At 60.1% G+C, this 56583-nt stretch carries 52 protein-coding genes and 1 riboswitch (2 of these 53 only partly in view); of the genes, 35 read left to right on the top strand and 17 right to left on the bottom strand.

The window, feature by feature from the left end; all coding sequences use genetic code 11:
• The 3 genes from ACYZUC_RS11665 to ACYZUC_RS11655 form a co-directional block, all read left to right on the top strand.
• Window positions 1-331: the 3' portion of a C40 family peptidase gene (locus tag ACYZUC_RS11665; RefSeq protein ID WP_008033546.1), read on the top strand. Its footprint begins 296 nt before the window's first position; the window shows 331 of its 627 coding nt (coding positions 297-627); the start codon falls outside the window, past its left edge; the stop codon is at window positions 329-331.
• Window positions 332-551: 220 nt separating this feature from the next.
• Window positions 552-1088 (top strand): C40 family peptidase, encoded by a 537-nt coding sequence (locus tag ACYZUC_RS11660; RefSeq protein WP_008033547.1) that lies wholly within the window; start codon window positions 552-554, stop codon window positions 1086-1088.
• 15 nt (window positions 1089-1103) lie between these two features.
• Complete coding sequence (locus ACYZUC_RS11655) at window positions 1104-1757, top strand: O-methyltransferase (protein ID WP_461995830.1); 654 nt, start codon at window positions 1104-1106, stop codon at window positions 1755-1757.
• Window positions 1758-1883: 126 nt separating this feature from the next.
• Here ACYZUC_RS11655 and ACYZUC_RS11650 read toward each other — a convergent pair whose 3' ends face one another.
• A complete protein-coding gene (locus ACYZUC_RS11650) occupies window positions 1884-3197 on the bottom strand; it encodes a PQQ-dependent sugar dehydrogenase (protein WP_461995828.1) in 1314 nt (437 codons plus the stop codon).
• 68 nt (window positions 3198-3265) lie between these two features.
• Window positions 3266-3850, bottom strand: a complete 585-nt coding sequence (locus ACYZUC_RS11645; protein ID WP_461995826.1) for a hypothetical protein — start codon at window positions 3848-3850, stop codon at window positions 3266-3268.
• A 154-nt stretch (window positions 3851-4004) separates the two neighbouring features.
• Window positions 4005-4239, top strand: a riboswitch (cobalamin riboswitch).
• Window positions 4240-4320: 81 nt separating this feature from the next.
• Between ACYZUC_RS11645 and cobO the strand changes: the two genes are divergently transcribed.
• The 14 genes from cobO to ACYZUC_RS11575 all read left to right on the top strand — a co-directional run bounded on the left by cobO (window position 4321) and on the right by ACYZUC_RS11575 (window position 15885).
• Complete coding sequence (cobO, locus tag ACYZUC_RS11640; RefSeq protein ID WP_008033559.1) at window positions 4321-4932, top strand: cob(I)yrinic acid a,c-diamide adenosyltransferase; 612 nt, start codon at window positions 4321-4323, stop codon at window positions 4930-4932.
• Window positions 4929-6329, top strand: coding sequence for a cobyrinate a,c-diamide synthase (locus ACYZUC_RS11635; RefSeq protein WP_461995824.1), 1401 nt, complete (start codon window positions 4929-4931; stop codon window positions 6327-6329). The genes cobO and ACYZUC_RS11635 overlap by 4 nt, the downstream gene beginning before the upstream one ends.
• Complete coding sequence (bluB, locus tag ACYZUC_RS11630; protein ID WP_461995822.1) at window positions 6326-6976, top strand: 5,6-dimethylbenzimidazole synthase; 651 nt, start codon at window positions 6326-6328, stop codon at window positions 6974-6976. Before ACYZUC_RS11635 ends, bluB begins: the two co-directional genes overlap by 4 nt.
• The gene (gene cbiB / locus ACYZUC_RS11625) at window positions 6973-7881 is read left to right on the top strand and encodes an adenosylcobinamide-phosphate synthase CbiB (protein ID WP_461995820.1); all 909 of its coding nucleotides are present in this window, start codon (window positions 6973-6975) and stop codon (window positions 7879-7881) included. The genes bluB and cbiB overlap by 4 nt, the downstream gene beginning before the upstream one ends.
• Window positions 7874-8866 carry a threonine-phosphate decarboxylase CobD gene (cobD, locus tag ACYZUC_RS11620; RefSeq protein ID WP_461995818.1) on the top strand — a complete coding sequence of 331 codons (993 nt, stop codon included), beginning with the start codon at window positions 7874-7876 and terminating at the stop codon, window positions 8864-8866. Before cbiB ends, cobD begins: the two co-directional genes overlap by 8 nt.
• Complete coding sequence (locus ACYZUC_RS11615) at window positions 8863-10314, top strand: cobyric acid synthase (RefSeq protein WP_461995816.1); 1452 nt, start codon at window positions 8863-8865, stop codon at window positions 10312-10314. The genes cobD and ACYZUC_RS11615 overlap by 4 nt, the downstream gene beginning before the upstream one ends.
• Window positions 10315-10442: 128 nt before the next feature.
• Window positions 10443-10964 (top strand): bifunctional adenosylcobinamide kinase/adenosylcobinamide-phosphate guanylyltransferase, encoded by a 522-nt coding sequence (cobU, locus tag ACYZUC_RS11610; RefSeq protein ID WP_461995814.1) that lies wholly within the window; start codon window positions 10443-10445, stop codon window positions 10962-10964.
• Complete coding sequence (cobT, locus tag ACYZUC_RS11605) at window positions 10961-12016, top strand: nicotinate-nucleotide--dimethylbenzimidazole phosphoribosyltransferase (RefSeq protein ID WP_461995812.1); 1056 nt, start codon at window positions 10961-10963, stop codon at window positions 12014-12016. The genes cobU and cobT overlap by 4 nt, the downstream gene beginning before the upstream one ends.
• A complete protein-coding gene (gene cobC, locus ACYZUC_RS11600; RefSeq protein WP_461995811.1) occupies window positions 12013-12588 on the top strand; it encodes an alpha-ribazole phosphatase family protein in 576 nt (191 codons plus the stop codon). Before cobT ends, cobC begins: the two co-directional genes overlap by 4 nt.
• 2 nt (window positions 12589-12590) lie before the next feature.
• Window positions 12591-13325: an adenosylcobinamide-GDP ribazoletransferase gene (locus tag ACYZUC_RS11595; RefSeq protein WP_461995809.1), complete on the top strand. Its 735-nt coding sequence runs from the start codon at window positions 12591-12593 to the stop codon at window positions 13323-13325.
• A gap of 168 nt (window positions 13326-13493) precedes the next feature.
• Window positions 13494-13898 carry a MarR family winged helix-turn-helix transcriptional regulator gene (locus ACYZUC_RS11590; protein ID WP_461995807.1) on the top strand — a complete coding sequence of 135 codons (405 nt, stop codon included), beginning with the start codon at window positions 13494-13496 and terminating at the stop codon, window positions 13896-13898.
• A 52-nt stretch (window positions 13899-13950) separates the two neighbouring features.
• Entirely contained in the window at window positions 13951-15159 is a 1209-nt protein-coding gene (locus tag ACYZUC_RS11585) for an MFS transporter (protein WP_461995805.1), read from the top strand.
• Window positions 15156-15278 carry a hypothetical protein gene (locus tag ACYZUC_RS11580; protein ID WP_008033574.1) on the top strand — a complete coding sequence of 41 codons (123 nt, stop codon included), beginning with the start codon at window positions 15156-15158 and terminating at the stop codon, window positions 15276-15278. Before ACYZUC_RS11585 ends, ACYZUC_RS11580 begins: the two co-directional genes overlap by 4 nt.
• A gap of 55 nt (window positions 15279-15333) precedes the next feature.
• Window positions 15334-15885, top strand: coding sequence for a glutathione peroxidase (locus tag ACYZUC_RS11575; RefSeq protein WP_461995803.1), 552 nt, complete (start codon window positions 15334-15336; stop codon window positions 15883-15885).
• 90 nt (window positions 15886-15975) lie between these two features.
• Here ACYZUC_RS11575 and ACYZUC_RS11570 read toward each other — a convergent pair whose 3' ends face one another.
• The 3 genes from ACYZUC_RS11570 to ACYZUC_RS11560 all read right to left on the bottom strand — a co-directional run bounded on the left by ACYZUC_RS11570 (window position 15976) and on the right by ACYZUC_RS11560 (window position 19490).
• Entirely contained in the window at window positions 15976-17256 is a 1281-nt protein-coding gene (locus tag ACYZUC_RS11570; RefSeq protein WP_461995801.1) for an OmpP1/FadL family transporter, read from the bottom strand.
• Between the two features lie 146 nt (window positions 17257-17402).
• The gene (locus ACYZUC_RS11565; RefSeq protein ID WP_008033583.1) at window positions 17403-17885 is read right to left on the bottom strand and encodes a hypothetical protein; all 483 of its coding nucleotides are present in this window, start codon (window positions 17883-17885) and stop codon (window positions 17403-17405) included.
• Between the two features lie 1380 nt (window positions 17886-19265).
• Window positions 19266-19490, bottom strand: a complete 225-nt coding sequence (locus ACYZUC_RS11560) for a hypothetical protein (protein WP_008031832.1) — start codon at window positions 19488-19490, stop codon at window positions 19266-19268.
• A 997-nt stretch (window positions 19491-20487) separates the two neighbouring features.
• Here ACYZUC_RS11560 and ACYZUC_RS11555 point away from each other — a divergent pair.
• Both ACYZUC_RS11555 and ACYZUC_RS11550 read left to right on the top strand, forming a co-directional pair.
• The gene (locus ACYZUC_RS11555; RefSeq protein WP_461995799.1) at window positions 20488-20808 is read left to right on the top strand and encodes a sel1 repeat family protein; all 321 of its coding nucleotides are present in this window, start codon (window positions 20488-20490) and stop codon (window positions 20806-20808) included.
• Window positions 20809-20983: 175 nt separating this feature from the next.
• Window positions 20984-22348, top strand: a complete 1365-nt coding sequence (locus ACYZUC_RS11550) for a DNA recombination protein RmuC (protein ID WP_177318191.1) — start codon at window positions 20984-20986, stop codon at window positions 22346-22348.
• Window positions 22349-22463: 115 nt separating this feature from the next.
• Here the strand turns inward: ACYZUC_RS11550 and ACYZUC_RS11545 are convergent, their stop codons facing one another.
• Together ACYZUC_RS11545 and ACYZUC_RS11540 are read right to left on the bottom strand one after the other, a co-directional pair.
• Window positions 22464-25934, bottom strand: coding sequence for a hybrid sensor histidine kinase/response regulator (locus tag ACYZUC_RS11545; RefSeq protein ID WP_461995797.1), 3471 nt, complete (start codon window positions 25932-25934; stop codon window positions 22464-22466).
• Between the two features lie 239 nt (window positions 25935-26173).
• On the bottom strand, window positions 26174-26710 hold the full coding sequence (locus ACYZUC_RS11540) for a TetR/AcrR family transcriptional regulator (RefSeq protein ID WP_461995795.1): 537 nt from the start codon (window positions 26708-26710) through the stop codon (window positions 26174-26176).
• A gap of 357 nt (window positions 26711-27067) precedes the next feature.
• Here ACYZUC_RS11540 and ACYZUC_RS11535 point away from each other — a divergent pair, with 357 nt between their 5' ends.
• Window positions 27068-28264, top strand: coding sequence for an MFS transporter (locus ACYZUC_RS11535; protein ID WP_461995793.1), 1197 nt, complete (start codon window positions 27068-27070; stop codon window positions 28262-28264).
• Window positions 28265-28309: 45 nt separating this feature from the next.
• Here the strand turns inward: ACYZUC_RS11535 and ACYZUC_RS11530 are convergent, their stop codons facing one another.
• Window positions 28310-29059: an SDR family NAD(P)-dependent oxidoreductase gene (locus tag ACYZUC_RS11530; protein WP_223553743.1), complete on the bottom strand. Its 750-nt coding sequence runs from the start codon at window positions 29057-29059 to the stop codon at window positions 28310-28312.
• Between the two features lie 160 nt (window positions 29060-29219).
• Between ACYZUC_RS11530 and ACYZUC_RS11525 the strand changes: the two genes are divergently transcribed.
• The 4 genes from ACYZUC_RS11525 (at window position 29220) to ACYZUC_RS11510 (ending at window position 33680) form a co-directional block, all read left to right on the top strand.
• Window positions 29220-30119, top strand: coding sequence for a LysR family transcriptional regulator (locus ACYZUC_RS11525; RefSeq protein ID WP_008031819.1), 900 nt, complete (start codon window positions 29220-29222; stop codon window positions 30117-30119).
• Between the two features lie 34 nt (window positions 30120-30153).
• Window positions 30154-30465, top strand: a complete 312-nt coding sequence (locus ACYZUC_RS11520) for a cupin domain-containing protein (protein ID WP_253402362.1) — start codon at window positions 30154-30156, stop codon at window positions 30463-30465.
• A gap of 105 nt (window positions 30466-30570) precedes the next feature.
• Complete coding sequence (locus ACYZUC_RS11515; protein WP_461995790.1) at window positions 30571-31719, top strand: TDT family transporter; 1149 nt, start codon at window positions 30571-30573, stop codon at window positions 31717-31719.
• 86 nt (window positions 31720-31805) lie between these two features.
• Window positions 31806-33680 carry an MFS transporter gene (locus tag ACYZUC_RS11510; protein WP_461995788.1) on the top strand — a complete coding sequence of 625 codons (1875 nt, stop codon included), beginning with the start codon at window positions 31806-31808 and terminating at the stop codon, window positions 33678-33680.
• A 49-nt stretch (window positions 33681-33729) separates the two neighbouring features.
• On the opposite strand, the gene ACYZUC_RS11505 is transcribed toward ACYZUC_RS11510, so the two are convergent.
• From ACYZUC_RS11505 to ACYZUC_RS11485, 5 genes are all read right to left on the bottom strand, one after another.
• Window positions 33730-34656: a GGDEF domain-containing protein gene (locus ACYZUC_RS11505; RefSeq protein WP_461995787.1), complete on the bottom strand. Its 927-nt coding sequence runs from the start codon at window positions 34654-34656 to the stop codon at window positions 33730-33732.
• Window positions 34657-35033: 377 nt separating this feature from the next.
• The gene (locus tag ACYZUC_RS11500) at window positions 35034-35774 is read right to left on the bottom strand and encodes a YciK family oxidoreductase (protein WP_008031809.1); all 741 of its coding nucleotides are present in this window, start codon (window positions 35772-35774) and stop codon (window positions 35034-35036) included.
• Between the two features lie 190 nt (window positions 35775-35964).
• Window positions 35965-36636, bottom strand: coding sequence for an N-acetylmuramic acid 6-phosphate phosphatase MupP (mupP, locus tag ACYZUC_RS11495; protein WP_008031808.1), 672 nt, complete (start codon window positions 36634-36636; stop codon window positions 35965-35967).
• 4 nt (window positions 36637-36640) lie between these two features.
• Window positions 36641-37339, bottom strand: a complete 699-nt coding sequence (ubiG, locus tag ACYZUC_RS11490) for a bifunctional 2-polyprenyl-6-hydroxyphenol methylase/3-demethylubiquinol 3-O-methyltransferase UbiG (protein ID WP_008031806.1) — start codon at window positions 37337-37339, stop codon at window positions 36641-36643.
• Between the two features lie 56 nt (window positions 37340-37395).
• Window positions 37396-38730: a TRZ/ATZ family hydrolase gene (locus ACYZUC_RS11485; protein WP_461995784.1), complete on the bottom strand. Its 1335-nt coding sequence runs from the start codon at window positions 38728-38730 to the stop codon at window positions 37396-37398.
• Window positions 38731-38838: 108 nt separating this feature from the next.
• On the opposite strand from ACYZUC_RS11485, the gene mtnA reads away from it, so the two are divergent.
• The 11 genes from mtnA (at window position 38839) to ACYZUC_RS11430 (ending at window position 52477) form a co-directional block, all read left to right on the top strand.
• Window positions 38839-39915 (top strand): S-methyl-5-thioribose-1-phosphate isomerase, encoded by a 1077-nt coding sequence (gene mtnA / locus ACYZUC_RS11480; protein WP_461995782.1) that lies wholly within the window; start codon window positions 38839-38841, stop codon window positions 39913-39915.
• A gap of 423 nt (window positions 39916-40338) precedes the next feature.
• On the top strand, window positions 40339-42993 hold the full coding sequence (gene gyrA / locus ACYZUC_RS11475) for a DNA gyrase subunit A (protein ID WP_461995780.1): 2655 nt from the start codon (window positions 40339-40341) through the stop codon (window positions 42991-42993).
• Window positions 42994-43245: 252 nt separating this feature from the next.
• Window positions 43246-44331, top strand: coding sequence for a 3-phosphoserine/phosphohydroxythreonine transaminase (gene serC / locus ACYZUC_RS11470; protein WP_008042110.1), 1086 nt, complete (start codon window positions 43246-43248; stop codon window positions 44329-44331).
• Window positions 44331-45425, top strand: coding sequence for a prephenate dehydratase (gene pheA, locus ACYZUC_RS11465; protein WP_007899727.1), 1095 nt, complete (start codon window positions 44331-44333; stop codon window positions 45423-45425). Before serC ends, pheA begins: the two co-directional genes overlap by 1 nt.
• Before the next feature lie 10 nt (window positions 45426-45435).
• Window positions 45436-46548, top strand: a complete 1113-nt coding sequence (hisC, locus tag ACYZUC_RS11460; RefSeq protein ID WP_008031795.1) for a histidinol-phosphate transaminase — start codon at window positions 45436-45438, stop codon at window positions 46546-46548.
• A gap of 28 nt (window positions 46549-46576) precedes the next feature.
• Window positions 46577-48784 carry a bifunctional prephenate dehydrogenase/3-phosphoshikimate 1-carboxyvinyltransferase gene (locus ACYZUC_RS11455; protein WP_461996704.1) on the top strand — a complete coding sequence of 736 codons (2208 nt, stop codon included), beginning with the start codon at window positions 46577-46579 and terminating at the stop codon, window positions 48782-48784.
• Entirely contained in the window at window positions 48781-49470 is a 690-nt protein-coding gene (gene cmk, locus ACYZUC_RS11450; protein ID WP_008031791.1) for a (d)CMP kinase, read from the top strand. Before ACYZUC_RS11455 ends, cmk begins: the two co-directional genes overlap by 4 nt.
• A 119-nt stretch (window positions 49471-49589) precedes the next feature.
• Window positions 49590-51278, top strand: coding sequence for a 30S ribosomal protein S1 (gene rpsA, locus ACYZUC_RS11445; protein WP_008031789.1), 1689 nt, complete (start codon window positions 49590-49592; stop codon window positions 51276-51278).
• A gap of 217 nt (window positions 51279-51495) precedes the next feature.
• Window positions 51496-51774 carry a hypothetical protein gene (locus tag ACYZUC_RS11440; RefSeq protein WP_461995778.1) on the top strand — a complete coding sequence of 93 codons (279 nt, stop codon included), beginning with the start codon at window positions 51496-51498 and terminating at the stop codon, window positions 51772-51774.
• Window positions 51775-51922: 148 nt separating this feature from the next.
• Window positions 51923-52216 (top strand): integration host factor subunit beta, encoded by a 294-nt coding sequence (gene ihfB / locus ACYZUC_RS11435; RefSeq protein ID WP_008042113.1) that lies wholly within the window; start codon window positions 51923-51925, stop codon window positions 52214-52216.
• 21 nt (window positions 52217-52237) lie between these two features.
• On the top strand, window positions 52238-52477 hold the full coding sequence (locus tag ACYZUC_RS11430; protein ID WP_461995775.1) for a lipopolysaccharide assembly protein LapA domain-containing protein: 240 nt from the start codon (window positions 52238-52240) through the stop codon (window positions 52475-52477).
• Between the two features lie 100 nt (window positions 52478-52577).
• Here ACYZUC_RS11430 and ACYZUC_RS11425 read toward each other — a convergent pair whose 3' ends face one another.
• The 4 genes in view from ACYZUC_RS11425 to ACYZUC_RS11410 are tightly spaced (at most 7 nt apart) and all read right to left on the bottom strand, a layout consistent with a single transcriptional unit that may run on beyond the window.
• A complete protein-coding gene (locus ACYZUC_RS11425) occupies window positions 52578-53591 on the bottom strand; it encodes an MraY family glycosyltransferase (RefSeq protein WP_008042115.1) in 1014 nt (337 codons plus the stop codon).
• On the bottom strand, window positions 53588-54547 hold the full coding sequence (locus ACYZUC_RS11420; RefSeq protein WP_461995773.1) for a UDP-glucose 4-epimerase family protein: 960 nt from the start codon (window positions 54545-54547) through the stop codon (window positions 53588-53590). The genes ACYZUC_RS11425 and ACYZUC_RS11420 overlap by 4 nt, the downstream gene beginning before the upstream one ends.
• Before the next feature lie 2 nt (window positions 54548-54549).
• Entirely contained in the window at window positions 54550-55728 is a 1179-nt protein-coding gene (locus ACYZUC_RS11415; protein ID WP_461995771.1) for a glycosyltransferase family 4 protein, read from the bottom strand.
• Between the two features lie 7 nt (window positions 55729-55735).
• Window positions 55736-56583 carry the 3' portion of a heparinase II/III family protein gene (locus ACYZUC_RS11410; protein WP_461995770.1) on the bottom strand. Its footprint extends 799 nt past the window's final position, so the window shows 848 of its 1647 coding nt (coding positions 800-1647); the start codon falls outside the window, past its right edge; the stop codon is at window positions 55736-55738.

Here is a 56583-nt window from a genome sequence, read left to right as displayed (position 1 = left end):
TTGCAGCGGCTTCATCGGTTATCTGTTTCGTGAAGAGGCCGGCATGAACCTGCCGCGCTCCACTCGCGAAATGATCAACGTTGACGCGCCACTGGTTTCCCGTAGCGCGCTCAAGCCGGGCGATCTGCTGTTCTTCGCCACCAATGGTCGCCGCGGTCGTGTCAGTCACGCCGGGATCTACCTGGGTGACAACCAGTTCATCCACTCCAGCAGCCGCAAAAGCGGTGGTGTCCGGGTCGATAGTCTGGGCGACAGCTACTGGAGCAAGACCTTCATCGAAGCCAAGCGCGCACTCGCGATGGCCCCGACTGTGGTCACGGCACGCAAGTAATTGTCCAGCCTGTCGCCACATCAGTGGCGGCAACGGCCTCTCTGCAACAGAGTAGGCGGACAGTTTGTAAGGCGAACTTAAAGTCTTACTTGAAGTTTGCCGCGTACCCGCTAGAATCCTGATCTATTATTGATGGCAAACCGCCTGCGTCCTGCGCAGGCGGTTTTCTTTTCTGCCCTTCCGGTGGAAAAAGCCGCAGCCAGATCAGGATGTTCTGCTTATGACGATGTCGGCCCGCCTCGCACTCATGTTCTTCGCAGCGCTGCTTAGTGCTTGCGCCAGCCGCACACCGCCACCTGCGCCGGTGGTTCGCGCACCCATTGTCTTCGGCTCCGCGCAACCCTTTTCGCCTGAGGCGGAAGACGTGTTGTTTCGCGCCTTGGGCCTCGTGGGCACGCCTTATCGTTGGGGCGGCAATACGCCAGATTCCGGGTTCGATTGCAGTGGCCTGATCGGTTATGTCTACCGTGACGTGACGGGCATTTCCCTGCCGCGCACCACGCGCGAGATGATCAGCATGCAGGCAGCCAATGTCGGCAAGGAAGGCTTGCAAACCGGCGACCTGGTTTTCTTCGCCACCAATGGCGGCTCCCAGGTCAGTCATGCCGGGATCTACGTTGGCGAAGGCCGTTTCGTCCATGCGCCAGCCACTGGCGGCACGGTGAAGCTCGACAGCTTGTCCAAGGCGTATTGGCAGAAAGCTTACCTGAGCGCCAAGCGTGTTCTGCAACCCGAGCATTTGGCGCGTAACCCCTAGTTCGCAGAGGTCGTCATGACCGCCCGCACACTCAATCTCGACGATTCCCTGTATCAATACCTGCTCGACGTTTCCCTTAGGGAAACGCCGCCGCTCAAGCGTTTGCGCGATGAAACCCAGGCGCTGCCGATGGCGCGCTGGCAGGTGGCGCCGGAGCAGGGGCAGTTCCTCGCATTGCTGGTAAAACTCACCGGCGCGAGGCGCTTGCTGGAAGTCGGCACCTTCACCGGTTACAGCGCGTTGTGCATGGCGGCGGCATTGCCGGATGACGGTTCGCTGATTTGCTGTGATATCCCCGGCGACTACAACGCCACGGCGCTCCGTTACTGGAAGGACGCGGGCGTTGCCGAACGAATTGACCTGCGCCTGGCGCCCGCGCTGGAAACCCTGGCTGGGCTGGATCAACCCGGGCAATTCGATTTTATTTTCATTGATGCCGACAAGGCCAACTATCCGGCCTACCTGGAGCACGCGTTGCGTCTGCTGCGCGTCGGTGGTCTGGCGGTGTTCGATAACACCCTGTGGAGTGGGCGGGTGCTGGAGCCGAATCCCGAAAGCGCAGACACCCGCGCTATTCAGGCGCTCAATCGCGCCTTGAAGGATGACTCGCGTGTGGATCTGTCGCTGTTGCCGCTGGGCGATGGATTGACCCTCTGCCGCAAGCGATAAACCCTGACACCAATCAACTGTGGGAGCGGGCTTGCTCGCGAAAGCGGTGTGTCAGTCAAATTTAAATCGAATGACACACCGCTTTCGCGAGCAAGCCCGCTCCCACATTGGTTATGTGTATGCCGGTTACTTAACTGCCGACACCCGCCACACCTTATTCCCCACATCATCCGCCACCAGCAAATCCCCCTGCTGATCAATCACCACACCCACCGGCCGGCCCATGGCTTTTTCCTCGTCATTGAGGAAGCCCGTGAGCACGTCAATCGGTTTACCGTTCGGTTTGCCAGCATTGAACGGCACAAAAATCACTTTGTAACCACTGTGCGGCTTGCGGTTCCATGAACCATGCTGGCCAATGAACGCGCCTTCCTTGAATTGCGCTGGCAGTCTGTTGCCTTCAGCGAACGTCAGGCCCAGTGAGGCGGTATGCGGGCCGACCGCGTAGTCCGGAGCAATGGCCTTGGCCACCAGGTCCGGGTTTTGTGGCTCGACGCGAATGTCGATGTGCTGGCCGTAATAGCTGTAAGGCCAGCCGTAGAACCCGCCGTCCTTCACCGAAGTGATGTAGTCCGGCACCAGGTCGCTGCCGATTTCATCCCGCTCGTTGACGGCTGTCCAGAGCGCGCCACTGTGCGGCTCCCAGGCCAAACCATTTGGATTGCGAATCCCCGAGGCGAAAATCCGATGGTTGCCGGTGGCGCGATCCACTTCCCAGATTGCCGCGCGACCTTCTTCCTGATCCATGCCGTTTTCGGCGACGTTGCTATTGGAGCCCACCGTGACGTACAGCTTGCTGCCGTCTTTGCTGGCGATGACGTTTTTCGTCCAGTGGTGATTCAGCGTGCCACCCGGCAGATCAACCACTTTGATCGGCGGCGACTTGATGGCCGTGGCGCCGTCCTCGTAGTGAAATCGCAGCAAGCGGTCCGTGTCGGCGACATACAGGTCATTACCGACCAGCGTCATGCCGAAGGGCGAATTGAGGTTTTCCAGAAACACTGTGCGGGTTTCGGCGATGCCGTCGTGGTCCTTGTCTCGCAGCAACGTGATGCGGTTCGGGCTCGGGACGCCGGCACCAGCGCGCCCCATGACTTTCTTCATGACCCAGCCTCTAACGCCTTTGCCATCATCGGGTTTGGGCGGCGCATTGGTTTCGGCGACGAGCACGTCGCCATTCGGCAGCACGTACAACCAACGCGGGTGATCGAGGTTTTCAGCAAATGCCGCCACTTGCGTTCCCGCTGCCGCTGTGGGTTTTGCGCCGTTCGGCCAGCCGATTGCCGGGGCGATGTTCACTGTCGGGATCAGGGTCTTGTTCGGTTCTGGCAGTCGAGGGGACGGGCCGGTGCCGTCGGAGACTTTCAGGGTGGAGGTCTCGCCGCAGGCGGCGAGCCCTCCTGTGAGGGCGATGACGAGAACGAGCCGGGGCTTGTGCATGCTGATCTTCCCTATAAATGCAGTGACCTGATCAATAGAGAAGTGCAAACCCGCGATGGTTCAACCGGTCAGCCGCTTGCTTCCTTGAACAGTACGGCGATGCCGGGATGATAGTTGCCCGCTTCGTTGCGCAACTTGCGGTAGGCGTAGGGGAAATACCAGGCGACCGCGCAGGTGTGTTCCTTTTGCAGGTCGTCGACCATGTCCTGGAGTTCTTCCGGCGTGGCGCCGTGCTGGGCCTTTTGTGGAGCGACGAACAGGCAGCCGAGTTTGAGGTCGCTGGCGTAGCTGATGCGCTTGGCGTCGCTGGTGATATCGGCCAGGGCCTGGGTCAGGTTCAAGCTGTTGACCCGTGGCCAGCGTTGCGTGGCTTGAAGGTAGGCGCGCTCCTCACTGGAGGCGATGAACAGGTCGGCGCGGGCGTTGCGTTCGCCTTCCTCGTTTTGTTTGCGGGTGGGTGTGTTCTGCAGCGTGACCATTTCCGCCATCCACGCGGCAGCCGAGAGCAAGCCGAGGTTGGCTTTTTCGTCGTACCAGTAAGGCGTGTCGTTATCGCCGCGCACCGCGTTGTAGCGGTCGATACAGTCAAACCAGCGCTCCAGCACCGGGCGCAGGAATTCCAGCTTCGGATTGCTGATGGTCATGCCTTGCATGTGGCTCACCCTTGTTATTGTGTTGTCAGGTTGTGGCGCTTTGATATCACTGCTAGGAGTGTGGCACAAGATTGGCGTCATTTTATTGATCGACGGCAGTTATTCGCCCGACGGTCTCCCGGCTTTAATTGACGCTCCACCCCCAACCCTCTAACCTTCGCGGCTTGTTTCAGGTGCTCTGTGGCGTCGGTCGACAGAGTGAAACAGGGAAGCCGGTGAGTGCGCTCGTTCAACCCATGAACAACCACGATCCCGGCGCTGCCCCCGCAACGGTAAATGAGTGAAGGCTGCGCCTTGAGCCACTGTGTCGAATGTCGATATGGGAAGGCGCGCAGTCAGGCGAAACGCCGCTCATGAGCCCGGAGACCGGCCTGATCCATTCAGCGGCATCACGGTGGGCGATGCCAGGCTTCTTGCCGTCTATTCTTGTGCCTGCCCGCCGTTATCCAGCCTCAACGGAGAGCTCCCCCATGACTGATACTCCCGATCGTGACGAACGCCATCTGGCGCGCATGCTGCGCAAAAAAGCCGTGATCGACGAACGCATCGCCAATTCCCCGAATGAATGCGGCCTGCTGCTGGTGCTGACCGGCAACGGCAAGGGCAAAAGCAGCTCGGCCTTCGGCATGCTCGCCCGCTCGATGGGCCACGGCATGCAGTGCGGCGTGGTGCAGTTCATCAAGGGGCGCAGCAGCACGGGCGAAGAGTTGTTCTTCCGCCGCTTCCCGGAGCAGGTGCGTTTTCATGTGATGGGCGAGGGCTTTACCTGGGAAACCCAGGACCGCCAGCGTGACATCGCCGCCGCCGAAGCCGCGTGGGAAGTGTCCCGCGAACTGTTGCGCGATCCGTCGATCGGCCTGGTGGTGCTCGATGAACTGAACATCGCCCTCAAGCACGGCTACCTCGACCTCGATCAGGTGCTCAGCGACTTGCAGGCGCGTCCGCCGATGCAACACGTGGTCGTCACGGGTCGCGGCGCCAAGCCGGAAATGATCGAACTGGCCGACACCGTCACTGAAATGGGCGTCATCAAGCACGCCTTCCAGGCCGGGATCAAAGCGCAAAAAGGCGTCGAGCTGTGAATCAACCACGTCATTGCCCGGCGGTCTTGATTGCCGCGCCGGCCTCCGGTCAGGGCAAGACCACCGTCACCGCCGCGCTGGCCCGTTTGCATCGCAATCAGGGACGCAAGGTGCGCGTGTTCAAATGCGGCCCGGACTTTCTCGACCCGATGATTCTCGAACGTGCCAGCGGTGCGCCGGTGTATCAACTGGACATGTGGATGGTCGGCGAGGAGGAAAGTCGTCGATTGTTGTGGGAAGCCGCCGGTGAAGCGGATCTGATCCTGATCGAAGGTGTCATGGGCCTGTTCGACGGCACGCCGTCCAGCGCCGATCTGGCGCGGCACTTCGGTGTGCCGGTGCTCGGGGTGATCGACGGCACGGCGATGGCGCAGACCTTTGGTGCGCTGGCGTTGGGGCTGGCGAAGTATCAGCCGGACTTGCCGTTCGCCGGCGTGCTGGCAAACCGCGTGGGCACCTTGCGCCATGCGCAATTGCTTGAAGGCAGCCTCACGGAAGGCTTGCGTTGGTACGGCGCGTTGTCCCGGGAAACCGGGATCGAGCTGCCGAGCCGGCATCTTGGTCTGGTGCAAGCCAGCGAGCTGAACGACCTCGACCTGCGCCTCGATGCTGCGGCCGAATCGCTGGCCAACAGCTGCGACGTTACGCTGCCGCCGCCTGTGGAATTCGCCGCTCCAGAAGTGAATGCCGCCGAGCCGTTGCTGGCCGGTGTCCGAATCGCCGTGGCCCGTGATGAGGCGTTCGCTTTCACCTACGGCGCGAGCCTGGATTTGCTCCGGGCCATGGGCGCCGAATTGTCATTCTTCTCGCCGATCCGCGACACGCAATTGCCGGAGGCTGACAGTCTCTATCTGCCGGGCGGCTACCCGGAATTGCACCATGTGGCGCTGTCTCGGAATACTCAAATGCTCAACGCCATCCGCGCTCATCACGCGGCGGGTAAGCCGTTGCTGGCCGAGTGTGGCGGCATGTTGTATTTGCTCGATTCGTTGACCGATGTCGAAGGCACGCGGGCGGAGCTGGTTGGTTTGCTGACCGGTGATGCAGTGATGCAGAAACGATTGGCGGCGCTGGCGTTGCAGGCGGTTGACTTGCCGGAAGGTTCGCTGCGCGGGCACACCTATCACCATTCGTTGACCAGCACCGAGCTGGAGCCGATTGCTCGCGGCCTGAGCCCGAATGGCGGACGCGGGGCGGAGGCGGTTTATCGTGAGGGGCGGATGACCGCTTCTTACGTGCATTTTTATTTTCCGTCGAATCCGACTGCGATTGCCGCGTTGTTTGCGCCTGACCTTCAGACCGCCTTCGCGAGCAGGCTCACTCCTACAGTTGACCGTGTATTACCTGAAGAAATGCAAATCCCTGTGGGAGCGAGCCTGCTCGCGAAGAGGCCATGACCGACAACGCATTCAGTCAGGCCGAACGGGAAGCGGTTTATCGCGCGATAGCCGAACGCCGCGACATGCGCCACTTCAGCGGCGGCACCGTCGAGCCTGAGTTGCTCCGGCGTCTGCTCGACGCCGCGCACCATGCGCCAAGCGTCGGCTTGATGCAGCCCTGGCGGTTCATCCGCATCAGTGACCGGGCCCTGCGCAGCAAGATTCAGTTGCTGGTGGAAGAGGAACGCATGCGCACCGCCGAAGCCCTCGGCGAGCGCACCGACGAATTCATGAAGCTGAAAGTCGAAGGCATCAACGACTGCGCCGAGGTGCTGGTCGCTGCGCTGATGGACGATCGCGAGCGGCACATCTTTGGCCGTCGCACCTTGCCGGAAATGGACATGGCGTCGTTGTCCTGCGCGATCCAAAACCTGTGGCTGGCGTCCCGTGCCGAAGGACTCGGCATGGGCTGGGTCTCTTTGTTCGAGCCGCAAGCCCTGGCCGACCTGCTGGGCTTGCCCGCCGGGGCCAAGCCTTTGGCTGTTCTTTGCCTGGGCCCGGTCAAGGAATTCTATCCGGCGCCGATGCTGGTACTCGAAGGCTGGGCGCAAGCGCGCCCGCTCAGTGAAATGCTGTACGAAAATTATTGGGGAGTGAGTCAATGAGTGTGGCGTTGTTGAGTGTCGCCGCAGTTGCGCTGGATGCGCTGCTGGGTGAACCCAAACGCTGGCATCCGCTGGTGGCGTTCGGCCGTTTTGCCGACCGCATCGAGCAACGTTTCAATGGTGGCGGGCGCGGCTGGCGCAGCCACGGCGTCACGGCATGGGTGATTGCGGTGTTGCCGCTGACCTTGCTGGCTACGGCGTTTTCCTGGGCGCCTTACGTTGGCTGGGTCGTCGAGATTCTCGCGCTCTATTGCGCCCTTGGCCTGCGCAGTCTCGGTGAACACGTCGAGCCGGTCGCCAAGGCGCTGCGCAGTGATGATCTGGAGGAGGCGCGCACACGCGTCGGCTATCTGGTCAGTCGCCAGACCAGCGAACTGGATCAAACCGAAGTGGCCCGTGCCGCTACCGAATCGGTGTTGGAGAACGGCAGCGACGCGGTGTTTGCCGCGCTGTTCTGGTTTGCCGTGGCCGGTGCGCCCGGCGTGGTGCTCTACCGATTGAGCAATACGCTGGATGCGATGTGGGGCTATCGCAACGAACGCTTCGAACGGTTTGGCTGGGCGGCGGCGAAAATCGACGACGTGCTCAACTACATTCCGGCGCGGCTGGTGGCATTGACCTACGCGCTGCTGGGCAAAACCCGACTTGCACTGAAATGCTGGCGCACCCAGGGCCCGACCTGGGACAGCCCGAACGCCGGGCCGGTGATGGCTGCGGGGGCCGGTGCGCTGGGTGTCGAGTTGGGTGGGGCGGCGATTTATCAAGGTGAATTGCATCAGCGTCCGCAGCTGGGCGAAGGCGTGCCGGCGGACGCCGACTCCATCGACCGTGGCTGGCAATTGGTCCAGCGCGGGGTATGGTTATGGCTGCTGATTCTCTGCGTGGGAGCTGAATTCTATGCTTGAACACGGTGGACGGTTGCGCAAGGCCGCGCTCGAATACGGCATCGCCGAAGCCGATTGGCTTGACCTGTCCAGCGGCCTCGCGCCCTGGCCGTTTCCGGTCCCGGACATTCCGTTGCGCGCCTGGGCGCGGTTACCGGAAACCGATGACGGTCTGGAGCAGGCCGCCTGTGATTATTACGGCGCCGCGCAGGTGCTGCCGGTGGCCGGTTCGCAAATGGCGATCCAGTTGCTGCCGCGTTTGCGGCGGGTCGGCAAGGTTGGCGTGCTGTCGCCGTGTTACGCCGAGCACGCCGAAGCCTGGCGTCGCAACGGTTACATCGTGCGTGAAGTGCTGGAGCAGGAAGTCGACTTCTTCCTCGACAGTCTCGATGTGCTGGTGGTGGTCAACCCGAACAATCCGACGGGCTTGAGCCTGACCCCGAGCCGTCTGCTCGACTGGCATTCCAGACTGGCGCAGCGCGGCGGCTGGCTGGTGGTCGACGAAGCCTTCATGGACAACACGCCGCAGCTGAGTCTGGCGCCATGTGCCCATATGGTGGGCTTGATCGTGCTGCGTTCCTTCGGCAAGTTTTTTGGTCTGGCCGGGGTGCGCTTGGGCTTCGTACTGGCGGAGCGCAAGTTGCTCAAGTTGCTCGCCGAACAAGTCGGACCCTGGGCCGTCAGCGGGCCGACCCGCGTGTTGGGGCAAGCCTGCCTGCAGGATACCGAAGGCCACGCCAGGCAGCGTCTGCGTACCGAAGAAGCCAGCAAACGGCTGGCGCTGTTGCTTGAAGAACACGGCTTCAAACCTCAAGGCGGTTGCGCGTTGTTTCAATGGCTGGTGACCGAGTGCGCCGAAGAGCTGCATGAGTTCATGGCCCGGCGCGGCATCCTGCTGCGGTTGTTCACCCACAACAGCAGTCTGCGTTTCGGCCTGCCCGGCGAAGAAGCCGACTGGACCCGTCTCGCGCAAGCGTTTACAGATTACGCCAAGGAAAGCCGATGACTACGCTGATGGTGCAAGGCACTACATCGGACGCCGGTAAAAGCACGCTGGTGACGGCGTTGTGTCGCTGGGTCACGCGGCAGGGCGTGCGCGTGGTGCCGTTCAAGCCGCAGAACATGGCGCTCAACAGCGCCGTGACCGCTGACGGTGGCGAGATCGGCCGTGCGCAAGCCGTGCAGGCTCAGGCCGCCAACCTCGAACCGCACACCGACATGAACCCGGTATTGCTCAAACCCAACAGCGACACCGGCGCTCAGGTGATCATCCATGGGCGCGCCGTCACGACCATGAGCGCGGTCGCCTATCACGACTACAAAGCCATCGCCATGCAAGCGGTGCTGGCCTCCCATGCGCGACTGAGCGCGGTGTACCCAGTGGTCATGGTCGAAGGCGCAGGCTCTCCGGCCGAGATCAATCTGCGCGCCGGCGACATCGCCAACATGGGGTTCGCCGAGGCAGTGGATTGCCCTGTTGTATTGATCGCCGACATCAATCGCGGCGGGGTATTCGCGCATCTGGTAGGCACCCTCGAACTGCTGTCGCCGAGCGAGCAGGCACGGATCAAAGGCTTCATCATCAACCGTTTTCGCGGCGACATTGCGCTGCTGCAACCGGGCCTCGACTGGCTGGAAGCGCGTACCGGCAAACCGGTGATTGGCGTTCTGCCGTACGTGATGGACCTGCACCTGGAAGCCGAGGACGGCATTGATCAACGCCAGACCGACAAGGCCGATCAAGTGCTCAAAGTGGTGGTGCCGGTGTTACCGCGCATCAGCAACCACACCGACTTCGATCCGCTGCGCCTGCACCCGCAAGTCGACCTGCAATTCATCGGCCCCGGCCAGGCGATTCCGCCCGCTGACTTGATCATTCTTCCTGGCTCGAAAAGCGTGCGCAGCGACCTTGCGTTTCTGCGTGCCAACGGCTGGGAAACTGCCATCGCCCGCCATCTGCGCTACGGCGGAAAAGTCCTGGGAATTTGCGGCGGCCTGCAAATGCTCGGCGAGCAGGTGCACGATCCGTTGGGCCTTGAAGGTGCGCCGGGCTCCAGCGCCGGTTTGGGCTTGCTGGCGTTCGAAACGCAACTGGAAGAAGAGAAGCAGTTGCGCAATGTGCGCGGGCGTCTGGCGCTGGAAGATGCGCCGGTCAGCGGCTACGAAATTCATGCCGGCGTCACCACCGGCCCGGCATTGGAAAACGCCGCCGTGCAGCTCGACGATGGCCGGTGCGATGGCGCGCAAAGTGGCGACGGGCAGATTTTCGGCACCTACCTGCATGGTCTGTTTGAATCGCCGGCGGCGTGCAGTGCGCTGTTGCGCTGGGCGGGTTTGCAGGATGTACAGGAAGTGGATTATCACGCGCTGCGTGAGCGAGATATCGAGCGGTTGGCGGATCTGGTGGAGAAGCATCTGGATACCCGATTGCTGCGTCAGCTCTGCGGGATTTGAGGTGGCTGTTCCGGCCCCTTCGCGGGCAAGCCTCGCTCCTACCAAACCGGGAGCTACACAAACCCGTAGGAGCGAGGCTTGCCCGCGAAGAGGCCCGCCATCACACCGCACATTTTAAGGAATGAACCATGCTGCAACTGATCCTCGGCGGCGCCCGTTCCGGCAAAAGTCGCCTGGCCGAAAAACTGGCAGCAGACAGCCAGCTCCCGGTGGCCTACATCGCCACCAGCCAACCGCTGGATGGTGAAATGAGCGAGCGGGTCGCCCACCACCGCGCCCGTCGTCCAGCCGAATGGGCGCTGATCGAAGAACCCGTTGAGCTGGCCCGCGTCCTGCGTGAAACCGCCCGTGCCGAGCGTTGCCTGCTGGTGGATTGCCTGACCCTGTGGATGACCAATCTGCTGATGCTCGACGACGCCGAGCGTCTGACAGCCGAACGTGAAGCGCTGCTGGACTGCCTGGCGCAATTGCCGGGTGAAATCATTTTTGTCAGCAACGAGACCGGAATGGGTGTCGTGCCGCTGGGCGAATTGACTCGCCGCTACGTCGATGAAGCCGGTTGGCTGCATCAAGCTTTGGCCGAGCGCTGTCAGCGAGTCGTCCTGACCGTCGCCGGCCTGCCCCTGACTCTGAAAGGAACTGCGTTATGACTCAATCCTGGTGGCTGAACCCGTGCAAGCCGATCGATGCCCAAGCCGTCGAGCAGGCTGAAGCCCGGCAACAGCAACTGACCAAACCGGCCGGTTCCCTCGGGCGGCTGGAGTCGGTGGCGGTGCAGTTGGCGGGGTTGCAGGGGCAGGTCAAGCCGAAGCTGGATCAGCTGTGGATCGCGATTTTTGCCGGCGACCATGGCGTGGTCGCCGAAGGTGTGTCGGCGTTTCCCCAGGAGGTCACCGGGCAGATGCTGCACAACTTCGTCAACGGTGGCGCGGCGATCAGTGTGTTGGCGCGCCAACTCGGCGCCTCCCTCGAAGTGGTCGACCTCGGAACGGTCACGCCGTCGTTGAATCTGCCGGGTGTGCGCCACTTGAACATCGGTGCCGGCACCGCGAATTTTGTCGACGGCCCGGCCATGACTCAAGCCCAGGGTGAACGCGCCTTGCAGGCCGGTCGCGACAGCGTGCAGCGCGCCATTGCGGCGGGCGCGCAGTTGTTCATCGGCGGCGAGATGGGCATCGGCAACACCACGGCGGCCAGTGCGTTGGCCTGTGCCTTGCTGGATTGTCCGGTGGTGCACTTGACCGGGCCGGGCACCGGCCTGAACGCGGCGGGTGTCAGTCATAAAGCTCAGGTCATCGAACGCGCTTTGGCCTTGCACAGCGCTCAGCGTGGCGATGCACTGCAAACCCTGTTCAACCTCGGCGGTTTTGAAATCGCCGCACTGGTCGGCGCGTACCTGGCGTGTGCCCAGGAAGGTGTCGCGGTGCTGGTGGACGGGTTCATTTGCAGCGTCGCCGCATTGGTGGCGGTGCGCTTGAATCCGCATTGCCGCGAGTGGCTGTTGTTCGGGCATCGCGGCGCCGAGCCGGGTCATCGCCATGTGCTGGAAACCCTGAACGCCGAACCCTTGCTGGACCTCGGTCTGCGCTTGGGCGAAGGCAGCGGCGCGGCGTTGGCCGTGCCGCTGCTGCGCCTGGCGTGTGACCTTCACGGGCAAATGGCGACCTTCGCCGAAGCCGCCGTGGCGGACCGTCCGGCATGACCTTGCGCCTGGACCTGTTGCGTCACGGCGAAACCGAACTGGGCGGCGGTTTGCGCGGCAGCCTCGACGATGCACTGACCGCCACAGGCTGGGCGCAGATGCGCGCGGCGGTGGTCGCGCAGGGGCCATGGGATCGTCTGGTCAGTTCGCCATTGCAACGCTGTGCGCGGTTCGCCGAAGAGCTTGGTGCACAACTGGGTTTGCCAGTGCAGCTGGAAAAAGATCTGCAAGAACTGCATTTCGGTGCCTGGGAAGGGCAGAGCGCAGCGGCGCTGATGGAAACGGATGCCGAGGCGTTGGGTTTGTTCTGGGCTGATCCCTATTCGTTTACGCCGCCGCAGGGTGAGCGGGTCGAGGATTTTTCGACGCGAGTACTGGCCGCGGTCGGGCGTTTGCAGGCTACCTGCGCGGGCGAGCGTGTGTTGCTGATCAGTCATGGCGGCGTCATGCGTTTGTTGCTGGCGCAGGCTCGGGGATTGCCGCGCGAGCAGTTGCTCAACGTTGAAGTGGGCCATGGTTCGCTGTTTTCGTTGAACGTCGAGCCCGGTGTCATTCTCAAGGAAGCGATCTGATCATGTTGCCGTTCTGGATCGCCCTGCAATTTCTGAGCAGCCTGCCGATTCGTCTGCCGGGCATGCCGGCTCCGCAGGAACTGGGGCGCTCGCTGCTGTTTTATCCGCTGGTGGGGCTGCTGTTCGGCGGGATCTTGTGGGCGTTGAACTGGGTGTTGTCGGGCACGCCGTTGTTGCTGCACGCGGCGTTGCTGTTGACGGTTTGGGTGTTGCTCAGCGGTGCGTTGCACCTCGACGGCCTGGCCGATAGCGCCGATGCATGGCTGGGTGGTTTTGGCGATCGCGAGCGAACGCTGACGATCATGAAGGACCCGCGCAGCGGTCCGATAGCGGTGGTCACGCTGGTATTGGTGTTGCTGCTGAAGTTCGCGGCGTTGCTGGCATTGATTGAGCAGCAGCATAGCGTTTTCCTGGTCATCGTTCCGTTGATTGGCCGTGCTGCGTTGCTGGGGTTGTTCCTGACCACGCCGTATGTGCGGGCCGGTGGCTTGGGGCAGGCGCTGGCCGATCATCTGCCGCGTCTGGCCGGCAAGCAGGTGCTGGCGGTCAGTGCATTGGCTTGTTTGCTGATTGCAGGGCTCGGCGGTGTCGTGGCGTTGGTGTTGGCAGCGCTGGTGTTTATCTGGTTGCGGCAGGTGATGGTGCGGCGATTGGGCGGGACCACGGGCGATACGGCGGGGGCGTTGCTGGAATTGCTGGAGGTGGTTTTACTGATTGGTCTTGCACTGTTCCTGTAGGAGCGAGCGGTGCGGCGATCCGACTTGCCCGCGAAGAATGCCCTGCGGTCTAACAGAAGAACCGCGTTTTCGTTCTTCGCGGGCAAGTCGGATCGCCGCACCGCTCGCTCCTACAGGGTTTTGTATCAAAAATTTGCATTCATTCAACCGCGGGTATATACACGCACCATGCTCGACTCCCAATGTTTATGCATCAACCTGCGTCGCGCCGCCCGTGGCGTCAGCAGGCACTACGACGGCGCTCTCGACGGCTTCGGAATCAACGTTGCCCAGTATTCTTTGCTGTGCAATCTGCAGCGTCTGAATGAACCGAGTATTTCCACCCTGGCGGAAGCCATGGGCCTGGACCGCAGTACCCTCGGGCGCAATCTGCGGGTATTGGAAGGCGACGGCCTGGTCATGCTGGTCGAGGGCGAAGACATGCGTAATCGCATCGTCAGGTTGACCGAGGCCGGTGCTGAACGTCTGAAAGCGGCCTTGCCGGCCTGGGAGGCGGCGCAGCAGCGACTGGTTGATCGTCTGGGCGCCGAAAAACGCGAAACTTTGCTGAAGCTGCTGGACGAACTGGCCTGACGCCAGTTTTTCCGATCTTAAGCGGGTATATACCCGCTACCGGAGAATAAGAATGACATCGATGTGGCGTACTTGCGGTTGGGTTTTAGTGGGGAGTGCGCTGATCCTTGCGTTGTCTCTGGGCGTGCGGCATGGCTTCGGGCTGTTTCTGGCGCCGATGAGTGCCGAGTTCGGTTGGGGGCGTGAGACGTTTGCCTTTGCCATCGCCTTGCAGAACCTGATCTGGGGCCTGGCGCAACCCTTTACCGGCGCGCTGGCCGACCGCTTCGGCGCGGCGAAAGTGGTGCTGATCGGCGGCGTGCTCTACGCAATGGGCCTGCTGTTCATGGGCTTGTCCGATTCGGCGGTAACTCTGTCGCTGAGCGCGGGCCTATTGATCGGTATTGGACTGTCGGGCACTTCATTTTCGGTGATTCTGGGTGTGGTTGGTCGCGTGGTACCGCCAGAGAAACGTAGCATGGGCATGGGCATCGCCAGCGCTGCCGGCTCTTTTGGCCAGTTCGCGATGGTACCGGGTACGCTGGGTTTGATCGGTTGGCTCGGCTGGTCGGCGGCATTGCTGGCGCTGGGCCTGCTGGTGGCGCTGATCGTGCCACTGGTGAGCATGCTCAAGGACAAGCCGTTGCCGGTTCTCGGTCACGAGCAGACCCTCTCCGAAGCCTTGCGCGAAGCCTGTTCCCATTCGGGGTTCTGGCTGCTGTCGTTCGGCTTTTTTGTCTGCGGTTTCCAGGTCGTGTTCATCGGTGTGCACTTGCCGGCGTATCTGGTGGATCAGCATTTGCCCGCCACGACCGGGACGACGGTGCTGGCGCTGATCGGGTTGTTCAACATCTTCGGTACTTACACGGCGGGCTGGCTCGGCGGGCGGATGTCAAAGCCGCGCTTGCTCACCGGTCTGTATGTGCTTCGGGCCGTGGTGATTGTCCTGTTTCTGTGGGCGCCGGTGACGACGACCACGGCGTATCTGTTTGGCATGGCCATGGGCTTCCTGTGGCTGTCGACGGTGCCGTTGACCAACGGCACTGTGGCGACCTTGTTCGGCGTAAGAAATCTGTCCATGCTCGGGGGAATCGTTTTCCTGTTCCACCAGCTCGGATCGTTCCTGGGTGGCTGGTTGGGCGGGGTGGTGTATGACCGAACCGGGAGCTATGACTTGATCTGGCAAGTAGCGATTCTCTTGAGCCTGTTGGCAGCTGCCTTGAATTGGCCTGTGCGTGAGCAGCCAGTGGCGCGCCTGCAAACCCGAATGAGTGCGATATGAACAGCCTCTGGCCACGAATCGCCGTGGCAGCGGGCGGCCTGTTGCTGCTGGCCCTGGCGTGGTGGGGCTGGCATCAGGGCGGGCTGGCGTTGATGCAATTGGGCATGGGCGCTTGCTAGCACGATGTGAGGGCGAGTAAGTTCATTGCAGACGACTTTTCAAGGATGCATGGACATGCTGATGCGCTGGCTTGCCGTTCCCGCGTTACTGGTGGCGTTTACCGGGCTGGCTCAAGCGGCCGAGTGCCCGGAGCTTTTGCAAGGCTCGTTGCCCAAGCTGCGGGCCAAGGAAACGATTGACCTGTGCCAGCGCTTCGCCGGCAAACCGCTGGTGGTGGTCAACACCGCGAGCTTTTGCGGTTTCGCCCCGCAGTTCAAAAGCCTGGAAGCGCTGAATCAGCGTTACAAGGGGCAGGGGCTGGAGGTGATCGGTGTGCCTTCCAATGACTTCAAGCAGGAATCCAAGGATGGTGCGGAAACTGCCAAGGTTTGCTACGTGAATTACGGCGTGACCTTCACCATGACCGAGCCGCAGAAGGTTCGCGGTGATGATGCGATTCATCTGTTCCAGGTACTTGCCGCCCAAAGCGATGCGCCGAAGTGGAATTTCTACAAGTATGTGATCGATCGCAAAGGCAAGGTGATCGCCAACTTCTCTAGTCTCACCACGCCTGATGATCCCGAATTCATCGCCGCCGTGGAAAAAGCCCTCGCTTCACAACCCTGATCGACGCCCACTAAAAAGCCCCGCCTCTGTAAAGAGTGCGGGGCTTTTTTGATTCAGGCGGCGAGGGGTTCAGGCTCGCCGTGAATCACATCAGAAGCGGTAGGTCGCACCGAGGCCGAAACCGTTCGCCCAGTTTTCATACTTGGCGCTGTAGCTTTGGTTGCGAGGGGCACCGTTGCTGTTGTTGACCTTGACCGACTCTTCGCGCAGGTACGAATACGCTACGTCGATGGTCAGGTCGTCGGTCGGGCTCCAGCCAGCGCCCAGGCTGAAGATCTTGCGATCGCCAGTCGGAATGCGCGGGGAACGGTTTTCGTTGTTGGTCGGCGCCTGGTCGACGGACAGACCGGTACGCAGCACCCACTGCTTGTTCAACTGATAGGAAGCACCGATGGCGTGAGCCCAGGTGTCGTGCCAGTTCTGCTCTTCAGTGATTGTGCGAAGGCCGCGCGCGGCCAGGGCGGCAGGAACGCCTTCGTTCTCGACGGTGATTTCTTGCAGACGGCTCCAGCGAGTCCAGGTGCTACCTGCGTAGAGGGTCCACTTGTCGTCCAGCTGATGAGTGACCGAGAAGTCCACGGACTCAGGCGTGGTGATATCCAGCGAAGCGTCGAACTTCTGGTTCGGGTTCTGGCCCAGCGCCGCGAGCAAGCCGTAGTCGACCTTGGTGTCACCTTCGAGCTTGTACTTCACTTTCGAGTGATAGGTCAGGCCGAGGCGAGTGCTTTCGAGGGCTTGAACCATGATACCGATGTTGTAGCCGATAGCGGTGTCGTCACCCTTGATCTTGACGGTACCGTCCGCTGCCTGCGGGTTCAGCGACAGGTTCGATTCCAGCTTGCCGTCGATGCGGTTGATGGTCGGACCGAAACCGATCGACACCTTGTCGTTGAAGGCGTAGCTGACAGTTGGCTGCAGGGTGACGATTTTGACTTCGCTCTTGCTGCCGAAGTATTTGCCGGCGAAGCCGTTCTCGTAGTCGGTCACCAGGCCGAATGGCGCGTAGACGCCGAAACCGACAGCCCACTGGTCATCGATTGGCTTTACGTAGTAACCCATGGGCACGCCCATGAAAGGGACCATGTCACCTTTGTTGGTACCACCATTCGGACGGGAGCTTGCATCGCTGATGTCAGCGTGCGCGTCGATAAATGCAACACCACCGGTTACTTGTTCGCGCTTGAGGCGAGACATGCCGGCAGGGTTGCCAAAAACGGTGGATGCGTCGTCGGCAGCAGAAGATCGCCCGGCAAAACCCGTCCCCATCCCGCTGATGCTTTGTTCGTTGAGGGCAAAACCACTTGCGAAGATTTGGGTGGATGCCAAGGCAACGGCGAGGCTAAGGGTGGTTTTGAGCATTACTTTTTTCATTATTAGAACTCCTGGTGATCACCGGGGCGAAAATTACCAACATTTTCGTCCCAGCGCTATAGGCTGTATGGCTTGATTTAGAGCGGTTTTGTAGGACAATCCGACCAAAATCGCGACCTGTTGGGCGATCTTGTTAAGCGAGGGGTTCAGCAGGCGACTTGATTCAATGGTGATACACAGGTTTGCCAGGCGTAGGTGAAGTCTCTCAGGCGTCCTTGAGGCTGGAAGGTCTGGCGCCAGATTCGGGCCATTCCCAGCAAGTCGTCTGCTTCGGGGAGGGGGGTGTTCTGTTCTTCGACCAGCAGCCAGGCGATGGCTGTGGCGTATCGCAGGTTAACGGTCAATTCGAGGTGTGGGCCACTGAGGAACGCATGCTGGCTGGCCAGTCCGCGCACCAGGCTCGCGCGTTCCGGATCAAGTGCCAGGTAGTGGTCCCAGAGTGCCTGGTGGCGGGGCTCGGCGATTCGGTACAAGCCGTGTCCACGGCGGTCATGCAGGGCGGAACCAAGGGCTGACTGACTGGCGGCGATGCCCAGCAGCAGGGATTCGGCGGTCGCGCTATGGCGTCCCAGGTAGATCAGTGTCGGACGGATCACATAACGGCACAGTTCGCTGGCAGCGATACCCATAAAACCCTCGAACAGGAAGTGGTCGGCGAGTCCTGAACTTAGCGTTGGCAGCGGGTGGATCGACTCAGGCTCGCCGTAAGCGGTTCAAGCCGCTTGAGTTGAAGTGTAGTGTCATATTCGCGCTGTAAAGGTCTGTTTTTAAAATATTTCCGGCAGACAGTTATAACCGTTATATCGGTTAGTGCTTAAGCGGCGGATGCGAAAAGAGAAATATCGGGCAATAAAAAGACTCGTTTTTTAGGGGGGGCTTTCGTTTGGGTACATATCCGTTTCTTCGGTAACGGCGGCTATTGGTTTCGCTTTTACAGCGAGTCACTTGGAGAAGCGCCAAGTAACCAAGCGCTTTTGCCCCTTTCGTTCGGTGCCTCGCTGTGGCTCGGCATGCCCTCGCTCCGGTCCTGCTCCGTGGGCCCGCCGCCATCGGCCATCCCTGGCCGGGGGCGGCTAACCCGGCATCCATGCCGGGTTGCCCACTGCGCAGAACCTGCGCTCGGCCTCTCGAGGGGGCGCTCAGATCAAAAGCTGAAGGCGAGCTAACGCTCGGCCTGATGAGTGGTGAAAATCAAAAGCGCACGCCGATCCCTTGTAGGAGCCGGCTTGCTGCGGGCGGCGTTCCGACGATGGCGTCCGTTCAGGCGATATATGCGTCGACTGACCCACCGCCATCGCCGGCAAGCCGGCTCCTACAGTTGATCGTATTTATCCAGACACATCTGCATTTCCCCTGTAGGAGCCAGCTTGCTGGCGATGGCGTCCTTTCAGGCGATAAATGCGTCGACTGACCCACCGCCATCGCCGGCAAGCCGGCTCCTACAGTTGATCGTGTACATTCCGAACACATACGCATTACCCCGTAGGAGCCGGCTTGCTGGCGATGGCGTCCTTTCAGGCGATAAATGCGTCGACTGACCCACCGCTATCGCCAGCAAGCCGGCTCCTACAGGGAATCGCGTTTGCTTTCGCTTCTCACCACTCATCAGGCCGAGCGTTAGCTCGCCTTCCGCTTTTGATCTGGCTTTTGAGGTATACGCCCCCTCGAGAGGCCGAGTGGAGGTTCTGCGCAGTGGGCAACCCGGCAAGGATGCCGGGTTAGCCGCCCCCGGCCATGGATGGCCGATGGCGGCGGGCCCACGGAGCAGGACCGGAGCGAGGGCATGGCGAGCATTAGCGAGCCACCGAACGAAAGGGGCAAGAGCCCTTGGTTACTTGGGGCTCTTCCAAGTGACTCGCCGTAAGGGCGAAACCAATAGCCGCCGTTACCCATGAAACGGATATGTACCCACCACGAAAACCCAGCCAAAGCCCGCACACAAACGACAGGCAATAAAAAGCCCCGCTTTTCAAGGCGAGGCTTTTGAGGTTTTCAGCGTTTCTGGCGTCTCAGGCAACCAGTGCCTGACGGGTACGCTCGATCACGGCCTGCAGCGGCTCGGCGCTGGAGTATTGATCGGGGTACAGGCGTTCGCTGTGACGAGCGATGCCGTGTTCGTTGACCAGAGTGAAACTGAAGCAGCCTTTGCGAGCGGCCATGATCAGGCAGTTCATTGGTGCAAAAGCGTTGGTTAGGGTGCGAATGGCATCCTGGGTGTGGATTTGAGTAGTCATTAATGGGTGTTCCTACAAGCGACACGGATAAGAACCGTGCAAAATTAAAACGTTCCAGTGACGACGACCACCATTGGTCGAACGAAGAACCCGACTGGAACAAAGCAGCCAGTTTGAAGCGCTGATTAAGTTGGCGCGCTTGGGCTGGCAGGTAGGTACTTAGGAGGGCAGGCAACACATCAAGGGCAAAGGTTCTGGGCCCGGGGTGAAGATCCTGATCAATTTGCAGGCTGGTTCGGTCAGAGTAAGTGAGCTTCGCAACACCCTTTGCTTTCGATTCAAAGGCTGTGTTGGCGCAAGGTTTACCTGGAAACCATCGAGGTGGTCGATCCCGCTTGTTCGGTTGAGGCTTCCTTTGGGAAGGCTGACCGGGAGGATTTGTTCGACCAGAATTGACTTTCAGCTTGGTACTAACGCCGCGGATACTAACGGATTGAATTGCAGAAAGGAAGTGTGTTAGTCAAAAACATCTCCCGGATGCCGTCATTCGTGTGCGGACTGGCGCTCACCAACGGCCAGAGAGCGACCGTTTCGCCCCGCAATGGCACAGATTCCGACCATCGGTCGTCAACGTTCGTCGGTTCGAAACCGGTCTGGATCATGGGTTCGCCAGGGTTTATCCCCAAGCCAGGTGAGAAAATGCGCCGAAAAAGCGCATGGATATAACTGCCTCGAAGGTACTTGTGCACATAAGTTGCGCGGACTGTCACCCCACTGTCATCTGCCCTTCAAGCGTAGTGGGTGCCTGTAACCAAAATTTAAGTCAATGAAAAACATCGGTTTTTTTTACTGGTGAAAAAATCGTCAGTTTGACTGCGAGCCCCATTCCACAGGGCTTTGCGAGAGTTCAAGGGCGGTTGTCCACTGAGTTATCCACAGCTTCTGTGGATTGTCCCGAGCGCTTGCTCTAGGACGGGCGTGCCGGGTTTTTTTAGGCTTTACCTGTAAGAAAAAAAGAGTAGAGTGGCGCGCCTTCCGATCTGCCCCACAGTGCTTTATGAAGTTTCGCTCAGTACCAGTTTCCGCAACCTCGACACCCAGTGTTACCCCACCCAAGCGCTTTTCGATGCGTGTGGCCGAATGGCTGCTGGACAGCCCGCGCCTGGGCGAAAACCACAACGTCAAACATTTCGCCGGGCGTTTGCTCAAGCAGCCGGCGCGTGAAGGCGTGGTGGCCGCGCAGAGTCGCCTCGGTCAGTTGATGTGCCGCGAATGCGGGAATGCCCGAGACCGCCGTATCGGCCAGGACCTCTTGCGTCAAGCCGCGCGGGCCGGGGATCGGCGCGCTCAGCAGGAACTCGGTCTGATCGAAGACTGAGCTGTCCAAGACCTGACACCTTGGTTAACCTTCAAGCTTTATCGAACGGGCAGGATTGGCTATGGCGATGGACTTGACCAGCATATTGCTCGGTCTGGCAGGTGCTGCACTGCCGTTGCTGGTATTGGCCTGGCAACTTCAGCGCCGTGCGAGCACCACGCAGTCAGAGGTTGCACTGCTGGAAGAGCGTCTGGCCATGGCCAACCTGGCACAGGATGGGTTGAATGCCCAGCTCGAAGCTGCTCGCGACGAAATCGCTGACCTGGGGCAGGCCAACGCCGCCAAGCAGGCAGACCTCGCCGCCTTGCGCCGTGAAGTCGAACTGCTGCAGATCGAACGTGATGACGCCCGTGACGCCGCTCATGCCTGGAACATTGAGCGCGCCGGCAAAGACGTTGAGTTGCGTCGCCTGGACGCTCAAGCCGCCTCGCTGAATGCCGAGCTGCGTGAGCAACAGGAAAGCCATCAGCAGCGCCTCAGTGACCTGCAAGGCTCGCGGGACGAGCTGCGTGCCCAGTTCGCCGAGCTGGCCGGCAAGATCTTCGACGAGCGCGAGCAGCGCTTCGCCGAAACCAGTCAGCAGCGTTTGGGGCAGTTGCTCGATCCGTTGAAAGAGCGCATCCAGTCGTTTGAAAAACGCGTCGAGGAAAGCTATCAGGCCGAGGCGCGCGAACGCTTTTCGCTGGCCAAGGAGCTGGAGCGTCTGCAACAGCTGAACCTGCGCCTGAGCGACGAAGCCACCAACCTGACCCGCGCCTTGAAAGGGCAGAAGACCCAAGGTAACTGGGGCGAGCTGATTCTCGAACGGGTGCTTGAGCACGCCGGTCTGGAGAAGGGCCGCGAGTACCAGACCCAGGTCAATCTCAAGGGCCCGGACGGCGAGCGGTTCCAGCCGGATGTGATCATTTATCTGCCGGGCGACAAGCAGGTGGTAGTCGACTCCAAGGTCAGCCTGACGGCCTATCAGCAATACGTGGCAGCCGAAGACGATGCCATCGGCCAGATCGCCATCAAGCAGCACGTGCTGTCGCTGCGCAACCACGTCAAAGGTCTTGCCGGCAAGGATTACAAACGGCTCGACGGCTTGCACAGCCTGGATTTCGTCTTGCTGTTCGTGCCCATCGAAGCGGCGTTTTCCGCGGCGTTACAGGCGGAGCCAACGCTGTTTCAGGAGGCATTTGACCGCAACATCGTGATCGTCAGCCCGACCACGTTGCTGGCCACCCTGCGTGTCATCGACAGCCTGTGGAAGCAGGAACGGCAGAGTCAGAACGCCCGGGAAATCGCTGAGCGGGCAGGGTGGCTGTACGACAAGTTCGTGTTGTTCATTCAGGACCTGGATGAAGTCGGCAATCGCTTGCAGCAACTGGACAAGGCCTACAGCTCGGCGCGCAACAAACTGACGGAAGGCCGTGGCAACTTGGTCAGCCGCAGCGAGCAGCTCAAGTTGCTCGGTGCGCGGGCCAGTAAAAGTCTGCCGGCGGACCTGCTGGAGCGGGCGATGACGGATGTCGATGGCCTGGTCGAATTGCCCGAGTAATCTCAAAGCTTCGCCGGCAAGCCAGCTCCTACAGTAAACCGCGTTCTCAACTGTAGGAGCCGGCCTGCCGGCGATGGCGTCCTTTGAAACACCACATCACTAAAAATCTACCGATCTACAACGGCAAATGCCGACTCAACAACGCCCGCAACGCCGCCGGCTTCACCGGTTTGGCCAGGTAATCCAGCCCCGCCGCATGCACCTGCGCCACTGTCTCGGGGTGTCCATCGGCGCTGATCACCACACCGGGCACCGGCTCGCCCAAACGGGTGCGCAGCCACGCCATCAACTCGGTCCCGGTCTCGCCGTCGTCCAGGTGATAATCCACCAGCGCCAATTGTGGACGTACGCCATCGCTGAGCAACGCCGCGCATTCGTCGCGATTGCGCGCTGTCCAGACCTGACAACCCCAGCGGGTCAGCAAACTGTTCATGCCTATAAGGATGCTGTCCTCGTTGTCGATGCACAGCACCTGCGCGCCGCTCAGGAGTTTGCCGTTGAGCTCGGTGACGTTGGCCGGCGCCGCAAGTTGCGCCTGAGCCAACGGCACGCTGACACTGAACACGCTGCCGCGCCCCGGCCAGGAACGCACCTGCAAGGTGTGGCCCAGAACGCGACACAGCCCGTCAGCAATCGCCAGGCCCAGACCCAGGCCTTTCTCGGCACGGGTCTGGTGGCTGTCGAGGCGTTTGAATTCTTCGAAAATCACTTTCAGTTTGTCTTCCGGGATCCCCGGACCACGGTCCCAGACCTCCAGGCACAGTTCACCCTTGTGCCGGCGAACCCCTAAAAGTACTGGCCCCTTGGCGTAGCGAAAGGCGTTGGTCAGGAAGTTCTGCAAGATCCGTCGTAACAGTTTGATGTCACTGTCGACCCGCAGCGTGCTGCCGCGAACGCGGAATTTGAGCCCCTGGTCCCGGGCCAGCGCCTTGAATTCCGCGCCAAGAATGTCGAACAGCTCATTGAGCACGAACGGTTTCGGGTCCGGGTTGATCTTGCCGTTTTCCAGGCGGGAAATGTCCAGCAAATCGCTGATCAGGTCTTCGGCCGAGCGCAGTGACGAATCCAGGTGATGAACCAGTTTCTGCGCTTCGCTGGACAAGCCATCGTCCTGATGGGACAGGGCAGCAGAAAACAATCGGGCGGCGTTCAGCGGTTGCATCAGGTCGTGGCTGACCGCCGCGAGGAAGCGGGTTTTCGACTGGTTGGCCGACTCGGCGGTGCCCTTGGCTTCGGTCAGGGCCACGTTGAGTTGCGACAACTCGTGGGTGCGCTCGGTGACCCGTCGCTCCAGGCCTTCGTTGGCTTCGGTCAGCGCCTGCTCGGCCTCGCGGAACGCGGTGATGTCGGTGAAGCTCATGACGAAACCGCCGCCCGGCATCGGGTTGCCGATCAGCTCAATCACACGGCCATTGGGGAAAAGTCTTTCAGACGTGTGGGCACGGCCCTGACGCATCCAGTGCAAACGGCGTGCGACGTGCACTTCAGCTTCACCCGGCCCGCACAGACCACGCTCGGCGTTGTAGCGAATGATGTCGGCAATCGGCCGACCGACGCTGATCAAGCCATCCGGGTAATTGAACAGTTCCAGATAACGCCGGTTCCATGCCACCAGCCGCAGCGACTGGTCGACCACGCTGATGCCCTGGGTGATGTTCTCGATCGCGCCTTGCAACAAGGCGCGGTTGAATTGCAGCACTTCCGAGGCTTCGTCGGCGATGCGCACGACATCCTCGAGTTGCATTTCCCGCCCTTCGATGGCGGCTTTTACCACCGCCCGCGTCGAAGAAGCACCCAGTACACCGGCCAGCAAACGTTCGGTATGGGCGATCCACTCGCTGTCGGCGTTCTGGTTCGGGTTGAAGCCTTTGCCCTGGCGATAGGCGAAACGGATAAAACTCTGACGGGCACGTTCTTCACCGACAAACCGCGCCGCGAGTTGCAGCAGATCTTCGATTTGCACCGCCAGCATTGAACGCGCGCTGGGGCGGGCACTGATTTCCTGGCCGATGAAACGGCCGGCCTGCCAGTGCTCCGAAACCCTTGTGCGTGACAGCACCGACACCCAGGCGAACAGTGTGAAGTTGGCCGCCAGCGACAACACCACGCCTTGGGTCAGCGGGGTGAGCGGCAGGTTCAGCGGATTGCTGTGCAACCACGCCAGCCCAGGGAACGTGCTCAACGACACGCCGAGGCTGTGCGCGGCAATCGGCAGAATCAGCGTGTAAAACCACAGGAACGTACCGGCGGCGAGGCCGGCGAACACGCCACGGCGGTTGGCCTGTTTCCAGTACAGCGCGCCAAGCATGGCCGGGGCCAGTTGGGTCACGGCGGCGAAGGCGATCTGGCCGATGGTCGCCAGGCTCGCGGTCGAGCCCAGCAGTCGATAGCTGACGTACGCCAGCAGCAAAATCACCACGATGCTGACGCGGCGCACCGAGAGCATCCACTGGCGGAACACTTCGAACGGCCGCTCGGCGTTGTTGCGACGCAGCAGCCACGGCAACAGCATGTCATTGGAGACCATGGTCGACAGCGCCACGCTGGCAACAATCACCATGCCGGTCGCTGCCGAAGCGCCACCGATAAAGGCCAGCATCGCCAGTGCGGGATGGGCCTGGGCCAGTGGCAGGCTGATGACAAAGGAATCCGGCAACACTGAACTTGGCAGCAGCATCTGGCCGGCCAACGCGATCGGCACGACAAACAATGCCGCCAACGCCAGGTACGCCGGGAACACCCACTTGGCCAGGCGCAAATCCTGCGGGTCGATGTTTTCCACCACGGTCACGTGGAACTGCCGGGGCAGACAGATGATCGCCATCATCGCCACACCGGTCTGCACCACCATCGATGGCCAGTTGATGGTTTCCTTCCAGTACTCTTCGAGGCGCGGCGCGAGCATGGCCTGGTCGAACAGGTCGTCGAATCCGTCGTACAGGCCGTAGGTCACGAACGCACCCACCGCCAGAAACGCGAACAGCTTGACCAGGGACTCGAACGCAATCGCCAGCACCATGCCGCGGTGGTGTTCGGTGGCGTCGAGGTTGCGCGTACCGAAGACGATGGTAAACAGCGCCAGCACCAGCGACACAATCAGCGCCGTGTCCTGGGCGCGGGTGCCCATGGCGTCGGCACCGGCACCGATCAACAGGTTCACCCCGAGCACGATGCCTTTGAGTTGCAGCGCAATGTAGGGCAGCACTCCGACCAGGCAGATCAACGCCACGACAATCGCCAGTGACTGGGATTTGCCGTATCGGGCGGCGATGAAGTCGGCAATGGAGGTGATGTTCTCCTGCTTGCTGATCATCACCATTTTTTGCAGGACCCACGGCGCGCAGACCAGCAACAGGATCGGCCCGAGGTAGATCGGCAGGAACGACCAGAGTTGTTCGGCGGCCTGGCCGACGGCGCCGAAGAACGTCCAACTGGTGCAATAGACCGCCAGCGACAGGCTGTACACCCAGGCGCGCACCCGTGGCGGCAGCGGCGCACTGCGACGGTCACCGTAGAAGGCGATGGCGAACATGATGGCCATATAGGCCAGGGCGACGGCGGCGATCAGCCCGCTGGACAGCGACATGGAAACTCCAGACAAAAGACACCCGGGACGACAGCCCGGACAGACAGTCTCGCACGACCGTCTGCGTTAGTCAGTGTCGACCAAGGTCGTGGAGTGGCGGGGTGTCGCAGGCGGTGTGTCAGATGTATCCAGGGTGTTTTTTCGGGCCTCTTCGCGAGCAAGCCCGCTCCCACATTCGACCGGGTTCTCCCATAGGAATGCGGTCGAATGTGGGAGCGGGCTTGCTCGCGAAGGCGTAATCACTGACTGAACGCAATCTCGATCAACCGATGCAACTCCTCAACCTCCAAAGGCGCCGGTGAAAACAGAATGCGAAACACCGTAGGCGCCGCCATCAGATTGATCAGCCGATCAACACCCGGTTTCGGCTCATCCGGATAACGATCCAGAATCATCTGCAACTGCCCGCCAATGATCGTCACACAAAGACCCGGCGTCGGGCTCGATTGCACATCGCGCAGCATGTTGCGGCCAGGTTCGGAGCTCATCTCGTCCAGATACTGCTCGGCCCAGGCCTGCACATCCCCGCGCAGGCTGCCGGTGTTGGCGGGCTCGCTGTCGGGTTGCATGCGCGCCAGGGCGACATCCGCCAGCAACGCCGACAGATCGCCCCAGCGCCGATAGATGGTCGACGGCGTAACCCCCGCGCGAGCCGCGATTTGCGGGACGGTCACGGTGGAGCGGTCCTGCTCTTCGAGGAGCGCGCGGACCGCCGAATGAATCGACTCTTGCACCCGGGCACTGCGGCCGCCGGGGCGTAAACTTGGACCTGTCATCACTTATTTCCTGCGTCGCGCCGGGGCTGCTGTTGCGCAGGCCAAGGCGCGAGGAGTGTGGTTTGGTTTTTCCAAATGAACGACGAGCAACGCAGGCCTGCGCAACAGCAGGCCCGGCCCTCCGGGTTGCCGCCTGAAAGCGGGCCATACTGCGTTGCAGTCCTTGGCAAGGAAACGACATTACCTACGGACTGCGCCTTGTCTGGCCCGCTTTCAGGCGGCAACGCGACGCAGGAAATAAGTGATGACAGGTCCCTAATAGCCATGGAGAGGACCTTAACACAAAGAGTTTGCTTTAAGCGCAGACGAGTAGCACACTCCGCAAAAGCAAAAAGTTAGCTTTTGCGGAGTGTGTGCATGTCGAGTTCTGTTTCAAACCGTTCAACCCTGTGGTTTCTGGCGATCACTTTACTGAGTTTTCTCGCCGCTTCCACGGCGCCGACGCCGTTGTACCACTTGTATCAGGAACAGCTGCATTTCTCGGCAGCGACGCTGACCGTTATCTTCGGCATCTACGCCATCAGTCTGCTGGTGGCGCTGCTGACGGTCGGTTCGCTCTCGGACTATCTGGGGCGCAAGCCGGTCATTTTCAGCGCCGTCCTGCTGAACGTGCTGGCGATGCTGCTGTTTATCAATGCCGACAGTGTGGCGTGGTTGATCGGCGCGCGGGTGCTTCAGGGGTTCGCGACAGGGATGGCCACCGCCGTATTGAGCGCCGCGCTGCTGGACACCGATCGCCAGCAGGGGCCGCTGATCAACAGTGTCGCGCCGCTGCTCGGCATGGCGGTTGGCGCCGTGGGATGCGGCTTGCTGGCCGAGTTTGCGCCGCTGCCGTTGCAGCTCACTTATTGGGTGTTGTTCGCGCTGTTTGTGATGCAGGCGCTGTATGTCTGGCGCCTGCCGGAAAGCGTCAGTTCGCAACCGGGGGCATGGGCCTCGCTGCGGCCGACCCTGCATGTGCCGACCCAGGCTCGCTCGACCTTGTGGCGAGTGTTGCCGCTGAATATTGCGACCTGGGCACTCGGCGGTTTTTATGCCTCGCTCGGCCCTTCGTTGCTGCGCACGGCCACCGGTTCCACCTCGAACCTGATGGGGGGAGCGGCAGTCGCCGCATTGACGCTGACCGGCGCGCTGATGATCTTCACCCTGCGCAACCGGCCCGCCGCCAAGGGGCTGTTGCTGGGCGGCACGTTACTGCCCATCGGCGTCGTGTTGCTGTTGCTGGGCGTGCACAGCGCCAGCCTGGCATTGTTTTTCCTCGGCACGCTGGTGGCTGGTTGCGGATTCGGCGCCGGTTTCCTCGGTGCGGTGCGCAGTCTGGTTCCGCTGGCGCAGCCCCATGAACGGGCCGGGTTGATGTCGGCGTATTACGTGCTCAGTTACCTGGCGTTCTGCTTGCCGTCGTTGCTGGCGGGGAATCTGACGCGCACGTTTGGCCTGGTGGCGACCACCGATGGTTATGGTGCCGTGCTGATCGTCCTGTCTGTCGGTGCGTTGCTGGCGTTGATGCGGCCGCGGTCTGCCGAAGTGTGCAGCGCGACCGGTCATCCATAAAAAAACGCGGCGCCGTTCAAGGCGCCGCGTTTTTGTGTGCAGCGATCAAATCTGCGCAAATCCGCCATCGACGAACAGCTCGATCCCATTGATGAAGCTGCTGTCATCCGACGCGAGGAACACCGCGGCTTTGCCAACCTCCGATGGCGTTCCAAGACGGCCAATCGGCACCTGGCTGGCGAGGTAATCCAGCAACCCCTGCTGCTGATCTGCTGGCGCAAGTTCAGTCAGGCCTGGCGTGTGAATCGGGCCGGGGCTGATGACATTGACGCGAATCCTGCGCGCTTTCAAATCCAGCAACCAGGAGCGGGCAAAGTTGCGCACGGCGGCTTTGCTGGCGCTGTAGACGCTGAAGTTTTCCGTGCCTTTGGTGGCGGTCGTGGACGCGGTGAGAATCACCGAACCGCCGTCCTTGAGCAGCGGCAGTGATTTCTGCACGGTGAACAGCAGGCCTTTGACGTTGACGCCGAAAATCCGGTCGAAGTGTTCCTCGGTAATCGCGCCGAGGGGCAACATGTCGCCACCGCCCGCATTGGCAAAGACGATGTCCAGAGTACCGGCCTTGGTCCTGATCACGTCGAAGATGCGGTCCAGGTCGGCAAGGTTCGCGACGTCGCCCTGAATCCCGGTGACGTTGTGACCGATGCTGCTGACCGCCGCATCCAGTTCGGCTTGGCGGCGACCGGTGATGAACACCGTGGCGCCTTGGTCGACGAACGCTTGAGCCGATGCCAGGCCGATGCCGGTGGTGCCGCCAGTGATCAGTGCAACCTTGCCTTTGAGTGTGTTGCTCATGAGGTGAATCTCCGCTGAATCGTTAAGGAAGTTCCTGGCACTGTCGTGCGCCGTTGAACAAACTCTATGCCGGAAGATTCATCGGAAAAATCGCCTGAATCGGGTTTGTTTGTACATGGTTGTGGACAATACTCAAGGCTCGTCCCTTGAGATGTCTGTCATGAATCAACTGTTGGCCATGCGTGTTTTCTCCCGCGTCGTGCAGGCCGGTTCGTTTACCAGGGCCGCCGACTCGCTGAACATGCCAAAAACCTCGGTCAGCAAACTGGTGGCCGAGCTTGAAGAACACCTCGGTGCGCGGCTGTTACAGCGCACCACGCGCCGGCTGACGGTGACGGCGGATGGCATGGCTTACTACGAGCGCGCCTTGCAGTTGATGGTGGAGCTGGACGATCTGGACAACAGTTTCGCCAGTGCCCAGGGCCACCCGCGCGGCAGGATTCGCGTCGATGTCGGCGGCTCGGTGGCGACGATCCTGATCATCCCCGCATTGCCGGATTTCTATGCCCGATACCCGGACATCCAGGTCGAGTTGGGTGTCAGCGATCGGCCCGTGGACCTGATCAGCGAAAACGTCGATTGCGTGATTCGCGGCGGGCCATTGACCGAACTCTCCATGGCTGCGCGACCCCTGGGCCTGTCGTCATGGACCACCTGCGCCACCCCGGGCTATCTCGAACGTTTTGGCACCCCGACCGACCCGCGAGACCTGGAGAAAAATCACCGCATCGTCAGTTATCACTCGGCGCGTACCGGGCGGGTAATGCCGGCGCGATTCGAGCGCAACGGTGAAAAGTTCGAGATTCGGGGGCAGGGAGCATTCAGTGTCAACGAGAGCAACGCCCATCTGGCCTCGGGGCTGGCGGGTCTTGGGGTGATCCACACGTTCACTTACACCGTGCAACCGCACATCGAGCGTGGCGAGCTGGTGCCGATTCTTCAGGACTGGCGTCCACCCCGGTACCCGTTTCACGTGTTGTACCCGCCTAACCGGCACCTGAGTAACCGGGTTCGGGTATTCATCGATTGGCTGGCGCAGCTGTTCGCCGGTTTGGGTTAGCCTTGGCACCGCCATTTCTTTCGACGGACCGCCCATGAAGATCATCCGCAGCCATTCCTTCACCGCTGACCGTGCCTGGGGAGCGCTGGACATCGCCAACATGAACGGCATCACCACACGTCTGCACTGGACCGATCAGCCATACAAGTGGCATGTGAATGATGGCGAGGAAGTGTTCGTTGTGCTCGATGGCCAGGTGCAGATGCGCTATCGCGAAGCAGGCCAGGAGAAAGCGGTAATGTTGGCTGTCGGCGATATCTTTTATGCCTCGGTGGGCACCGAGCATGTGGCGCATCCGCTGGGGGTGGCGAGGATATTGGTGATCGAATCGGAAGGCAGCGTTTGATGCTATATCTAAAAAATAGATAACAGTTAGAGATATTACCCGTTATATAGATATTCGATTTGGGCCTACCCTGAATTCCACCTCAACAGAGGACAGGAGTTCGCTATGACATGCCCCAACGCCACCCCCGTTTTCAAACCTTTCAGTCACTTGCAGCACCCGCGCGAGGTCATCCGCCAGTTCACCCCGAACTGGTTCGCCGCGACCATGGGCACGGGCGTTCTGGCGCTGGCCTTGGCCCAGTTGCCTGGCGCGACGCCGGGTCTGCATGCGATCGCCGAAGCCCTTTGGCTGTTCAATATCGGTCTGTTCATCTTGTTCGCGGCGCTGTACGCGGCGCGCTGGGTGCTGTTCTTCGATGAGGCCCGGCGGATTTTCGGGCACTCCACGGTTTCGATGTTCTTCGGCACGATTCCCATGGGGTTGGCGACCATCATCAATGGTTTCCTGCTGTTTGGCCTGCCGCGCTGGGGCGAGGGTGTCGTCCATGTGGCTGCGCTGCTGTGGTGGCTGGACGTGGCGATGTCGCTGGCCTGCGGTGTGCTGATTCCCTACATGATGTTCACCCGCCAGGAACACAGCATCGATCAGATGACCGCCGTTTGGCTGTTGCCAGTGGTGGCGGCGGAAGTGGCGGCCGCCAGTGGCGGGTTGCTGGCGCCGCATTTGGCCGAGGCCCATGGGCAACTGGTGGTGTTGGTGACGAGCTACGTGCTCTGGGCATTTTCCCTGCCGGTGGCGTTCAGCATTCTGACAATTCTCATGCTGCGCATGGCGCTGCACAAACTGCCCCACGAAAACATGGCAGCGTCGAGCTGGCTGGCGCTCGGCCCGATTGGCACCGGGGCGCTGGGCATGTTGCTGCTGGGCGCTGATGCGCCGGCCATCTTCGCCGCCAACGGGTTTGCCGGCCTGGGTGAAATTGCGGCGGGGCTGGGGCTGGTGGCGGGGATCACGCTGTGGGGCTTCGGTTTGTGGTGGATGCTGATTGCGCTGCTGATCACCGGGCGTTACCTGCGCGCCGGGATTCCATTCAACCTCGGCTGGTGGGGCTTCACCTTTCCGCTGGGCGTCTATTCTCTGGCAACGTTGAAACTGGGAAGCACGTTGAACCTGGCGTTTTTCAATGCCTTTGGCTGTGTGCTGGTGGCGTTGCTGGCGGTGATGTGGCTGATCGTTGCCAAACGCACGGTACAAGGCGCGTGGCGGGGCGAGTTGTTTGTCTCGCCGTGCATTGCAGGTTTAAACAAATAACCGGGTAATGTGTGGCCTGGATCGACGTGCGGCATTCCAATCACAGTATCCACGCCACTCTCTAACAACATCAGGGCACACGGAAGATGAGTCACCCCTCACAGTTCACCTTGCTTCGCACCCGGCGCTTCCTGCCGTTTTTCGTGACCCAGTCCCTCGGGGCGTTCAACGACAACGTCTTCAAGCAATCGTTGATCCTCGCCATTCTGTACAAGTTGACCATCGAGGGTGATCGTTCGATCTGGGTCAATTTGTGTGCGTTGCTGTTTATTCTGCCGTTCTTTCTGTTTTCGGCGCTGGCCGGGCAATTTGGCGAGAAGTTCGCCAAGGACGCGCTGATCCGTCTGATCAAGCTTGGGGAAATCGCCATCATGGCGGTCGGCGCCGTGGGGTTTGTCTTCGATCACCTGTCGCTGATGCTGCTGGCGCTGTTTGCCATGGGCACGCACTCGGCGCTGTTCGGGCCGGTGAAATACTCGATCCTGCCCCAGACCTTGCACGAAGACGAACTGGTGGGCGGCAACGGCCTGGTGGAAATGGGCACCTTCCTGGCGATCCTCGCCGGGACCATCGGCGCCGGGATCATGATGTCCTCCGCGCATTACGCGCCCATCGTGTCCACGGCGATCGTCGGTATTGCGGTGCTCGGTTACCTGGCCAGTCGAAGCATTCCGCGGGCGGCGGCCTCATCGCCGGAAATGCGCCTGAACTGGAACATCTTCAGCCAATCCTGGGCCACCTTGAAACTGGGCCTGGGACAAACACCGGCGGTGTCGCGCTCGATTGTCGGCAACTCGTGGTTCTGGTTTGTCGGGGCGATTTACCTGACGCAAATCCCGGCGTACGCCAAGGAATGGATGCACGGCGACGAAACCGTGGTGACGCTGATTCTTACCGTGTTCTCGGTCGGTATCGCACTCGGCTCGCTGCTCTGCGAAAAACTGTCCGGACGCAAAGTCGAGATCGGTCTGGTGCCGTTCGGCTCGTTTGGCCTGACGGTGTTCGGTTTGCTGCTGTGGTGGCATTCCGGCGGGATTCCCGAAAGTGTCGACGGCCATGGCTGGATCGAAATCCTCGGCTTTGGCCACACCTGGCTGGTATTGATCGACATTCTTGGTCTCGGGGTTTTCGGTGGTTTCTACATCGTGCCGCTGTACGCGCTGATTCAGTCGCGCACCCCGGAGAACGAGCGGGCGCGGGTGATTGCCGCCAACAATATTCTCAACGCGCTGTTCATGGTGGTCTCGGCGATTGTCTCGATCGTGTTGCTGAGCCTGGTCAAGCTGTCGATCCCGCACCTGTTCCTGGTGGTGTCGCTGCTGAACATCGGCGTCAACGCCTACATCTTCAAGATCGTCCCCGAGTTCAGCATGCGTTTCATGATCTGGCTGCTCAGCCATTCCATGTACCGCGTGGAGCATCGCAATCTGGAGCTGATTCCGGATGAAGGCGCGGCGTTGCTGGTGTGCAACCACGTGTCTTTCGTCGATGCGCTGCTGATTGGCGGCGCGGTGCGTCGGCCGATTCGCTTTGTGATGTATTACAAGATCTACAACCTGCCGGTGCTGAACTTTATCTTCCGCACGGCCGGGACAATTCCGATCGCAGGACGTCAGGAAGACATTCAGATTTACGAAAGGGCCTTCACACGCATTGCTCAATATCTGAAGGACGGTGAGCTGGTGTGCATCTTCCCTGAAGGAAAGTTGACCGCCGATGGCGAGATCAACGAGTTCAAGGGCGGGTTGACGCGGATCCTCGAAGAGACGCCGGTGCCGGTGATTCCATTGGCATTGCAGGGGTTGTGGGGGAGTTTCTTCAGTCGCGATCCCGACAAGGGCCTGTTCCGTCGGTTGTGGTCGCGGGTGACCCTGGTGGCGGGGCCGGCGGTGGCGGTAGAAGCGGCGGAGCCGGCGAAGCTGCAAGGGATGGTCGGTGCATTGCGCGGCGCTGTCCGCTGATCCCTGTCGATGCGGGCCGTTATTGCCGCGAGCCCGCGCTGGCGGGTGTTCAGCCCGCCATCGCCAAGCGGTTGCGTCCTTCGCGCTTGGCCACATAAAGCGCGCTGTCGGCCCGACGCAGCAGGCTCTCGGCTGATTCGCCGGGCAACAGGGTCGAACAACCGAGGCTGACGGTCAGCTCGATCAGGTTGCCATCGGCCGAAAACTCCTTGGCTTGCGCCGCGAATCGCAGGCGCTCGCCGACCATGGCGGCGGCTTCCCGGCCGGTGTTGGACAGCAGAATCAAAAACTCCTCGCCACCAAAGCGGAACACCATGTCCACGTTGCGCAGCTGGCTTTTGATCGAAGCGGCGACCCCCTTGAGCACGTCATCGCCAGCGCTGTGGCCATGGGTGTCGTTGATTTGTTTGAAATGATCGATGTCCAGCATCAACAACGACAAGGGCTGCAGATGCCGACGCGACATGTCGATTTCCCGTTGCAGCGTCTGGTCCATGGCAATGCGGTTGCCGGTGTCCGTAAGCGGGTCGCGCAGGGCGCTTTGGGTGGCGGCGCGGTAGAGCAGGGCATTACGCATCGGATACATCAGCGCAGACAACGAAGACTCGAGGTTGCCCAGTTCCTGCTCGCTGAAACGCTGATTGCGGCGGAACACCAGTTCACCCAGGTGCTCGCCCTCATGGCTGAGGCTATAGCTGATCGAGTGGTGGCCGCGCTGGCCGTATTCCAGGCGCAAGTCGCTGGCCTTGTGCTGGTAGCTCAAGGCGTCGAGCGGTACGAGTTGCTGAATTTCACGGTAGAAGAGCCCAAGAATGCGTTGCGGCTCAAGGCTGGTTTGCAGCTGCAAACTCAGTTGCTGGCGCAATTGCGCAAGGCTGACCGGCCTCTCCAGAAGAGGGGGCTGCTGACCAAAGCCCAGGCGTTGCAATTTGGCGCTATCGAAGTCAATTGCGTTGGTCTGGGAAGGTGATTTCATATGGCGTGCACCCCTAAGCAGTAAGGCTGTCTTACAGGCTGGGTGAGAGCGGCTTTGGGCTGCGCGTCATACTGGTCCATCAGTCCCGTAGGACATTTGGCGCAAGTCTAATCTGCTTTGCTGAAGATTAGTAACCTATCGACCCGAAGGTCTGCCCGACTGCTTTCACTCACTCGGCGTGTCTGAGCAGATATAGAGCGAAAGTCATGCCATTCGGTTCATTTGAATAAAAGTTGTTACAAATCAATGTATTGAAGGATTTTTCGGCTTTTTGCAGCCCATTTCATGACATTTCTTTGACTAAAAACAGGTGCAGTTGCGACGCTTATTGAGTGCCGTGACGGAAATTCGCCACGGCACAAAAGCGACGCACGGTGTTACTGCGCGTTGAATGCCTGGCCGTTGATGCCGGTGCTGTCCGGGCCCATCAGGTAGAGATAGACCGGCATGATCTCTTCGGGTGTCGGGTTGTTCAGCGGGTTTTCACCAGGGTAAGCCTGGGCGCGCATGCTGGTGCGGGTGGCGCCGGGGTTGATGCTGTTAGAACGCACCGGTGCGACGGTGTCGACTTCGTCGGCCAGGGTTTGCATCAGGCCTTCGGTGGCGAACTTGGAGACGCCATAAGCGCCCCAATACGCACGACCCTTGCGGCCGACGCTGCTGGAAGTGAACACCACCGAAGCGTCCTGCGACAGTTTGAGCAGCGGCAGCAGGGTGCTGGTGAGCATGAACATCGCGTTGACGTTGACTTGCATGACACGCATGAAGTTCTCGCCGGAGAGCTGTTCGATCGGTGTGCGCGGACCAATGATCGAGGCGTTGTGCAGCAAGCCGTCGAGGTGGCCGAACTCGGTTTCGATCATCGCCGCCAACTCATCGTATTGATGGGGCAGGGCGGTTTCCAGGTTGAACGGGATCACCGCCGGTTGTGGATGACCGGCGGCTTCGATTTCGTCGTAGACCTGAGTCAGGTTGGCTTCGGTCTTGCCCAGCAACAGCACGGTGGCGCCGTGGGCGGCGTAGGTTTTCGCGGCGGCAGCGCCGATACCACGACCAGCGCCGGTGACCAGGATGACCCGGTCCTTGAGCAATTCAGGGCGGGCGGAATAATCAAACATAAAGAAACCTCAAAAAATCGGAACGTGCGCGTAGAGACGCGATCCACCGGACCTGCTTTTGTAGGAGCCGGCTTGCTGGCGATGGCGATACTGGAAACGCCATCGCCAGCAAGCCGGCTCCTACAAAGGCGTTTCAGCTTGGCGATTTCAAAATCGCCATCGCCGGCAAGCCGGCTCCTACAAAGGCGGGTCAGCAGCTACAGAGGGCGCTATCCAAAACCTTGCGCAACTCCAGCGGATGATCGACCACCACATCCGCACCCCAATGCCGCGGGTTGTCGTCCGGGTGAATGTAGCCAAAGGTCACGGCGGCGGTCTTGGTGCCGGCGTCACGACCGGATTCGATATCGCGCAGGTCATCACCTACAAACAGCACGCTGGCCGGATCAAGGTCGAGCATCTTGCACGCCAGGATCAACGGCTCCGGGTCCGGTTTGCTGTTCTTCACGTGATCCGGGCAAATCAGTAGCGCCGAACGCTCGGCCAGCCCGAGCTGCTGCATGATCGGCTCGGCAAACCGCAGAGGCTTGTTGGTGACCACGCCCCAGATCAGGTTGGCTTTTTCGATGTCGGCCAGCAACTCGCCCATGCCGTCGAACAGCTTGCTGTGCACCGCGCAGCCCACGAGGTAGCGCTCCAGGAACTCCAGGCGCAGCTCTTCAAAGCCTGGCGATTCCGGGTCCATGCTGAACGTCACCGCGACCATCGCCTTGGCGCCGCCGGAGATCTCGTCGCGGATGTGCTTGTCGTTCATCGGCGGCAAGCCGCGGTCGGCACGCATTGCCTGACAGATCGCAATGAAGTCCGGCGCGGTGTCGAGCAGCGTGCCGTCCATGTCGAAAAGGACTGCTCTGATACGCATCGGCTTATTCCTCGCGCAGGGTCTGGATCATGTAGTTGACGTCCACGTCGGCCGCCAGTTTGTAGTGCTTGGTCAGCGGGTTGTACGTCAGGCCGATGATGTCCTTGACGGTCAGGCCCGCCATGCGGCTCCAGGCACCCAGCTCGGAAGGGCGGATGAATTTCTTGAAGTCATGCGTGCCGCGCGGCAGCAGCTTCATGATGTATTCGGCGCCGACGATGGCGAACAGATACGCCTTCGGGTTGCGGTTGATCGTGGAGAGGAACACCTGGCCGCCCGGCTTGACCATTTTGAAGCAGGCGCGGATCACCGAGGAGGGATCCGGTACGTGCTCAAGCATTTCCAGGCACGTGACCACGTCGAACTGTTCCGGCATTTCTTCAGCCAGGGCCTCGGCGGTGATCTGCCGGTATTCGACGTTCACGCCCGACTCAAGCTGGTGCAGTTGAGCGACGGCCAGCGGCGCTTCGCCCATGTCGATGCCCATCACGGTCGCACCGCGTTGCGCCATGGCTTCGCTGAGGATGCCGCCGCCGCAACCGATGTCGAGAACTTTCTTGCCGGCCAGATTGACCCGTTCGTCAATCCAGTTGACCCGCAGCGGGTTGATGTCGTGCAGCGGTTTGAACTCGCTTTCGCGGTCCCACCAGCGATGGGCCAGGGCTTCGAATTTAGCGATTTCGGCGTAGTCGACGTTACTCATGGTTCATCCTCTAAAACTTGAAAAATCCTGTTGCCCCGGCGGTGAGTCCGGGGTGCTTACAATTCGGTGTGGCCACTGATGCGCTGGCCCCAGGCCTTGGCGGTGGCGCACAGCTGTTCTTCATCCAGACGGGTCAGGCGACGGTCGTCGAGCAATTGCTTGCCGCCCACCCACAGGTGTTTCACGCAGTCGCGACCGGTGGCATATATAAGCTGCGAAACCGGGTCGTAGACCGGTTGCTGCGCCAGGCCCGAGAGGTCGAACGCGACGATGTCCGCCGCTTTGCCGACTTCCAGCGAGCCGACGTCGGCCTCGATGCCCATGGCGCGCGCGCCGTTCAGCGTGGCCATGCGCAGCGCGCGATGAGCGTCCAGCGCGGTGGCCGAACCAGCGACGGCTTTGGCCAACAACGCGGCGGTGCGGGTTTCGCCGAGCAGGTCGAGGTCGTTGTTGCTGGCCGCGCCGTCGGTGCCGACAGCCACATTGACGCCAGCCTGCCACAAACGTTCTACCGGGCAGAAACCGCTGGCCAGCTTCAGGTTCGACTCCGGGCAATGAATCACATTGGTGTTGCTTTCTACCAGCATCACCAGGTCTTCATCGCTGATCTGTGTCATGTGAACGGCCTGGAAGCGCGGCCCCAGCAAGCCCAGGCGTGCCAGTCGGGCCAACGGCCGCTCGCCACGCTGCTCGACGGCTTGCTGTACTTCGAACGCAGTTTCGTGGACGTGCATGTGAATCGCCGCGTCCAGTTCTTCGGCGATCACCCGGATTTTCTCCAGGGTTTCATCGCCCAACGTGTAGGGCGCGTGGGGGCCGAAGGTGACTTTGATGCGCTCGTGGTGCTTAAGATCGTTGAACAGCTCGACGCCCTGACGAATGGCGTCATCCGCCGTGCCGGCGCCCGGGATCGGGAAATCGAGGATCGGAATCGCGATTTGCGCGCGTATGCCGCTGTTATGCACACGTTCGCTGGCAACCTTCGGGAAGAAATACATGTCAGAGAAGCAGGTAATACCACCTTTTATCTGTTCGGCGATGGCAAGGTCGGTGCCATCGCGTACAAAAGCCTCATCGACCCATTTGGCTTCGGCGGGCCAGATGTGGTTTTCCAGCCAGGTCATCAGCGGCAGGTCATCGGCCAGGCCGCGGAACAGCGTCATCGCCGCGTGCCCGTGAGCATTGATCAGGCCGGGGCTGAGGAGCATGCCAGGGAGTTCGCGGACTTCGGTTGCGTTAAGCTTCAGCGCGACAGACCGCGGGCCGATAAACACGATGCGCCCGTCGCGGATGCCCAGGCCATGCTCTTTGAGGACAACGCCAGCGGGTTCGACGGGTACCAGCCAGGTCGGCAGCAATAACAGGTCGAGCGCAGCGGCAGTGTTCGGCATCGAGGGTCGGTTCCAGTGCTTTTGTAAAGGATGGCGAAGTATACCCGAGCGTCTTCGCGGGGGGATCGCTATAATCGGCGGCTTTTGTTCATGAGTGCGGGGTGAAGGATGCGCGATCGACTGTTGGCTGCGGAGAAGGTGAAGGCCATCGATTGGCGTGATGGCGCCCTGTACCTGCTGGATCAGCGTATTTTGCCGTTCGAGGAAACCTGGATTGCCTACACCAGCGCGGCTGGTGTGGCCGAGGCTATTCGTTCGATGGTGGTGCGCGGCGCGCCGGCGATTGGCATCAGTGCCGCCTATGCCATGGTGCTTTCAGCCCGCGCCCGAATTCTCGAGGGCGGTGACTGGCAGGCCGCGTGGGAAGAGGATTACGCATTGCTGGCCGATTCTCGTCCAACGGCGGTGAACCTGTTCTGGGCCTTGAGTCGCATGCGTGACCGCCTTGATCGTATCAAGGGCGATGCCGACCCTCTCGCGGCGCTGGAGGCGGAGGCTATTGCCATTCATGAAAGTGATCGCGAAGCCAACCTGACCATGGCGCAGCTGGGTGTGGACCTGATCCGCAAGCACCAGGGCAACGCCCAGACGATCCTGACCCACTGCAACACCGGCGCACTGGCCACCGGTGGTTTTGGTACAGCGCTGGGCGTCATTCGCGGGGCGTTCATTGAGGGCATGGTCGAGCGTGTTTATGCCGACGAAACCCGTCCATGGTTGCAAGGTTCACGACTGACGGCGTGGGAGCTGGCCAACGAAGGCATCCCCGTGACCCTCAATGCCGACTCCGCCGCAGCTCACATCATGAAGACCAAAGGCATCACCTGGGTCATCGTCGGCGCCGACCGGATCACCGCCAATGGCGACGTGGCCAACAAGATCGGCACGTATCAACTGGCGGTCAACGCCATGCACCACGGCGTGCGTTTCATGGTGGTGGCGCCGAGTTCGACCATCGACATGAACCTGGCCAGTGGCGATGACATTCCGATTGAAGAGCGTGACGGGCGCGAGTTGCTGGAAGTCGGCGGCAAGCGGGTCGGGGCGGATGTCGATGCGTTCAATCCGGTGTTCGACGTCACCCCGGCGGACTTGATTGACGCGATCGTCACGGAAAAAGGCATCGTCGAACGCCCGGATACGGCGAAAATGGCGCAGTTGATGTGCCGCAAGCGGTTGCATTGATGGTCTCTGGCGCCTGATACGGCGCCTTCGCGGGCAAGCCTCGCTCCTACAGTGGGCAACAACGGTTCACTGTAGGAGCGAGGCTTGCCCGCGAAGAGGCCCCAAAAGTCAACAAATCAGCTCGAATCATCCCCGAAATGGGTATTCAACAAAGCTCTAAGCCCCTCTCGTCCCCTTCAAGCCTGCCATCAGTCAACTAACTACACTCCATGCGCATCTGGGGGATAGGTGCGTGGCGGCTCTTGTGATAACATCCGGCGTTTTCCGAGGCAGTCCCACGGGGTTGTCTTTACTGCGCAAATCCATGGCATAACTCGTTGATTTGTCGTAAGTCGGTGCATGGCACTCAGCCTGCAGCGGCGAGCTTCGTTCGTCCCATATGGATGTGACGAGGTTTCACCAGAAAAAGGAATCGAGCTTCTCATGGGCGAACTGGCCAAAGAAATCCTCCCGGTCAATATCGAAGACGAGCTGAAGCAGTCCTACCTCGACTACGCGATGAGCGTAATTGTCGGGCGGGCACTGCCGGATGCGCGCGATGGCTTGAAGCCCGTGCACCGGCGCGTGCTGTTCGCGATGAGCGAGCTGGGCAACGACTTCAACAAGCCGTACAAGAAATCTGCCCGTGTTGTCGGTGACGTGATCGGTAAGTATCACCCGCACGGTGATACCGCGGTGTACGACACCATCGTTCGGATGGCGCAGCCATTCTCGCTGCGCTACCTGCTGGTAGACGGTCAGGGCAACTTCGGTTCGGTGGACGGCGACAACGCCGCGGCCATGCGATACACCGAAGTGCGCATGACCAAGCTGGCGCACGAGCTGCTGGCTGACCTGCATAAAGAAACCGTGGACTGGGTGCCGAACTACGACGGCACCGAAATGATCCCGGCGGTCATGCCGACCCGTATTCCCAACCTGCTGGTCAACGGCTCCAGCGGTATCGCCGTGGGCATGGCGACCAACATCCCGCCGCACAACCTCGGTGAAGTCATCGACGGTTGCCTGGCGCTCATCGACAACCCCGAGTTGACCATCGATGAGCTGATGCAATACATCCCCGGTCCGGACTTCCCGACCGCCGCGATCATCAACGGTCGCGCCGGCATCATCGAAGCCTACCGCACCGGTCGCGGCCGCATTTACATGCGCGCCCGCTCGATGATCGAAGACATCGACAAGGTCGGTGGCCGTCAGCAGATCGTCATCACCGAACTCCCTTACCAGCTGAACAAGGCCCGTCTGATCGAGAAGATCGCCGAGCTGGTTAAAGAGAAGAAGCTCGAAGGTATCACCGAGCTGCGTGACGAGTCCGACAAGGACGGTATGCGCGTTGTGATCGAGCTGCGTCGTGGCGAAGTGCCTGAGGTGATCCTCAACAACCTCTACGCCCAGACCCAGCTGCAAGCAGTATTCGGTATCAACATCGTTGCGCTGATCGACGGCCGTCCGCGGATCCTGAACCTCAAGGACCTGCTGGAAGCCTTCGTTCGTCACCGTCGCGAAGTCGTTACCCGTCGTACCGTGTTCGAGCTGCGTAAAGCGCGCGAACGTGGCCACATTCTGGAAGGCCAGGCAGTTGCCCTGTCGAACATCGACCCGGTCATCGCGCTGATCAAGGCCTCGCCAACGCCGTCGGAAGCCAAGGAAGCGCTGATCAGCACGCCTTGGGAATCCTCCGCCGTAGTGGCGATGGTTGAACGTGCCGGTGCCGACTCTTGCCGTCCAGAGACCCTGGATCCGCAATACGGTCTGCGTGAAGGCAAGTACTTCCTCTCGCCGGAACAGGCGCAAGCCATTCTGGAACTGCGTCTGCACCGCCTGACCGGTCTGGAACACGAAAAACTGCTGGCCGAGTATCAAGAGATCCTCAACCAGATCGGCGAGCTGATCCGCATCCTCAACAGCGCCACGCGCCTGATGGAAGTGATCCGCGAAGAGCTGGAAGTGATTCGCGCCGAATACGGCGACGTGCGCCGCACCGAAATCCTCGATGCCCGTCTCGACCTGACCCTGGGTGACATGATCCCGGAAGAAGAGCGCGTCGTGACCATTTCCCACGGTGGCTACGCCAAGACCCAGCCATTGGCTGCGTACCAGGCCCAGCGCCGTGGCGGTAAAGGCAAATCGGCGACTGGCGTCAAGGACGAGGACTACATCGCTCACCTGCTGGTCGCCAACAGCCACACCACGCTGCTGCTGTTCTCGAGCAAGGGCAAGGTTTACTGGCTGAAAACCTACGAAATTCCGGAAGCGTCCCGCGCTGCCCGTGGTCGTCCGCTGGTCAACCTGCTGCCGCTGGACAGTGATGAATACATCACCACCATGCTGCCGGTCGAGGAATACACCGAAGGTCACTTCATCTTCATGGCGACTGCCAAAGGCACCGTGAAGAAGACCCCGCTGGAATCCTTCAGCCGTCAACGCAGCGTCGGTCTGATCGCGCTGGAACTGGATGAAGGTGACGTACTGATTTCTGCCGCCATTACCGATGGCGACCGCGAAGTCATGCTGTTCTCTGACGGCGGCAAGGTGACTCGCTTCAAGGAAACCGACGTTCGTGCCATGGGCCGTACCGCTCGCGGTGTCCGCGGTATGCGACTGCCGGAAGGCCAGAAGCTGATTTCCATGCTGATCCCGGAAGAAGGCAGCCAGATCCTCACCGCTTCGGCGCGTGGTTTCGGCAAGCGTACGGCGATCACCGAGTTCCCTGAGTACAAGCGTGGCGGCCAGGGCGTTATTGCCATGGTCAGCAACGACCGTAACGGCCGTCTGGTTGGCGCGGTTCAGGTGCTCGACGGCGAGGAAATCATGCTGATTTCCGACCAGGGCACGTTGGTTCGTACCCGTGTCGACGAAGTCTCCAGCCTGGGTCGAAACACCCAGGGCGTGACCCTGATCAAACTGGCCAGCGATGAAACGCTGGTTGGTCTGGAGCGGGTACAGGAGCCGTCGGAAGTCGAAGGCGAAGAGCTGGAAGGCGAAGAGGGTGCGGTGTTCGACGGCGAAGTCGTGATCGACGACGTTGTTGAAGACCAACAACTCGACGCTGCCGCTGACGAAGAACCGCAAGAGTAAGCGGACAAACAGGGGGCGGATGAAAATTCGCCCCCTTGTTGTTTGTCCGAACGGAAAATTTCGATATCCAGGGACATCCCATGTGGGAGCGAGCCTGCTCGCGATGCAGGCGCCGCGGTACCTCTGAAGCACCGCGGTGATGCATTCGCGAGCAGGCTCGCTCCCACAGGTTTTCTGCTTCGGCAGGGACCCTGTGTCGATTGATGTTGTGATTTATTGCGTGATTACCACCAAATCAGAGCGAGATTGGATGTGAGCAAGAGAGCCTATAACTTCTGTGCCGGTCCTGCGGCACTTCCCGAAGCTGTCCTGCAGCGCGCCCAGGGTGAACTCCTTGATTGGCACGGCAAGGGTCTGTCGGTCATGGAAATGAGCCATCGCAGTGATGAGTTCGTGTCCATCGCTAACAAGGCCGAGCAGGATCTGCGTGATCTGCTGAATATCCCCTCGAACTATAAAGTGCTGTTCCTGCAAGGTGGCGCCAGCCAGCAATTTGCTCAGATTCCTCTGAACCTGCTGCCGGAAAGCGGCACTGCCGACTATATCGACACCGGTATCTGGTCGCAGAAAGCCATCGAAGAAGCGTCGCGCTACGGCCACGTCAACGTTGCCGCTACCGCCAAGCCTTACGACTATTTCGCGATTCCAGGTCAGAACGAATGGAAGCTGTCGAAAGACGCGGCCTACGTTCACTACGCACCGAACGAAACCATTGGTGGTCTGGAATTTAACTGGGTCCCGGAAACCGGTGACGTTCCGCTGGTCGCCGACATGTCTTCGGACATCCTCTCGCGCCCGATTGATGTTTCGCGTTTCGGCATGATCTACGCCGGCGCCCAGAAAAACATCGGCCCGAGCGGCATCGTCGTCAACATCGTTCGCGAAGACCTGCTGGGTCACGCCCGTTCCCTGTGCCCGACCATGCTCAACTACAAGGTCGCGGCCGATAACGGCTCGATGTACAACACCCCGCCAACATTGGCCTGGTACCTGTCTGGCCTGGTGTTCGAGTGGCTGAAAGAGCAGGGTGGCGTCGAAGCCATCGGCAAGCTCAACGAAGTGAAACAGCGCACGCTGTACGACTTCATTGATGCCAGCGGCCTGTACAGCAACCCGATCAACAAGTCGGATCGCTCGTGGATGAACGTGCCGTTCCGTCTGGCTGACGATCGTCTGGACAAGCCATTCCTGGCCGGTGCCGACGAGCGTGGCCTGCTGAACCTCAAGGGTCACCGTTCCGTGGGCGGCATGCGCGCCTCCATCTATAACGCCGTCGATATCGTTGCGGTCAACGCACTGGTTTCGTACATGGCAGAGTTCGAGAAGGAACACGGCTAATGTCTGAGCAAGAACTCAAGGCACTGCGCCTGCGCATTGATGCCCTGGACGAAAAAGTCCTGGAGCTGATCAGTGAGCGCGCACGCTGCGCCCAGGAAGTTGCGCGAGTAAAGATGGCCTCGCTGGCCGAAGGCGAAGTGCCGGTGTTCTATCGTCCTGAGCGTGAAGCTCAGGTGCTCAAGCGTGTGATGGAGCGCAATCAGGGCCCGCTGGGCAACGAAGAAATGGCGCGGTTGTTCCGCGAAATCATGTCTTCGTGCCTGGCCCTCGAGCAGCCGCTGAAAGTGGCTTACCTCGGTCCTGAAGGCACCTTCACTCAAGCGGCGGCCATGAAGCATTTCGGCCACGCGGTGATCAGCAAGCCGATGGCGGCCATCGACGAAGTGTTCCGCGAAGTGGCGGCCGGTGCGGTGAACTTTGGCGTGGTCCCGGTGGAAAACTCCACCGAGGGCGCGGTCAACCACACGCTCGACAGCTTCCTCGAACACGACATGGTCATCTGTGGCGAAGTCGAGTTGCGGATTCACCACCATCTGTTGGTCGGTGAAAACACCAAGACCGACAGCATCAGCCGCATCTATTCCCACGCCCAGTCGCTGGCGCAGTGCCGCAAGTGGCTGGATGCACACTACCCGAATGTCGAGCGCGTCGCGGTTTCCAGCAACGCCGAAGCGGCGAAGCGGGTCAAGGGTGAGTGGAACTCGGCGGCGATTGCCGGCGACATGGCAGCAGGCTTGTACGGGCTGACCCGTCTGGCCGAGAAAATCGAGGATCGCCCGGACAACTCCACGCGATTCCTGATGATCGGCAGCCAGGAAGTGCCGCCAACCGGCGACGACAAGACGTCGATCATCGTCTCCATGAGCAACAAGCCAGGCGCGCTTCACGAGTTGCTGGTGCCGTTCCACGACAATGGCATCGACCTGACACGCATCGAGACACGTCCTTCGCGTAGCGGTAAATGGACCTACGTGTTCTTCATCGACTTCGTCGGCCACCACCGCGATCCGCTGGTAAAAGGTGTGCTGGAAAAGATCAGTCAGGAAGCAGTGGCACTTAAAGTGTTGGGTTCCTACCCGAAAGCCGTTCTCTAAGGGGTAGCAAATGAGTGGCAACTTCCTCGCTCTGGCACAGCCGGGCGTGCAACAACTGTCGCCTTACGTTCCGGGCAAACCCGTGGACGAACTGGCGCGCGAGCTGGACATCGATCCGGCCAGCATCGTCAAACTGGCGAGCAACGAAAACCCGTTGGGCGCCAGTCCAAAGGCTTTGGCGGCCATTCGCGAAGAATTGGCCGAGCTGACCCGTTATCCGGATGGCAACGGTTTTGCGCTCAAGACCCTGCTGGCCGATCAGTGCCGCGTCGAACTGAATCAGGTGACGCTGGGCAACGGTTCCAACGACATCCTGGAGCTGGTCGCGCGTGCCTATCTGGCGCCGGGCCTGAATGCGGTGTTCAGCGAGCATGCGTTCGCGGTCTATCCGATCGTCACCCAGGCCGTCGGTGCGACGGCCAAAGTGATCCCGGCCAAAGACTGGGGCCATGATCTGTCGGCCATGCTGGCCGCGATCGATGCCGATACCCGTGTGGTCTTCATCGCCAACCCGAACAACCCGACCGGGACCTGGTTTGGCGCTGAAGCGCTGGACGAGTTCCTGCAGGATGTGCCGGAGCACGTGCTGGTGGTGCTGGACGAGGCCTACATCGAATACGCCGAAGGCAGCGACTTGCCGGATGGCCTGGACTTCCTGGCGGCGTACCCGAACCTGCTGGTTTCGCGCACCTTCTCCAAGGCCTACGGCCTGGCAGCGTTGCGAGTGGGTTACGGCTTGTCCACGGCGGTGGTCGCCGACGTGCTGAACCGTGTGCGTCAGCCGTTCAACGTCAACAGCCTGGCCCTGGCCGCTGCGTGCGCTGCGCTGCAGGACGCCGAGTACCTGGCTGAAAGCCGTCGCCTGAACGAAGCCGGCATGCTGCAGCTGGAAGCGGGCTTCCGCGAGCTGGGGCTGAGCTGGATTCCGTCCAAAGGCAACTTCATCTGCGTCGATCTCGGCCGTGTTGCCTTGCCGGTCTTCCAGGGCTTGCTGCGCGAAGGCGTGATCGTGCGTCCGGTGGCCAACTATGGCATGCCGAACCACTTGCGCATCACCATCGGCCTGCCGGCGGAAAACAGCCGCTTCCTTGAGGCGCTGACCAAGGTTCTGGCTCGTGGTTGATGTCACTGCACTGCAATCTGCTGAACCTATGATCGGTCGCCTGGTGGTGGTCGGTCTCGGTTTGATCGGCGGTTCGTTTGCCAAGGGCCTGCGTGAAAGCGGCCTGTGCCGCGAAGTTGTGGGTGTCGATCTCGATCCGCAGTCGCGCAAGCTCGCGGTCGAGTTGGGGGTGGTGGATCGCTGCGAAGAAGACCTGGCCGTTGCCTGCCAGGGTGCCGACGTGATTCAGCTGGCGGTACCGATCCTGGCCATGGAAAAGATGCTCGGCCGGTTGGCCTGCATGGACCTTGGGCAAGCGATTCTGACGGATGTCGGCAGCGCCAAGGGCAACGTCGTGCGCGCCGCGACCGAGGCGTTTGGCGGCATGCCGTCGCGTTTCGTGCCGGGCCATCCGATTGCCGGTTCCGAGCAGAGCGGGGTGGAAGCCTCCAATGCCGAACTGTTCCGTCGCCATAAAGTGATTCTGACACCGCTGGACCAAACCGATCCGGCCGCGCTGGCCGTGGTCGACCGGTTGTGGCGTGAACTGGGCGCCGATGTCGAGCACATGCAGGTCGAGCGTCACGACGAAGTGTTGGCGGCGACCAGCCATTTGCCGCACTTGCTGGCGTTCGGTTTGGTCGATTCGTTGGCCAAGCGCAATGAAAACCTTGAGATCTTCCGTTACGCTGCCGGCGGTTTCCGCGATTTCACAAGAATCGCGGGAAGCGACCCGGTCATGTGGCACGACATCTTCCTCGCCAACCGCGAAGCTGTCCTGCGCACGCTTGATACATTTCGCAGCGACCTCGACGCCTTGCGCGACGCGGTCGATGCAGGGGATGGGCACCAATTGTTGGGCGTGTTCACGCGCGCCCGGGTTGCCCGCGAACATTTCAGTAAAATCCTGGCTCGCCGGGCTTATGTGGACGCTATGAACTCCAACGACCTGATTTTCCTGGGACAACCTGGTGGCCGCCTGACTGGGCGGATTCGTGTACCGGGCGATAAATCGATTTCCCACCGTTCGATCATGCTCGGCTCCCTGGCCGAAGGCGTCACCGAAGTCGAAGGCTTCCTCGAGGGCGAAGACGCTCTGGCGACCTTGCAGGCCTTCCGCGACATGGGTGTCGTGATCGAAGGTCCGCACCACGGTCGCGTGACCATCCACGGCGTCGGCCTGCATGGTCTGAAGCCTGCGCCGGGCCCGATCTATCTGGGCAACTCCGGCACCTCGATGCGTCTGCTGTCCGGCCTGCTGGCCGCGCAGAACTTCGACAGCACCTTGACCGGTGATGCCTCGCTGTCCAAGCGTCCGATGAATCGCGTGGCCAATCCGCTGCGTGAAATGGGCGCCGTGATCGAGACCGCCGCTGAAGGTCGTCCACCGATGATCATTCGTGGCGGTAACAAGCTCAAAGGCCTGACCTACACCATGCCGATGGCCAGTGCCCAGGTTAAATCCTGCCTGCTGCTGGCCGGCCTGTACGCTGATGGCAAAACCACCGTCACCGAGCCTGCACCGACGCGCGACCACACCGAGCGTATGCTGCGCGGCTTCGGCTACCCGGTCAGCGTCAATGGCGCTACAGCGTCGGTCGAATCCGGACACAAGCTGACCGCGACCCACATTGAAGTGCCGGGCGATATTTCGTCGTCGGCGTTCTTCCTGGTGGCGGCGTCCATTGCCGAAGGTTCCGAACTGGTGCTCGAGCATGTCGGCATCAACCCGACCCGTACCGGCGTGATCGACATTCTGCGTCTGATGGGCGCTGACATCACCCTGGAAAACCAGCGTGAAGTCGGCGGCGAACCCGTAGCGGACCTGCGCGTGCGTGCAGCTAAACTCAAAGGTATCGAGATTCCCGAAGCGCTGGTTCCATTGGCCATCGACGAATTCCCGGTGCTGTTCGTGGCGGCGGCCTGTGCCGAAGGGCGCACCATCCTGCGTGGCGCCGAAGAATTGCGCGTCAAGGAATCGGACCGGATCCAGGTCATGGCCGATGGCTTGCTGGCACTGGGCGTCAAATGCGAACCGACCCCGGACGGCATCATCATTGATGGCGGCCTGATCGGCGGCGGCGAAGTGCATGGTCACGGCGATCACCGGATTGCCATGGCTTTCAGCGTGGCATCGCTGCGTGCCACTGCGCCAATTCGCATCCATGACTGTGCCAACGTCGCAACGTCGTTCCCGAACTTCCTGGCGCTGTGCGCGCAGGTCGGTATCCGTGTTGCACAAGAGGCTCAGTCGTGAAAAACATCGCACCGGTCATCACCATCGATGGGCCAAGCGGCTCCGGCAAGGGCACGGTAGCTGGCATTCTGGCCAAGCGTCTGGGCTGGAACCTGCTGGATTCCGGTGCGCTTTATCGGTTGCTGGCCTTCGCTGCGCACAATCACGGCGTCGACCTCACCAATGAAGAATTGCTGAAAAAACTTGCCGCTCATCTGGATGTGCAATTCATCGCGGCGACCGACGGTCAGTTGCAGCGCATCATTCTCGAGGGCGATGAAGTCAGCGATGTGATTCGCACCGAAAGCATCGGCTCCGGTGCCTCGCAGGTCGCGGCATTGCCCGCAGTGCGCGAGGCGCTGCTGCAGCGCCAGCGTGCATTCCAGGAAGCGCCGGGCCTGGTGGCCGATGGTCGCGACATGGGTACGGTGGTTTTTCCGGATGCACCGTTGAAGATTTTCCTCACCGCCAGTGCCGAGGAGCGTGCGCGCCGTCGATACTTGCAGTTGAAGGGCAAAGTCGATGGTGTTAGTCTGTCGAGTCTGCTAGATGAGATACGTGCACGCGATGAGCGTGACACCCAGCGAGCGGTAGCCCCGCTCAAACCGGCGGCTGACGCCATACAGCTGGATTCCACGGAATTATCCATCGACCAGGTGCTGGAACGCATCATGAGCGAGATCGCCATTCGCGATATCGCCGGGTGACCTAGAAGGCCGCAGGGGACCAGTCATAGTCCTGTGGTGCTTCTTTTAAATGAAACTAACCCACACCGTCTGGGGTGTGGAGATGGGCGTATTCTTCGCCCTCATCGACAGGAATTAAAATGAGCGAAAGCTTTGCGGAACTCTTTGAAGAAAGCCTAAAAACCCTGAACCTTCAGGCAGGCTCCATCATCACCGGTGTTATCGTTGATATCGATTACCAAGCTCGCTGGGTAACCGTTCACGCTGGCCTGAAGTCTGAAGCACTCATCCCGCTTGAGCAGTTCTACAACGACGCTGGCGACCTGACTATCAATGTCGGTGACGAAGTTCACGTTGCGCTGGACTCGGTTGAAGACGGCTTTGGTGAAACCAAGCTGTCCCGTGAAAAAGCCAAGCGCGCTGAATGCTGGATTGTTCTGGAAGCTGCCTTCGCAGCCGAGGAAGTGGTTAAGGGCGTTATCAACGGTAAGGTTAAAGGCGGCTTCACTGTCGACGTTAACGGCATCCGTGCGTTCCTGCCAGGTTCCCTGGTTGACGTCCGTCCTGTGCGCGATACCACGCACCTGGAAGGCAAAGAGCTGGAATTCAAGGTCATCAAACTCGACCAGAAACGCAACAACGTTGTCGTTTCCCGTCGTAGCGTCCTCGAAGCCGAGAACTCCGCCGAGCGTGAAGCTCTGCTGGAATCCCTGCAGGAAGGTCAGCAAGTCAAAGGTATCGTCAAGAACCTCACCGATTACGGCGCATTCGTCGATCTGGGTGGCGTGGACGGCCTGCTGCACATCACCGACATGGCTTGGAAGCGCATCAAGCATCCTTCCGAGATCGTCAACGTTGGTGACGAAATCGACGTTAAGGTTCTGAAATACGATCGCGAACGCAACCGTGTTTCCCTGGGCCTGAAGCAACTGGGCGAAGATCCATGGGTTGCTATCAAAGCCCGTTACCCAGAAAGCACTCGCGTTACCGCTCGTGTAACCAACCTGACCGACTACGGCTGCTTCGCTGAGCTGGAAGAAGGCGTTGAAGGTCTGGTACACGTTTCCGAAATGGACTGGACCAACAAGAACATCCACCCTTCGAAAGTCGTACAAGTCGGCGACGAAGTGGAAGTTATGGTTCTGGACATCGACGAAGAGCGTCGTCGTATCTCCCTCGGCATCAAACAGTGCAAATCTAACCCATGGGAAGATTTCTCTGGCCAGTTCAACAAGGGCGATAAAATCTCCGGCACCATCAAGTCGATCACCGATTTCGGTATCTTCATTGGTCTGGACGGCGGCATCGACGGTCTGGTTCACCTGTCCGACATCTCCTGGAACGAAGTGGGCGAAGAAGCCGTTCGCCGCTTCAAGAAGGGCGACGAGCTGGACACCGTTATCCTGTCGGTTGACCCAGAGCGCGAGCGTATCTCCCTGGGTATCAAGCAACTGGAAAGCGATCCGTTCTCCGAGTACGTTCAAGAGAACGACAAAGGCGCAATCGTTAAAGGCATCGTGAAAGAAGTTGACGCTAAAGGCGCCATCATCACTCTGGCCGACGATATCGAAGCGACTCTGAAAGCCTCCGAAATCAGCCGTGACCGCGTTGAAGACGCGCGCAACGTTCTGAAAGAAGGCCAGGAAGTAGAAGCCAAGATCATCAGCGTTGATCGTAAGAGCCGCGTAATTCAGCTGTCGATCAAATCGAAAGACGATGCTGAAGAGAAAGAAGCCATCCAGAGCCTGAAAACTGCTCCGGAAGGTGAAGCTGCAGCTGACACCACCATGGCGGCACTGCTGCGCCAGGCAATGGCCAAACAGAACTAAGTTCTGCTTGATCATTAAAAAGGGCGACTTCGGTCGCCCTTTTTTGTGCCTGCGATTTGGTGCGTGCAGTAACCGCATCGCACGACATTGTTCGTCCGTGAAACCAATAGCCCCCCAAAGCTGTCTCTTTCTTTAATCGGATCAATCGTTTATTTGCAGCTAGTCTTTAGTCAGAAGTGAATGACAGTCGGGCAGGGCGCCCGGCATAAGGAAATGAATGAACAAGCTCGTTGTCGCACTGGCCGTTCTGACATTGGCGGGTTGTACCACTAATGCGAAGACTCACGCCTCACGTGGGGTTAGTGGCATCGAGATCGATTGTTCGGGGGTAGGGTCGGGCTGGGAGAGGTGTCACAAACGCGCTGCCAAGGAGTGCAAGGGCGCTGGCTACAAGGTGGTCACGAGATCTGATGACGCCAAAGACGAAGATGAGTATCCCTTTGGCTTCAACCCGGCAGGTTATGTGACGCGCACCATGCTGGTTATCTGCAGATGAGCAGGTCGGGCTTGATCAGGCTTCTGTTCTGAAATCGGCATCCCATTGCTGGCGAAGATATGTCAAAGCTCGGGCTGTTCAAATTCCTTCGGGCATGCTAAAACCTTTGAAGCGCTTTTCCTAGCTGCTTGAAAAAGAAGGGAAAAATATGACGAAGTCGGAGTTGATCGAACGAATTGTCACCCATCAAGGGCTGCTCTCATCAAAGGATGTGGAGCTGGCTATCAAGACCATGCTTGAACAAATGTCCCAATGTCTGGCCACCGGTGATCGCATCGAGATCCGTGGATTTGGCAGCTTCTCCCTGCACTACCGCGCACCGCGCGTAGGCCGCAATCCGAAAACCGGTCAGTCCGTCAGCCTTGATGGCAAATTCGTTCCCCATTTCAAGCCGGGGAAAGAGTTGCGGGATCGGGTAAATGAAGAAGAGGAAGAAGTTTGAAATCCAGACAGGGAGGGGCTCATGAGTAGCTTGAAGCGCGTGCTGGTTATGGTCGTTCTACTGTTGCTGGTGCTGGCGATACTGGCTTTTGTACTTGAGAACCAGCAGTCGGTTTCCTTGCTGTTTCTTGGATGGGCTGGGCCGCAGTTGCCAGTTTCCGTTGTAGTGGTAGTTTCGTTGCTGATAGGGATGATCGCGGGGCCCGCGATTGGCTGGATCGTTGGTCGCACCGCAAGAGCGCGGCGCAAGCGTCTGGTTTGATCTACAGCGATGGACGCGTCACCGGTTACTTCCAGTGGTTGGCTGGAGGAGGGGGCTAGTGCAATCCCCCATCCCCCATCTCCATTCCCTGGCTTGACTGTTAAGCCTCTTTTTCCCCAGCCTTGAACTTGACGGCTAAAACTACCAACGGCAGATAAGCCAGGCACACTCCCGACAGGCCATCCAGTTTGCCACTCCCGACTACCAGGGCGATCGGTAACAGCCAACACAGATTGATCGCTGCGACCGTCAGGGTGACTGGCAAGTGCTTTCCAAACTGGCGGGAAGCAAATTGATAGGCATGGCTACGGTGGGCTTCATAGACCTTGTCACCCCTGAACAAGCGGCGAAGCAGAGTCCACGTAGCATCGACAATGAACACGCCGAGTAAAATCAACCAGCTCCAGAGAAGCTGTGGTGCCGTCCAGGCAGCCTGCAATGACAGTACCCCCAAGGTAATGCCCAGGAAACCGCTGCCGGCATCACCCATGAAAATCCGCGCTCTGGGGAAGTTCCAATACAGGAAGCCTGCTACTGCAAAAGCCAGTAACAGAGGCAACAGCGCCGCCAGTTCATTCCCCGCCAGCCAGTACAACAGCGCACCGCTCAGGCATACACAGATAGCTTCGACACTGGCAATGCCGTCAATCCCGTCCATAAAGTTGTACAGGTTCAGCAGCCACACCAGATAAACGGCTGCCAACGCATGACCGATCCAGCCCAGGTCGAGCGCGAATCCAAACAGTGTCAACGGCGGCAAGCCACCTATCCAGAACAGCGCCCAAGTGGCTGCGATGAAGTGACCCAGCAAGCGCCAACGAGCGCTGATATGGCCGTGATCATCCAGAAACCCCAGTACCGCAATACCGACGCCTGCGCCCAGTAATGCCCAGGTCAGAGGCCAGGCAACGAAGCCCAGACTGGCCGTCCACATCAATGCCAACAGAAAGCTCACCACGATCGCTACCCCACCACCTCGTGGTGTCGGCACGACGTGGGAGCTGCGCGCATTCGGTATGTCGATCAGGCTTCGAGCCAATGCGTACCGGCGCAGGGCGCCAGTCAGAAAAAGTGCGACAACGGCCGCAGCCGGTAACAGCCACCACATGTTCATTGAGTGTGTAGTTCCAAAAAGTGTTTAGCCGTGTCGCGCAGCGCTTCATCGACGCTGACCGGCGGTTTCCAATCCAATAGTTCACGAGTCTTGCTGATGTCGACCTGGAGTGAGCCGCACAAACGCTGGGCCAGTGCTTGCTTGCCCAGGAGTGTCGCGCCGGTTTCAAGCATCCAGCTCGGCACCGGTAGCAAGCGCGCAGGCTTGCCCAAGGCCATCGCCATTCGACGTAACAGCATGGTAGTCGAAAGATCCTCGCCATCACTCACGAGGAAGGTCTGGTTTGCTGCTGCGAAGTGCTCGGTGCACGTCACAATCAGGTCAACCAGGTTATCCAGGGCAACGAGGCTGCGTTGGTTGTGAATGGCACCAAACGGAAGGGGTACGCCTTTGTCCAGCCAGCGCATCATGCTGAGGAAGTTGGCTCGTACGCCGGGCCCATAAACCAGCACCGGACGAATAATCACCACTTCCATGCCGGTTTCAGCCGCCAGCGCTCTCAAGGCGTGTTCCGCTTCCATTTTGGAAATGCCATAAGGGTCGCTTGGCGCCTCCTCTCCATCGGCAATGTAAGGCTTGCCGAGAGTCGTGCCTTCGCCATTGACCTTGATTGAGCTGAGAAAAATGAAGCGCTTGACCCCGGCGTCAGCGGCCTGCCGAGCCAGATTGAGCGTTCCCTCGACGTTAACCTTGCGATATTCGGCAAGGGGGTCGGATGATTCGTCACTCATGACGTGTACGCGGGCAGCCAGCTGGATGACCAGATCCTGGTCCTTCAACAATCCCTGCCAATCCTGATCGGCCGACAGTCCATCGACCAGGCTCTGTGTCACACGCGAGTCGAGATCAACCTTCAACTTGCGTACGGCGGCTGTAATTTCGTGGTCACGTTCAAGCAACGGAGCGATCAGCCCGCTGCCGACAAAGCCGCTGGCCCCTGCCAGAAGAATGCGCATGATTAACGAGCCTCCTTCAGGGAAAGAATGTCTTGCGACATCTCGCGCATGATATTGCCGCGAGCAAAACGCTCGACGAAGGCATGCCGCGGGCTGGTCAGAATGTTCAGGTTTTCGAAAGATCTGGTTGCTGCATCCACATCGCAAGGTTCGAAGACGGCTGTATTTTCGATATGTTCAGCGACAAAGCTCGCCGCGTAACCCGAAATACCGGCCCAGATCGGTTTACCCAGCGCGGCGTATTCAAACAGTTTGGACGGCAAGACCTTGCGGAACGCGTCGTAATCATTGAGGTGCAGGAACAGCACATCTGCCGACTGATAGACCTGAATCAGTTCATTGCGCTTGACCGGGTTCAACAGCTCAACGTTAGTGCAGCCGGTTGAACTAATGGCCTCCTTCAGGTGAGCGAGTCTCCCTCCATCGCCGATCACTCGAAATCGCAACTTCCCCTCAAGGCGTTTGGCTAGCGCAGGAATGATCGTGTGCAACCCTTGGCCTTCACCGATGTTTCCGGCGTAGACCACGTCCAGGACCGGATTCAGACTCGCGGAGCTCTCGACAGGCTGGACATCCAGGAACTCGTCATCGATACCGTTTGTGAACAACGAGTAGTGCTGGTCCGGATACCGGGATTTGAAGTAAGGGAGAAAACCGGCGGAAACCAGATTGACCTTCTTGGCCGACTTGATGGTAAAACTTTCAAGTAGCGAAAGCATGGGCTTGAGCAGCCAGATCAGCTTCTTCGGCAGAATATCCTTGATCGTGTCGACAAAAATATCGCGAATGTCCAGATAAAGCGGAGTCTTTTTCCGGCGGGCGATGAGGGCGCCCAGCGACGCCGTCATCAGGCGCGAAGAGGTCGCATAGATAAGGTCATATTGTTTGTTCTGAACAATTTTGCGCACGCCGTTCGCGTAAACCAGAAAAGCCTTGGCTTGATCTGCCATACCGCTTTTGTGGGCCGGCAAGGCGATTCGGCGAATGGTCAGGCGAGGATGCTCTTCCAGTTCCGGCGCTTCGCTGCTGAACGAGCTGTAGCGGTTTGGCAAGGTTGTAATCAGCTCGATATGCGCGTGCGCCGGCAGTTTCTCGAGAAGTGCCTTTACCAATGCCGTGGTACGAAACGAACCGGCAGATAAATCGGGCTGGTAGTAAAAGCTCAGGATTAAAAGTTTCAAATAAACCTCACCAAGTTATACGGGTGGTCAGCGTGTTCGACGACAGCTCAGCGACGATGCACTGGTTCGGAACAGACTTGCCAAATTCTGGATGCCACGTTGAAGTAACCACGTTGATCCCGGTTGCACCCTCCAGGAAAACGGAAGCAACCTGGCCGCCGGGAAGGGTGATCGTCAATTGCCCGCCATTTTGAACAACCAAGGCCTCGGGGTGTACAAAAAACCTGGCTATCGCTCGGTTAAAACTTCCTGTGAGCGAATCCGTGATCTGCAACTCGCCAACTTTTGCGAGCCATTCACGGGTGTGCAGGTTTTTCCCTTGCAAACGCTTGTAACCATCATGGCTGCAGCGGACGTGGACGATGCCATCGACCTGGTCGAACGTATCCAGCGCAACACGTGCACGCCGGGCAACCCTGAAGCCAGCCCAGACTTCGGAGGAGCTCTCGCCGTCAACTTCGACGGTATTGTGTGCTGCTGTACTGCGTTGGCGATGACGTTCGGAGTCTTCGCCGTACTGCGATGTTCCGGAGTTGACGAAGACACGCTGACCAAAGAGGCTGAGTTCGAAACTCAGGGTATCGGCATGGGTATGCCCCGGTTGGTAGTCGGGGGCCACCTGCGCAAGGTTCAATAGCGCCTTGCATTGATTGCCAAAATCAATCGAGACGTAACCGCTTTCGGCGTGATATTCGGCCGAGGCAGCAGTGGCAGTACTGTTTTTTGGCTCTGGCAGGCAATTGAGCAGGCGTGCGTATGCCTCGATATCTTGCAACGCGGGAGCGATGCCGAACGCCGAATCGTTAAAGAAAGGGATACCACCATCGGGGTGCTGGAGGCTGCGTAGCCAGACGA

Source organism: Pseudomonas sp. GT1P32, assembly GCF_054897805.1.
Note: the sequence above shows the minus strand (reverse complement) of the source record. Positions and strands in the feature narration are given on the sequence as shown.

Excerpts from the sequence above, each read along its gene's own strand:
- mtnA (WP_461995782.1), top strand. The coding sequence starts at position 38,839 with ATGCGCGATCGACTGTTGGCTGCGGAGAAGGTGAAGGCCATCGATTGG.
- cobT (WP_461995812.1), top strand. The coding sequence starts at position 10,961 with ATGACTCAATCCTGGTGGCTGAACCCGTGCAAGCCGATCGATGCCCAA.
- ACYZUC_RS11555 (WP_461995799.1), top strand. The coding sequence starts at position 20,488 with ATGAAGTTTCGCTCAGTACCAGTTTCCGCAACCTCGACACCCAGTGTT.
- ACYZUC_RS11650 (WP_461995828.1), bottom strand. The coding sequence starts at position 3,197 with ATGCACAAGCCCCGGCTCGTTCTCGTCATCGCCCTCACAGGAGGGCTC.
- pheA (WP_007899727.1), top strand. The coding sequence starts at position 44,331 with ATGTCTGAGCAAGAACTCAAGGCACTGCGCCTGCGCATTGATGCCCTG.
- ACYZUC_RS11455 (WP_461996704.1), top strand. The coding sequence starts at position 46,577 with ATGATCGGTCGCCTGGTGGTGGTCGGTCTCGGTTTGATCGGCGGTTCG.
- bluB (WP_461995822.1), top strand. The coding sequence starts at position 6,326 with ATGACCGACAACGCATTCAGTCAGGCCGAACGGGAAGCGGTTTATCGC.
- ACYZUC_RS11515 (WP_461995790.1), top strand. The coding sequence starts at position 30,571 with ATGACATGCCCCAACGCCACCCCCGTTTTCAAACCTTTCAGTCACTTG.
- gyrA (WP_461995780.1), top strand. The coding sequence starts at position 40,339 with ATGGGCGAACTGGCCAAAGAAATCCTCCCGGTCAATATCGAAGACGAG.
- ACYZUC_RS11420 (WP_461995773.1), bottom strand. The coding sequence starts at position 54,547 with ATGCGCATTCTTCTGGCAGGGGCCAGCGGCTTTGTCGGCAGCGGGCTG.
- ACYZUC_RS11535 (WP_461995793.1), top strand. The coding sequence starts at position 27,068 with ATGTCGAGTTCTGTTTCAAACCGTTCAACCCTGTGGTTTCTGGCGATC.
- ACYZUC_RS11585 (WP_461995805.1), top strand. The coding sequence starts at position 13,951 with ATGACATCGATGTGGCGTACTTGCGGTTGGGTTTTAGTGGGGAGTGCG.
- ACYZUC_RS11645 (WP_461995826.1), bottom strand. The coding sequence starts at position 3,850 with ATGCAAGGCATGACCATCAGCAATCCGAAGCTGGAATTCCTGCGCCCG.
- ACYZUC_RS11575 (WP_461995803.1), top strand. The coding sequence starts at position 15,334 with ATGCTGATGCGCTGGCTTGCCGTTCCCGCGTTACTGGTGGCGTTTACC.
- ACYZUC_RS11505 (WP_461995787.1), bottom strand. The coding sequence starts at position 34,656 with ATGAAATCACCTTCCCAGACCAACGCAATTGACTTCGATAGCGCCAAA.
- hisC (WP_008031795.1), top strand. The coding sequence starts at position 45,436 with ATGAGTGGCAACTTCCTCGCTCTGGCACAGCCGGGCGTGCAACAACTG.
- ACYZUC_RS11655 (WP_461995830.1), top strand. The coding sequence starts at position 1,104 with ATGACCGCCCGCACACTCAATCTCGACGATTCCCTGTATCAATACCTG.
- ACYZUC_RS11580 (WP_008033574.1), top strand. The coding sequence starts at position 15,156 with ATGAACAGCCTCTGGCCACGAATCGCCGTGGCAGCGGGCGGCCTGTTG.
- ACYZUC_RS11595 (WP_461995809.1), top strand. The coding sequence starts at position 12,591 with ATGTTGCCGTTCTGGATCGCCCTGCAATTTCTGAGCAGCCTGCCGATT.
- ihfB (WP_008042113.1), top strand. The coding sequence starts at position 51,923 with ATGACGAAGTCGGAGTTGATCGAACGAATTGTCACCCATCAAGGGCTG.
- cobC (WP_461995811.1), top strand. The coding sequence starts at position 12,013 with ATGACCTTGCGCCTGGACCTGTTGCGTCACGGCGAAACCGAACTGGGC.
- ACYZUC_RS11525 (WP_008031819.1), top strand. The coding sequence starts at position 29,220 with ATGAATCAACTGTTGGCCATGCGTGTTTTCTCCCGCGTCGTGCAGGCC.
- cbiB (WP_461995820.1), top strand. The coding sequence starts at position 6,973 with ATGAGTGTGGCGTTGTTGAGTGTCGCCGCAGTTGCGCTGGATGCGCTG.
- ubiG (WP_008031806.1), bottom strand. The coding sequence starts at position 37,339 with ATGAGTAACGTCGACTACGCCGAAATCGCTAAATTCGAAGCCCTGGCC.
- cobO (WP_008033559.1), top strand. The coding sequence starts at position 4,321 with ATGACTGATACTCCCGATCGTGACGAACGCCATCTGGCGCGCATGCTG.
- ACYZUC_RS11440 (WP_461995778.1), top strand. The coding sequence starts at position 51,496 with ATGAACAAGCTCGTTGTCGCACTGGCCGTTCTGACATTGGCGGGTTGT.
- ACYZUC_RS11485 (WP_461995784.1), bottom strand. The coding sequence starts at position 38,730 with ATGCCGAACACTGCCGCTGCGCTCGACCTGTTATTGCTGCCGACCTGG.
- rpsA (WP_008031789.1), top strand. The coding sequence starts at position 49,590 with ATGAGCGAAAGCTTTGCGGAACTCTTTGAAGAAAGCCTAAAAACCCTG.
- ACYZUC_RS11590 (WP_461995807.1), top strand. The coding sequence starts at position 13,494 with ATGCTCGACTCCCAATGTTTATGCATCAACCTGCGTCGCGCCGCCCGT.
- ACYZUC_RS11615 (WP_461995816.1), top strand. The coding sequence starts at position 8,863 with ATGACTACGCTGATGGTGCAAGGCACTACATCGGACGCCGGTAAAAGC.
- ACYZUC_RS11500 (WP_008031809.1), bottom strand. The coding sequence starts at position 35,774 with ATGTTTGATTATTCCGCCCGCCCTGAATTGCTCAAGGACCGGGTCATC.
- ACYZUC_RS11520 (WP_253402362.1), top strand. The coding sequence starts at position 30,154 with ATGAAGATCATCCGCAGCCATTCCTTCACCGCTGACCGTGCCTGGGGA.
- ACYZUC_RS11530 (WP_223553743.1), bottom strand. The coding sequence starts at position 29,059 with ATGAGCAACACACTCAAAGGCAAGGTTGCACTGATCACTGGCGGCACC.
- ACYZUC_RS11660 (WP_008033547.1), top strand. The coding sequence starts at position 552 with ATGACGATGTCGGCCCGCCTCGCACTCATGTTCTTCGCAGCGCTGCTT.
- cobU (WP_461995814.1), top strand. The coding sequence starts at position 10,443 with ATGCTGCAACTGATCCTCGGCGGCGCCCGTTCCGGCAAAAGTCGCCTG.
- cobD (WP_461995818.1), top strand. The coding sequence starts at position 7,874 with ATGCTTGAACACGGTGGACGGTTGCGCAAGGCCGCGCTCGAATACGGC.
- ACYZUC_RS11430 (WP_461995775.1), top strand. The coding sequence starts at position 52,238 with ATGAGTAGCTTGAAGCGCGTGCTGGTTATGGTCGTTCTACTGTTGCTG.
- ACYZUC_RS11510 (WP_461995788.1), top strand. The coding sequence starts at position 31,806 with ATGAGTCACCCCTCACAGTTCACCTTGCTTCGCACCCGGCGCTTCCTG.
- ACYZUC_RS11560 (WP_008031832.1), bottom strand. The coding sequence starts at position 19,490 with ATGACTACTCAAATCCACACCCAGGATGCCATTCGCACCCTAACCAAC.
- ACYZUC_RS11540 (WP_461995795.1), bottom strand. The coding sequence starts at position 26,710 with ATGACAGGTCCAAGTTTACGCCCCGGCGGCCGCAGTGCCCGGGTGCAA.
- ACYZUC_RS11570 (WP_461995801.1), bottom strand. The coding sequence starts at position 17,256 with ATGAAAAAAGTAATGCTCAAAACCACCCTTAGCCTCGCCGTTGCCTTG.
- ACYZUC_RS11565 (WP_008033583.1), bottom strand. The coding sequence starts at position 17,885 with ATGGGTATCGCTGCCAGCGAACTGTGCCGTTATGTGATCCGTCCGACA.
- ACYZUC_RS11545 (WP_461995797.1), bottom strand. The coding sequence starts at position 25,934 with ATGTCGCTGTCCAGCGGGCTGATCGCCGCCGTCGCCCTGGCCTATATG.
- ACYZUC_RS11425 (WP_008042115.1), bottom strand. The coding sequence starts at position 53,591 with ATGAACATGTGGTGGCTGTTACCGGCTGCGGCCGTTGTCGCACTTTTT.
- mupP (WP_008031808.1), bottom strand. The coding sequence starts at position 36,636 with ATGCGTATCAGAGCAGTCCTTTTCGACATGGACGGCACGCTGCTCGAC.